Source organism: Thermosporothrix hazakensis, from assembly GCF_003253565.1.
Taxonomy (GTDB): Bacteria; Chloroflexota; Ktedonobacteria; order Ktedonobacterales; family Ktedonobacteraceae; genus Thermosporothrix; species Thermosporothrix hazakensis.
Genome location: NZ_QKUF01000010.1, coordinates 65,236 through 122,906 on the forward strand (window position 1 = coordinate 65,236; position 57,671 = coordinate 122,906).

33 protein-coding genes and 1 pseudogene (1 of these 34 running past the window's edge) are annotated in these 57,671 nt (G+C 53.0%); 31 read left to right on the top strand and 3 right to left on the bottom strand.

Annotated features, from left to right (window positions below):
- From EI42_RS15490 to EI42_RS33305, 16 genes and pseudogenes are all read left to right on the top strand, one after another.
- Positions 1-679, top strand: a pseudogene (locus tag EI42_RS15490) (RNA-guided endonuclease InsQ/TnpB family protein); the annotation flags it as partial.
- A gap of 1,412 nt (positions 680-2,091) precedes the next feature.
- Entirely contained in the window at positions 2,092-3,513 is a 1,422-nt protein-coding gene (locus tag EI42_RS15505) for a terminase large subunit domain-containing protein (RefSeq protein WP_111323532.1), read from the top strand.
- Complete coding sequence (locus EI42_RS15510) at positions 3,506-4,192, top strand: DUF6610 family protein (RefSeq protein WP_111323533.1); 687 nt, start codon at positions 3,506-3,508, stop codon at positions 4,190-4,192. Before EI42_RS15505 ends, EI42_RS15510 begins: the two co-directional genes overlap by 8 nt.
- A gap of 5 nt (positions 4,193-4,197) precedes the next feature.
- Positions 4,198-5,664: a phage portal protein gene (locus EI42_RS15515; RefSeq protein WP_111323534.1), complete on the top strand. Its 1,467-nt coding sequence runs from the start codon at positions 4,198-4,200 to the stop codon at positions 5,662-5,664.
- Positions 5,657-6,259 (top strand): hypothetical protein, encoded by a 603-nt coding sequence (locus EI42_RS15520; protein ID WP_111323535.1) that lies wholly within the window; start codon positions 5,657-5,659, stop codon positions 6,257-6,259. The genes EI42_RS15515 and EI42_RS15520 overlap by 8 nt, the downstream gene beginning before the upstream one ends.
- A complete protein-coding gene (locus EI42_RS15525; protein WP_111323536.1) occupies positions 6,243-6,599 on the top strand; it encodes a hypothetical protein in 357 nt (118 codons plus the stop codon). Before EI42_RS15520 ends, EI42_RS15525 begins: the two co-directional genes overlap by 17 nt.
- 9 nt (positions 6,600-6,608) lie before the next feature.
- Positions 6,609-7,562 carry a phage major capsid protein gene (locus tag EI42_RS15530; RefSeq protein ID WP_111323537.1) on the top strand — a complete coding sequence of 318 codons (954 nt, stop codon included), beginning with the start codon at positions 6,609-6,611 and terminating at the stop codon, positions 7,560-7,562.
- A gap of 8 nt (positions 7,563-7,570) precedes the next feature.
- Entirely contained in the window at positions 7,571-8,155 is a 585-nt protein-coding gene (locus EI42_RS15535; protein WP_111323538.1) for a phage head-tail connector protein, read from the top strand.
- On the top strand, positions 8,152-8,583 hold the full coding sequence (locus EI42_RS15540; protein WP_111323539.1) for a hypothetical protein: 432 nt from the start codon (positions 8,152-8,154) through the stop codon (positions 8,581-8,583). Before EI42_RS15535 ends, EI42_RS15540 begins: the two co-directional genes overlap by 4 nt.
- On the top strand, positions 8,580-9,044 hold the full coding sequence (locus tag EI42_RS15545) for a hypothetical protein (protein ID WP_111323540.1): 465 nt from the start codon (positions 8,580-8,582) through the stop codon (positions 9,042-9,044). The genes EI42_RS15540 and EI42_RS15545 overlap by 4 nt, the downstream gene beginning before the upstream one ends.
- 11 nt (positions 9,045-9,055) lie before the next feature.
- Entirely contained in the window at positions 9,056-10,015 is a 960-nt protein-coding gene (locus EI42_RS15550; protein ID WP_111323541.1) for a phage tail tube protein, read from the top strand.
- Positions 10,015-10,440 carry a hypothetical protein gene (locus EI42_RS15555; protein WP_111323542.1) on the top strand — a complete coding sequence of 142 codons (426 nt, stop codon included), beginning with the start codon at positions 10,015-10,017 and terminating at the stop codon, positions 10,438-10,440. Before EI42_RS15550 ends, EI42_RS15555 begins: the two co-directional genes overlap by 1 nt.
- A gap of 280 nt (positions 10,441-10,720) precedes the next feature.
- Positions 10,721-14,602, top strand: a complete 3,882-nt coding sequence (locus tag EI42_RS15560; protein WP_111323543.1) for a phage tail tape measure protein — start codon at positions 10,721-10,723, stop codon at positions 14,600-14,602.
- A 468-nt stretch (positions 14,603-15,070) separates the two neighbouring features.
- The gene (locus EI42_RS15565; RefSeq protein ID WP_137685992.1) at positions 15,071-16,174 is read left to right on the top strand and encodes a hypothetical protein; all 1,104 of its coding nucleotides are present in this window, start codon (positions 15,071-15,073) and stop codon (positions 16,172-16,174) included.
- 18 nt (positions 16,175-16,192) lie between these two features.
- Complete coding sequence (locus EI42_RS31935) at positions 16,193-16,504, top strand: hypothetical protein (RefSeq protein ID WP_137685993.1); 312 nt, start codon at positions 16,193-16,195, stop codon at positions 16,502-16,504.
- A gap of 91 nt (positions 16,505-16,595) precedes the next feature.
- Positions 16,596-16,874, top strand: a complete 279-nt coding sequence (locus tag EI42_RS33305; RefSeq protein ID WP_211326193.1) for a hypothetical protein — start codon at positions 16,596-16,598, stop codon at positions 16,872-16,874.
- Between the two features lie 64 nt (positions 16,875-16,938).
- Here the strand turns inward: EI42_RS33305 and EI42_RS31940 are convergent, their stop codons facing one another.
- Positions 16,939-17,697, bottom strand: a complete 759-nt coding sequence (locus EI42_RS31940; RefSeq protein ID WP_137685994.1) for a hypothetical protein — start codon at positions 17,695-17,697, stop codon at positions 16,939-16,941.
- A gap of 225 nt (positions 17,698-17,922) precedes the next feature.
- On the opposite strand from EI42_RS31940, the gene EI42_RS31945 reads away from it, so the two are divergent.
- From EI42_RS31945 to EI42_RS15590, 4 genes are all read left to right on the top strand, one after another.
- On the top strand, positions 17,923-18,441 hold the full coding sequence (locus tag EI42_RS31945; RefSeq protein WP_137685995.1) for a hypothetical protein: 519 nt from the start codon (positions 17,923-17,925) through the stop codon (positions 18,439-18,441).
- A gap of 2 nt (positions 18,442-18,443) precedes the next feature.
- Entirely contained in the window at positions 18,444-18,731 is a 288-nt protein-coding gene (locus tag EI42_RS15580) for a type IV pilus inner membrane component PilO (RefSeq protein ID WP_111323547.1), read from the top strand.
- A gap of 156 nt (positions 18,732-18,887) precedes the next feature.
- Positions 18,888-19,877: an N-acetylmuramoyl-L-alanine amidase gene (locus EI42_RS15585; protein WP_111323548.1), complete on the top strand. Its 990-nt coding sequence runs from the start codon at positions 18,888-18,890 to the stop codon at positions 19,875-19,877.
- An 11-nt stretch (positions 19,878-19,888) separates the two neighbouring features.
- Positions 19,889-20,197 carry a phage holin, LLH family gene (locus tag EI42_RS15590; RefSeq protein WP_111323549.1) on the top strand — a complete coding sequence of 103 codons (309 nt, stop codon included), beginning with the start codon at positions 19,889-19,891 and terminating at the stop codon, positions 20,195-20,197.
- Between the two features lie 139 nt (positions 20,198-20,336).
- Here the strand turns inward: EI42_RS15590 and EI42_RS15595 are convergent, their stop codons facing one another.
- On the bottom strand, positions 20,337-20,795 hold the full coding sequence (locus EI42_RS15595) for a hypothetical protein (protein WP_111323550.1): 459 nt from the start codon (positions 20,793-20,795) through the stop codon (positions 20,337-20,339).
- Positions 20,796-20,903: 108 nt separating this feature from the next.
- Complete coding sequence (locus EI42_RS15600) at positions 20,904-21,395, bottom strand: hypothetical protein (protein ID WP_111323551.1); 492 nt, start codon at positions 21,393-21,395, stop codon at positions 20,904-20,906.
- 1,227 nt (positions 21,396-22,622) lie between these two features.
- Between EI42_RS15600 and EI42_RS33310 the strand changes: the two genes are divergently transcribed.
- From EI42_RS33310 to EI42_RS15665, 11 genes are all read left to right on the top strand, one after another.
- Entirely contained in the window at positions 22,623-23,081 is a 459-nt protein-coding gene (locus EI42_RS33310) for a hypothetical protein (protein ID WP_211326194.1), read from the top strand.
- Between the two features lie 1,707 nt (positions 23,082-24,788).
- Positions 24,789-25,010, top strand: coding sequence for an MbtH family protein (locus tag EI42_RS15620; RefSeq protein WP_111323555.1), 222 nt, complete (start codon positions 24,789-24,791; stop codon positions 25,008-25,010).
- Positions 25,011-25,027: 17 nt separating this feature from the next.
- On the top strand, positions 25,028-25,300 hold the full coding sequence (locus tag EI42_RS15625) for a hypothetical protein (protein ID WP_111323556.1): 273 nt from the start codon (positions 25,028-25,030) through the stop codon (positions 25,298-25,300).
- On the top strand, positions 25,297-25,632 hold the full coding sequence (locus tag EI42_RS15630; RefSeq protein ID WP_111323557.1) for an MbtH domain protein: 336 nt from the start codon (positions 25,297-25,299) through the stop codon (positions 25,630-25,632). Before EI42_RS15625 ends, EI42_RS15630 begins: the two co-directional genes overlap by 4 nt.
- Positions 25,633-25,823: 191 nt before the next feature.
- Positions 25,824-27,614: a fatty acyl-AMP ligase gene (locus EI42_RS15635; protein ID WP_111323558.1), complete on the top strand. Its 1,791-nt coding sequence runs from the start codon at positions 25,824-25,826 to the stop codon at positions 27,612-27,614.
- A gap of 4 nt (positions 27,615-27,618) precedes the next feature.
- Positions 27,619-35,892 (top strand): non-ribosomal peptide synthetase/type I polyketide synthase, encoded by an 8,274-nt coding sequence (locus tag EI42_RS15640; RefSeq protein ID WP_170142660.1) that lies wholly within the window; start codon positions 27,619-27,621, stop codon positions 35,890-35,892.
- Positions 35,889-41,900 carry a non-ribosomal peptide synthetase gene (locus EI42_RS15645; RefSeq protein ID WP_111323560.1) on the top strand — a complete coding sequence of 2,004 codons (6,012 nt, stop codon included), beginning with the start codon at positions 35,889-35,891 and terminating at the stop codon, positions 41,898-41,900. Before EI42_RS15640 ends, EI42_RS15645 begins: the two co-directional genes overlap by 4 nt.
- Before the next feature lie 26 nt (positions 41,901-41,926).
- On the top strand, positions 41,927-42,982 hold the full coding sequence (locus EI42_RS15650; protein WP_111323561.1) for a TauD/TfdA family dioxygenase: 1,056 nt from the start codon (positions 41,927-41,929) through the stop codon (positions 42,980-42,982).
- 49 nt (positions 42,983-43,031) lie between these two features.
- On the top strand, positions 43,032-46,154 hold the full coding sequence (locus EI42_RS15655; RefSeq protein ID WP_111323562.1) for a non-ribosomal peptide synthetase: 3,123 nt from the start codon (positions 43,032-43,034) through the stop codon (positions 46,152-46,154).
- A 39-nt stretch (positions 46,155-46,193) separates the two neighbouring features.
- The gene (locus EI42_RS15660) at positions 46,194-50,852 is read left to right on the top strand and encodes a non-ribosomal peptide synthetase (RefSeq protein WP_111323563.1); all 4,659 of its coding nucleotides are present in this window, start codon (positions 46,194-46,196) and stop codon (positions 50,850-50,852) included.
- Between the two features lie 2 nt (positions 50,853-50,854).
- Positions 50,855-57,671, top strand: the 5' portion of a protein-coding gene (locus EI42_RS15665; RefSeq protein WP_111323564.1) for an amino acid adenylation domain-containing protein. Its footprint extends 431 nt past the window's final position; 6,817 of the gene's 7,248 nt are visible here — the first part of the coding sequence; the start codon lies at positions 50,855-50,857; the stop codon falls past the right edge of the window.

A 57,671-nucleotide genomic window follows, 5' to 3' on the forward strand; every position in this document is an offset into this window, starting at 1 on the left:
GAGCATCAGCCCACAGGCAAGCAGGTGGGCATTGATCTGGGGCTGCGTGCCTTCTTCACTGACTCCGAAGGCAACACCGTGGCTCCTCCTCAGTATCTCCGCAAGGCGGAACGACGGCTCAAGCGGCTGCATCGTCGGCTCTCGAAGACGCAGAAGCGCTCCGCCAAGCGCAAGAAAGCCCGTCAAGCCCTTAGCAAAGCGTATCTCAAGGTGCAACGGCAGCGCGAGGATTTCGCCAGAAAGCAGGCGAACGCGCTTGTCTCGTCTCACGATCCTCTTTGCCTATGAAGCCTTGCAGATCCGCCATCTCGTCAAGAACCGCCATCTGGCCAAGAGGATCGCTGACGCGGCGTGGGGTCGTTTTCTCTTCTGGGTCAGGTATTATGGGAAGGTGCATCGTGTTCCGGTGATCGGGGTGGAACCGGCCTATACCAGTCAGGACTGTTCTCGTTGTGGGCAGCGGGTCAAGAAGAGCTTGAGTATGCGTACCCATCTGTGTCCTGGCTGTGGGCTGCTCCTCGACCGCGATCACAACGCCGCCTTGAATATCTTGCACAAAGCCTTGTCTGGTACCGTCGGGCAGACGGGAACCGACGCTCCGCAAGGAACGTCGAACGCTTCTGGACAGCCTGCCGCTACGCGTCGTCGCTCTGCGGCGGCGCGCAAGCAGGCTGGATGAAGGAAGAATCCCCGCCCTTCTGGCCTGGGGAGTGTCAACAAGATACGCATGTGTAAAACCTCTTTCTTTCTTTTTTAGGTGAGGGGTATACCCTACCCTCACTATGAGTAGTCAGACCGGGCGGCCTGACATACCCATGTGTGAACGTACAGCTAACCCCACGCTTTTAAGCAAAGAAGGTCAAACTCATACGGGTCCATAAACTCCCGTGCGGCGTGCCGTTGAAAACACCGTTGGCAGTAAGGGGTGACACCATGTTCACGCGCCCATTGCACAGCGCGCCCGCGATATGCAACGCCGCCACATTTGACACAAGCGACAGTGAGCGGTTTCACAATACAGCCCCCGCACATGTCACAGAAGAGCCCTCTGTCTTGTACAACTTCGTCAAGATCATCTTGTGTGACCCCCATATGTCATGGACAAACGCCACATCAGATATGAAGTTGTACAGTTCATAGGTCGGGATAACAACATGCGTGCTGTCGTCTATCAGGTAAGGCCGTCTCAACCCGCGTTTGTGCCATATGCGGCCGTCTTTGACATATTTCAATGCATCATCTAGCTTGCCTGAGTCAGCATTTGCGCATTTCAAGCAATGTACCCCATACGGTGTGTTTACAGCTAATAGCCTCATTTTAGTCCCTCATTTCTTTTCCGTTTAGAGTATGTGTTGCCCGTCCGTATCACATACAATGCGGGGCCGCGAGTATATTTCGGTTCTCGCTCTGACTAAGGAACTAGGGGCACCCGAGAAGGTATTATTTAATTACACTTTTGAGCGCCACCGCTTCCCACCAAGTACTAGGGTGTATGTTACAGTCGAAGATGCGGAGAAGTTGAGACAATGGTACAGTGCTAAACCAGGGCAGGTAGCGTCCGAGTCAGGATTTATAAGTGTGCAAGAAGCTGCCCGAAAGCTGGGGATACATACTGAAACAGTTAAAGCGCGCGCGAGGCGTTTAAAAATCCCCACCAGCAGGTTCTTTAAGGATTCTAACCTGTATATTCATAAGGATGCTTTGGAGAAGCTTGCTCTCCGTCCTCGTTTCAATAGGGCGCGCGCGTTCCCATACGTTAAAGACGAGGCAGGCGTTTTATATATCGCTATACCCGAAATTTGTAGACAGATGTCTGTAACTCGGCAGTGCGTAAATGACGCAGTGAGGCGAAGAGAATACACAGTTTACCGCGGCTCGAGAGGAATAAATTCCATTATAGGGTATATCCTCAAGCGAGACTTTTGTGACTTGGTGTCTAAGAAAAGTATTGACCCCGAAACTCTCCCCTGGGACACCGCGAAATTAGATGAGATGAGCCCGCGTGAAAAGTAACACCCGGGCTTTTCTGATATAATATATAGAGATAACTATGTAGACACCTGGTTCCCTCCAAGCTCTCTACGAGGTACTATGCCAAAATCCACCACGAACCCCCCTACTCATCTGACCTCCGATCCAGTGGCTTTCGCTCGGTTTTTCCTCAAACAGCCGAGCGGGGAGCCCCTGGAGCCCCACGCGGGGCAGGTAGAGCTCCTGAGCAACATCGCCCCTCTCACAGTGGTATGTTGTGGACGCCAGTGGGGGAAGTCGGTGGCAATGGCTATTTATGCTGTCTGGTTCTCCGTAACACATGCGAACAGGCAGATATACATCATCGCGCCAACTATCGACCAGGCTCGCATCATTTTCAATGAGATCGTGCTTCAGTTCCGAATGGCGCCACTCTCAGCGCTCGTCGTCGGCAAGATTAACGAGTACCCCTTTCCCCGGCTCCGGCTGGCGAATGGCACCGAGATACATGGCCGTGGTGCGAATAGCCCTCAGTTTTTGCGCGGTAAGAAATGCCACCTTGCCATTGTCGATGAAGCGGCTTTTTGCAAGGACGAGGTGCTAACCGATGTCATTGAGCCGATGATGACCGTTACAGGGCGAGAGAAAGACAGCGGTATTATCCTCATCTCGACCCCATTTGGTCAGGGGGCTTTCTATGACTATTTCCGCGCGGCGCAGCGGTGCGATGACGGCTCAATGCGCTGGTTTCACTTCCCGTCAGAGACCAACCCGCACGCAGACAGGAAGTTTCTCGCACGAGTCAAGTCGCGTTACGGCGAGGACTCAATCACGTGGCGTACCGAGTACCTTGCTCAGTTCGTTGATGACGATCTTTCCGTGTTCCCGTCGTCACTTATTAAGGCTGCATATGAACGGTATCCCTATCTCGATGGTGATGCGCAGCGACCGCGCTTCCCGGTGGCTCCCCAGGAAAACCACCGCTATGTACAGGGTGTTGACCTGGCAAATGTGCGGGACTATTTTGTGAGCGTGGTGCTTGATGTCACCAACCCCGAGCTCATCCCGCTCGTGGGCATGACAAGGCTTCAGAAACGGGGCTACGCCACATACAAGCAGATGCGAGACGCCCACGCGCGCTACAACAGGGCGTCAACCCTGATTGACGCGACGTCGCTTGGTGAAAGCGTGGTCGAAGATCTACGAGACATTGGGGCGGAGGGCTATAAGTTTTCGTCACAATCCAAATATGAGGTTGTGTCAGAACTGGCCAGGCTCTTTGCTGAGAAACGAATAGCCATTCCTTACAACAGAGAGATTATTAGTGAGCTGACAAATTTCAGCTACGAATACACGAAAAATAAAACTTTGAAAATGGAAGCGAAGCGGGGCCATGATGATATTGTGATGAGCCTGGCTTTGGCGGCGCATTTGGCATTGAAGCCGACATCTTTGGGGCTGTTCACCGGTGTTTCCCTCTCACCTGGCTTCTCACCCCCGCGAAGCCGCGATCCATGGGCAGAGTTGTTCCAGGATGATTGATCTAATCTACTGCGCCGGGGGAAACAAACGTCTCCAGGAGGTCGCCCTTGACGAGGGGTGGTTACTCGGGCTACGGTCGGATTCGTCGCTTTCACCGTTCCCACAGCAGTTTGTGGACGTGGATTACAAGAACCCCGATTTTCTGCGGCATATCTCTGTTGTCCAGCACTATCGCCCCAAATACGCGACGGTACCAGACTTGCCAGAGTCAGGGACGCAAGCGACTGACATCATGAGGGTCCTTCGGCAGCGAGATCTACTCGCCCCATATTGTGGCACTGTGTTTGTGGTGCCTAAGCTCCATATCCAGGTCTTGGCTTTGCCCGCTGATGTTGCAATCGGGTACTCTGTCCCGTCCAGCTACGGAGGCGCCCGGTACCCTGTGAGTGCACTGGCCGGCCGAAAGATCCACCTTTTGGGAGGCAGCCCCCGGAAGCAAATGGAGGCGTACAAAGCGCTGGCCCCTATAGCCACGGTAACCAGCGTTGACGGCAATTATGGCCAGAAGATGGCCGTACGGTTCGCTCGATACTGGGCAGATGGTCGATGGCATGATCATCCCGCAAAAGCGAAAGGGTCTCGCGATATCTACTATGAGTGCTGGCAGCGAACGTGCCGGGCTCTCAGGGAGGCGTGGACCCAATTAACAACAGAGGTGACTACAAAGAAGGAAAGGTAGGATATATGAGCGAGAGCTTGCTGATCAAGGCGTATACAGTGGTACGCCGGTCTCTACTCCGTTCCCGCGGCTCTCGCGGCGCTCTTTCTGACTATAAGCCAGGGCAGCTCGGGACCGGGCAACCACCCCAGACTGTGGCCAGTGACGGCACGCTGGTAACCCCAGAGCGAAAGAGGGAGATTGCCCTGAAAACCCCGACGATGGCCGCATGTCTCAATGCGACTATCGACTATGTAACCCCGGTTAAAATCTCTGTGCAACATGTCGACCCGTCTAAGGCAGCCGATCCGGAGCGAGGTCGGTTCATTCTCGACTACCTTGACAAACCCAATAAAAGGGACTCTCGCAAACACTTCCTTGAGGCTATTTATCGCGATTTGATCGTGCTGGGGTATGCCGCTATTGAGATTGAACGCGACAGTAGAGGGCGGCCTGCAAACTTGTACCCCCTCGACGCGGCGCGGCTTCAGATTGACTTTGACGAGCACGGCAATGTCCTGGGTTACAACATGCGCGACAGCCTGGGAAACATCATTAAAGGTGAAGGGGGTCACACCTGGAAATCTGCTGATGTAATTTTTCTGAAGCGGGATTCCAGCTCGTCAAGCGTCTACCCCTTTTCGAGATTGGACCAGTTGTATGCGTGCGCGGTTATCGAGTCGCTCATGCTTCATTTTATTGGGTCGAAATTCACCGAGGGAAACATCCCTTATGGAGTGCTGAGCCTGGGTGACCTGACGGAGCAGGAGCTTAAGCTAGCGGTTGAGAGCTGGAATCAGCAGGCGCAGAGTAACCATAGGATCCTGTTGACCGGTTCTCGCGGGGACATGAACTGGGTCGAGTTCGGCTATGCACTGAAGGACTTAGATGCCACGGCGTTGTTGCACGAGGTGCAAGCGAAAATCATGGCGATTCTGGGTGTTACAGCCAACGAGCTTGGACAGGCTGCCGACGTCAATAAGTCCAACGGATTCAACCTGTCATATACCTTCAAACGGCGCGCTATTGACCCGCTTCTTCGCGAGTTCACAGGTACCATGACCCGCCGCCTGCTCTGGGATGAGCTACAAATGCTAGACCTGGCGCTTACGTATGACGAGGTCGACAGCCGCGACGAGCTGCTTCAAAGGCAAATCGACGAGATAGCGTTTAAAAACGGATTCGCCTCGATTAACGAGATACGAAACGCGCGCGGTGAGCCATCCATTGAAGGTGGGGATGAACATGTTGTAATTCTGGGGGCGACAGCACTCCCTGTTAGAATGCTGACAAAGTATGCGGAGGCACAGCTAGAGGCCCTCGTTAATCCTCCAATGTTTGGCGCCCCAGGTCAGCCGCAACCAAAGGAGAACAAGCGCCCGGGGGAGCAAAATCAGGAGCGGAAAGCCCCCGGAGACGCGCCGCAAAAACCGCGCGGCACGACCCAAAAACTGCGAAATACCGGACTCCGTAAAGAGGACACGCATGGATAAAAATACATTGTACCGGTCCCTGCTAGAGGCAGTACGAGAGCTTTATGAGGAGCGGAACGACCGTGTGCAGAAAGCGGCTTACGTCATCAAAGCCTGGCAATCCGCGAATCGTGTGTATATCGAAGGGTGGGCATCAACAGATGATGAGGACCGGCAGAAGGACGACGTACCACCTGAAGCCTTCTTGCATTCCCTCCCCGCGTACTTCGGGGCAAAGGCCCCTCTTATGCTCAATCATCAGCCGTACCAGATCGGCTACTTACAGAAAGTAGCACTCATTCGAGAGGGCAAGTCATCCTACGAGATTTCTCATCCTGATGACCTGGCAGAGTTCGAGTACCAGCCTGTTTCGGGGACAGGGGTATATGCTCGAGCGGCCCTGACACACGAACAGGCACCTGAGCTGCTGACGAAGGCCGCCGGCTTCTCCTTTGCCGGGCGTGCGAAGAAGAGAGTGCGCAAGGCTACAGGCGGCTGGCACCTTATCCAGATTGACCCCCTGGAAGAGGTTACGCTAGCGGTGTCCCCTGCCGTCCCAGTAAACCCTAATGCGCTCATTATGAGAGGAAGAGAAGAGCATGCAAGTAAACATTGACGAGTTCCTCACCAAGCTAGAGGAACGCTTAACAAAAGCCGAGACGCCATCACAGCCCGAGCCGAAAGCTGAGAGCGTATCCCTTGAATCTATCAAGGAGGTTCTGTCGGAGTTCTCCCGCCAAATCACACAGGAGGTCGAGACCAAACTGCAAAAGGCCACAGAGCTGACCCGCCAGGAAGGCACTGGGAGCAAAGCCGTGGTGGTTGACCCCATGCAGGACAGCCCGGCGGACTATATCCTGCGAAAATGTGCGTCTGGGGAGGAACTCACGCCGGAAGAAAAGACCCTGGCATGGGGCCTAACGAAAGAATATCTTGCACAAGGCTTGAAAGATTAGGAGATAAGAATGTCGCTTCCTACTGATGATTTAATTCGCAAGGCACTCACCCAGACAAACAACCTTACGGCGATTATCCCCAAGCTCTGGGCAAGTCAGCTTGAAAAAAATCTCCGCAGAAACGCGGTCTTACAGCAGCTTTTGACTGAAAATACTGATCTTTTGGGTTCTCCGGGCGATACAGTATATATCCCGTCGCTTCCTGATCTTGACGCGGCTGCTGATCTGTCTGAAGGCGTAGACATCAATATCGAGGCATTGAACAATGCGAATTCCGTGCCTCTTGTTCCGGGAGAGAAGGGCAAGGCCGTTTCGATCACACGTAAAGCGCTTGATCGAATGAAGTATGACGGTATGGCTGAAATCCTTGACCGTCTGGCAGATGCAATGTCGCAGAAAATCGAATCCGACATCGCTGCGTTATACAACAAGTCGGTGCCCGGCAACCCATCTGCAAAACTTGCCCAGGTATACCCAGGGGGCAAAGCGCCTAACACGATTACTCCTGACGATCGGATGTCCAGTGATGTCATCCTGGACGCGCTCACTATGCTCAAAGATTTGTATAACACGCCCTGGGAAGATGGCTTATGGCGACTTGTCATCACAAACAAGCAATACCGTGACCTCCTTAAAGACGATAAGGTCCGCAATGACCTCCGCTATGCTTCACCGCAAGTTATGTTGCGTGGGGAGGTAGGCGTTCTGCACAACACCCGCATCATCGTGTCTCATCACCTTACTGAACTTCAGGAGGGTGCTACAGATGCAAAGGCGACAACCAACGTCGCGCTGCTAGTCGCCCCGCGTTGGGCTTTCATCGCGTGGAAGCGTCGCCCTGAATTGACGGTCGACCCAACCCTGTATGACTTCGGTCGCCGCAAACAGTTCGGTGTGACGGCTGATTATGACATTCAGCTTGTGCACCCTGAAAGGGCGTTAGCGATTCACACTGCTGTGTAGGTGTGGATATGGTAGAGTACTGTACTCTTGAGGATGTCAGGCGCGCTCTTGACATCCGCACCACGCAGCAAGATGACTGGATTGCGTCCCTCATTATGCAGGCCAGAGACACCATTGACCGATATGTCGGGTACTCCTTTCAGGATTTTCCTGATGACGTGCGGTGGTTCTCGGGCCGGGGACGCGACATCCTGATTACTGGCTACATCAGACAGATAAAGCAAGTTATTGAAGTCGGGTACAATCCTGCCCTCGGTACATTCGCAGCCGGAGAGCGGGATATCACATATGATTGCATGTTGTGGCCCGAAGATGAAATACCCGCCTTCGGAATCGCGCGCGTTTCGGGTGAGCCTTTCCGGGAGGGCCGTCGAAATTACCGCGTTGTGGGTCATTTCGGGTTCTCGACGGTGCCAGAGACGATCCGGAGAGCTTGTACCCGCCTGGTAACACACTGGGTCAAAATGCGCGACACAGCCTATTCAGACACCGTGTCAGAACAGGGGTCGATCCGCCAGAAATACACAAAGGAAATGCCCCCCGATGTGATCGAACTCCTCAATCTATATCGATGGAAGGGGTTCCACGCGTGATTCTACGATTAGAGATTGATGACCCTGGTGACCTGTTTCAGGTTGATTTCGAGGCAACGATCAAACGGGAGCTGCACCAGGGCACCGACAACCTGCGCGATCTGTTGCTCGGGCGGATTGTAGATCGTACACCGCATCTCAAGGGGGCCTTGCAGCGAGACGAGACAGGCAAGTTTAACACCGATCCTGCTGACCCTCTGCTCGTTGCGATGTACACAGAGTCTGACGATCAGATGCAATGGTGGGGTCGCGTTTATGACATTTATGTCGAGGGAGGTCCTCTCGGGGATAACTCCCCTACTATCACTCGGCCTGCGCGCATGTTCTGGCAAGGTGGAGAAAAGGACATTCCAGCAATCGAAGATTGGGCCGCAGGGCGGCTTGAAATAGCTGCTATGGCTATTGCCTCTGGGAAAGGTGAGAGATGACGGAATACCCTGTTGACAGCCCCTTTCTCCCCGGTGACGCTCTTGTTGGCCCCATTATCAGGCAGATAGCGGCCATTATCCGTCAGCAGGTTGCTGGGGTCTCTATTGTGTATGAGACCCCACCTGACGCGCCGCCCGAACATAACGGTGTTCTCCTCGCGCTCTCCGGCTTTCGTATCATCTCTGACACGAATGGCAAGTTACTTGTTTCGGTACGCGTCGGGGTCCGGCATATGATACGACGGGCGTCGTTCGACGAAAATATAGCTGAGGCATATGCCTATATCATGCCATATCTACAGGCGTTCAGCGCATGGCGTAACCAGACGCTTAATGGCCTCGCTAGACAGGTGACACCCACACATGGTGGAGTGACCCAGCTTGTTGCGTCGGGGCAAACATTTGTCTGTCTCATTGTTAATTTGGACGTCCTCACAGAGTTCAACATCCCCACGAGTTAGGAGTCCCATAAATGGCGATTAGTAAGAAGTCATGGCTAGGGTTCGGTGTCGAAACGACCCCAGGTGTTGCCCTGGCCGCCCCTTCGGTGTTTCATCCGTGTAAGTCGGTAATGAAGGGCGCGAAAAAGCGCGAGCAACTGAAAGAAGAGCGCGGGAATCGCGATGCTGTTTACGGGTTGGTCGACACCGCCCGCGACGGGTCTACGGACCCGAAAGGGCCGTTTTACGTCGATACGAGCCCGTACTTGATGCTCGCTGCCTTCGGTTCTACCGTCGCGGTTCAACCTGACCCGGAAAATGCACCTGATGTGTACCGGCATCTCTTCGAGCTGGCGGACATTCCTCCCACCCTGACCTTGTTTAAAAGCTATGACGCTGCTGTATATGTGGCTTCATACGCCGCTGTTGAGAAATGGTCACTCAAGATTAATTCGGACGGAAAACTTATTGAAAACGAGGTGACGTTAAAGCATCGGTATCCAGTCAAGTATGAAGGCCAGGCGATCACCCCGCGGTTCACGCCTACGCTGCCTTTTGCTGGTTACGCGCCGCGAATCAAGTTAAACGGCACCGAAACAGCGGATATCACCGAAATTAATATTGAGTTTAGCCAGAAGCTCACTTTGTGGCATCCAGCCCACGGGTCGCTTGACTACGAAGCGGTGTACTTTGGGGAGCGCGAGGTGAAATGTGATTTCACTGCCCGGTTTGACAACGACTCTCTGTACCAACGCTACATGAAAGGCCTGGACGACAGTGTTGAGATCACCGTCATCGGGAACACGCTGACCACGGGCGCCACTCCCCTGTATGAAGAGCTAAAAATTACCATCCCTCAAATCTCATATGACAGTATGGACCACGACCTCGGGAAAGACAATGTCCTTGTAAAAGCAAAGACAACTGCGGTCTCTGGCGCCTCAGGGCTTATTCACGCTGAGGTCCAAAACAAGGTGAAGGAGTACAAGTAATGGCGGACAACATCACGGATTTCCCTGCACAGGGTGACAACGAGACGTTCTACTATGATGACTTCTTTGTTCCCGAGGATGACCCTGGCGAGAAGGTATATATCGAGATGGATGGTCGACAGGTACCATTCTGGATTAAGAGAAAACTGAGTATGGGTGACCGGGAAGCAGCAAAGCGGGCATCAGTGAAGAAGCGCTTCAAGTCGAACGGACAGGTAGAGATCTCAGATATCGACGAAGGTGAATTTGCTCTTGAATTGGTTGTGCGGTGCGTGAAAAAGTGGCCTTTTAAATATCGTGACGGCCGCCCGGTACCAATAAACCGCAACACCGTCCGCGAGATGGTTGGCGACGCTGCTGATGCTTTGTCTCTCCTTATTCTCGACCGCCTCAAGAAAAAGGACGACGCCAAGAAGGCTTTTTAGAGTCCTTCCGTGAGGAGCTCCGCCGGTCATTTCTCACGGAAGGGTCCGACGAAATACACATCCCACCCACCTCGTTCGCCTTTCGCATTCACTGCTATGAGTCGTTCGGGTGGCTCCCTAAAGATATCGCCCTGATTCCAGAGGATGAAGCTGACCTTCTCGCGGTGTATTTTGAGGAAACGGCCAGGCACCAACGCAAGGAAACACAGCGCATGAGGCGGGAGTCAGGGCAGGGGCAGCCGGATTCAGTAGCGGACTTAATAATAGGAGACGATGACGAATGAGTGAGGCGCGCGTAGGACTCCGCGTTTTTCTAGAGGATAGCGCTTCTGACGGGTTCCAGCAGTTGCAACGCGAGATCCGAGAGGTAAAGCAGGAGCTTGAGGAGCTTGAGCGTGCCATGCATAGCGCCGTGGCCGCTTTTGGTGACCTCGACACAAAAACATCCAACCTGGTTTCTGCCCAAAAACGTCTGGCAGACGCGACCCAACAGGCATACAGAGAGCAACACAACTTGCTGCGGGCTTTGAATGATCTCACATCAGAAACCAGGAAACTGGAAACCGCCGTAGACAAGACATCCTCACAACTGCGTACTCTTGGGGACTCAGCACAAAGCACCTCCAACGATATTAATTCCTTGACACGCCAGACCGACCTGGCAACAGTATCCCTCCGTACCCAGGGGGATGAGGCCAGAGACGCAGCAAGCGAAACCAAGCACCTTGAAAATGCTATCAAAGAAGCTGCGAAGGCGGAGAGTAAGTTAGGAACTGCCGCAGGGAAAGCCAACTCGAAAATAGAGGAACAGGGCAACAAATCTTCGGTGGCCGCCAGGGAAAAACGAAAGCTAGGGGACGCGGCAATTGACGCAGGAATAGGAGAGGAAGAGCTGTCGCGGGCGGCAAAAGATGCTGCCACGTCTCTCAGCAAATCAGGGTCGGAGGCCAGAAGAGCCAGCATCGCTATGAGAAGTTACGCCGCGAGCACCTTAAGTGCGACAAGTGCCAGCCGCAGCCTTGCAAGCGCTACAACGAGCGCGGCCGGCGCTCACACTACAGCGGCGGGCGCGGTTGGTGCGCATGCCCTTTCGTTGCATAAGCTAACAGAGGCGGTTGACTTCCTGGATGATGTAGGGGAGGTGGCCGGTCCGATCATCACGTTCATGTGGGAAGCGCTGGCAAAGGCCAGTGAAACATCAATGGAATTTGATGAGGCACTTTCTTCCCTTGCCGATCATGCCAACCTCTCCGCCTCGCAGACCGCTCTTCTGAAGACTCAAATTGAGGAGCTGTCCCACGCATCCACATTCTCGGCAACAGATATCGCGAAGTCGTTCGATCTTCTCGCTCAACGCCAGAATAGTCTGACTGATGCCCTCAATAAGGGGTTAGGCCAGGCGATCATTAACCTGGCCGCGGCTACCAACACAGAACTGGAGCCGGCGACCGAGTTGATGAACACCGCTCTAGAAACGTTCGGTTTGAACGCGCAAAATGCTACTGATATTGCTGATATGTTTTACCTGGCGAACCGCAACGGTGTGCGAGATATCACAGATCTGAATGACTCGATGGAGTCGTTGGGAGGATATGTCAAGACGCTCCACATCAGTTTCAATGGATATCTGGGAACCATCTCAGCGCTGGCAAGCAGCGGCATCCCGAATTTGAGCACCGCAACAGATGTCCTCAGCGGCTTCCTCAAGTCCCTGGTTGCACCAAGCGACAAAGCAGTCAAAGCGCTCTCTGATCTGGGTCTTATAGAGGTCAACACGGCTGTTGACGGTGTTGAGGAGTTAAATAATAAGATTGAAAGTCTGGGTGGCAGCAAGGTTCACATCGAAAATACCGCGACCAGCTTGCTGGCCCTGTATGACACAGCGGAAAAGATGGGAGCCCTTGACAGTGACAAGTCGTTTTTCGAGTGGGCAGAGTCTATCGGGGCACTCGACTCGAAATTTTTCGACCTCAACGGGAATCTGAAGCCGCTCCCGGAGCTCATCAGGTTAGTCGGAGACTCAATGAAAGGGCTGCCTGACGCGGATAAGATTTCAAAGCTGTCTCAGATCTTCGGGGTTGACACGTCCCAGGCAGCGCAGCTTGCCAACATGGATCCATCGAAAGCGTTAAATCTTTCAAATCAGATGGGGCAACAGAAAGATGGAGTACAGAGCCAGGCCGTGGTGAAGGCGGCGCAAGATTGGGAGCATCTGCATAACGTGTTGCAGCGCACAAAAGGGGAGTTGTCCAATGTGCTTGCAATTATGGGCACCCCTATCAATGCAGCCCTCACGCCTCTTTTAACGGTTTTTAACAACATGCTTGTCTCCCTGCAAAGGCTGTCACCGGAGGCGCGAACATTCATAGGTACATTCCTGACAGTCGCTGCGGTGCTCACCCCCTTGCTGCTTATAGTGGGCATCATGGCTGTGATGTTGTCTCTCATGGGGCCGTGGGTTCCTCTCTTCGCAGGGGTCGCGGCGGGGATCGCCTTAGTCGCGACAGGCGCTGGTTTATTCGCAGCACATTGGGGAGCCCTGGCGCCAGTCTTGCAGAAGACGGTTGCGGCGTTGAAGCCGTTCGCTCCTGCGCTCGCATTTGCAGGTGTAGCGATAGCCGGTTTTCTCCCCTTTGCGGGAGGTTTGACTAAAGCTATCGCAGCAAGCAAATGGACCTCTTTATCTGGTATGGCGGAAGGGCTAGCGCGCGTAGCTGGCTCTCTTACTCGCATCGTAGCCCATCCCATTTCCTCTATCACTTCTCTGGCAACGGGGATAGGGAAGCTCGCGTCATCCGGATGGGCTGGGATTGACAAGGGTATGGCTCTGTTAGCTACAGGGATAGAGCGTCTTGCGATACAAGCTGTGACCGCTGTCCCTTCTGTCATCGCCTTCGGTGTGCCCTTCCTGGCGATCGCGGCAGTGATAGCAATCCTTGCACTTGGATTTTTTGTCCTCTGGCAGCGCCTCGGTGGTCTGCAAGGAGTCATTAAGACCTTCAAGCCGCTCTGGGACGGAATCGTGTCGTCCTTCCAGAATGTCCTGAAGGTAGTACAGCAACTATGGCAGCAAGGGATTCAGCAGCTACAGCAGCGGTTCCAACAACTCCAAACTTCCCTTAACTCCGTGAAGCCCGCCATCGCAGGTGTGGCGACGGTGCTAGGGGCCATCCTGACCGTCATAATCTCAGTTGGAGGGGGAATCATTCACGGGCTGATTGGCGCAATAGCGCCCGCCTTCGCGTTAATCATGAATCTGGTTAACTCCGTATTCCAGGTATTCACCGGCATGATTCAATTCTTCATGGGAATCTGGTCGATTATACAAGGTATCTTTACTGGAAACAGTGAGTTAATACAAGCCGGATGGGAATTACTGTGGACAGGTGTTCAGAACATCGTGATGGGCATATGGAATGGGCTTGTGTCGTGGTTCACAGGTCTGGCAGGCATTGTGCTTGGGATCATTAGTGGCTTCATCAAGGGTTTCATCGACTTTTTCACACAACTATGGATGAAACTTGTAGGAAACTCCATTGTGCCTGATGTGGTACGGGCTATCATCAAATGGATCTCTGATATGCCCGGGCAGGTGCTTGGAAAGATCGGGGCATTCGTCTCCCAGATGATTGGAAAATTTGGTGAGATGGCTAACCAGGCAAAGGGGAAAGCCGGCGAACTGGTAAACAATGTGACCTCGACCATACAGGGACTTGGAAGCAAGCTTCTAGAGGCGGGGCAGAACGCAATACATATGTTCGCAGATGGCATTCGCAACGCGGCAGGGGCGGTAACAGACGCAATATCGAATGTGGCTGGGAAAGTCAAAGAGTTCTTAGGATTTAACTCACCTCCGAAAGGTGGCCCGCTGTCAAACTCAGACACGTACATGCCTATCATGATGAGTATGTACGCCCGCGGTATTCAGGACCACAAGCCCATGCTCCTGTCTGCCGTCGAGGATGTGGTTACGGGAATGCACACGACCTTTACATCTCCAAAGCTTACCCACATGGGCTACCAGAACGCCTTTGAGGCGCGCTTTGGGAACATGAACTTTAACCTATCCGTGAATCTGGACGGGAAGCAGATAGCCGGCGCTGTCGCTACCCAGGTGGTCGCGCCTATCCGACTCAACGGGTTGCACAGGGCATGGAGGTAGTGGATGAGCGACCCAAGAGGTATCACCAGGGGAGGCCTCCGTGTTACCCTCGCGGGTGTCGATATCACTGACTACGTGCAAGAGGAATCAATCAGTATATCTGACACCCTCGCGCAGGGAGCGGGTAGCGGTAGCGGGGGGCGATCACGGTCCTCCACCTGTAGTTTTTTGACTACCCTCGGCCCGCTATCTACAGCCGTCGGTAGTGGGACACGGGCGGACTACCCGGCTCTCGTACGCAACGGCGAGGTAGTCATCTTTGACAGTAATGGCGATCGGGTCTACGGAGGGTATGCCGTCAAATTCAGTGACCAAACTGATCGCACGACTATCTACACGAAAATCGAGTGTCACGATTACTGGCAGGCTCTGGACCGTGTTCTTATCACAGAAGTGTTCACAGGGGTGACCGATCTTGAGATAATTACCGCCCTCCTCAAGAAGCACGCCCCCTGGGTCGACCGTTCCTTGATTCCAACCCGAAAGACCGCTTTCTTCTTTTCGTTGCGACGCTACCGCAATGAAACGCTCTTGAAGGCGTTACAGAGCATCATTGACATCACCGGGTACACTGCCTGGATTGATAATAATAAGCGGTTTCACTATGTCGCGCCTACCGAAAACAGCTCAGCTCCATTCGGGCTCTCCAACACGCCAAACTTTAGAACAACAATGCAATTTGGCGTGGATAGCTACGAGCAGGACGACACGGCCGCTATCAACCGCGTGTACTTCCACGGAGGGAAGCGACCTAGTGAGGATTTTGAGCAAGACCTGAGCACTCAGGCGAACGGGCGTAACGACACGTTCGTGCTGGCATACTACCCCCGTATCGCTTCTGACGGCAAAATCCACGTCTATGTCAATGGCACCGAGTTGCAACTAGGGTACTCTCCCGGGGCAGAAGACCAAAACAAACTTATCAGGGAAGGCGGCACCGCGGAGGTGCTCGTTAACCCTGATGCTCTGACACTCACCTTCAACACACCGCCGGCCGCCGGATCTACGGTGTCTTGCGTCTATCGGTACCAGCTCCCCCTTGTGTTGGTTGTCACCGATGAAAAGAGCCGCAGATACTACGGCCAATACCTTGACGGCTCCCTCTCCAACGACACTGTATTCGATCCTCAGATTGCGATACAGCGGGCCAGGGTATTGCTCTATGAACAGGCCTATGGTCTGGTTTCCCTCAAGGTCCGTTGCTGGCGCGCGGGGCTCCGAGCCGGGCAAATAATCAGGGTAGACCACAGCATCCGGGGTATACACGGGTCCTTCCTCATCCAGAGTGTCGACACAAAGCCACTAGGAGGAGGGGTGTTTGAATACACGCTACAACTTGGCTCGTGGAATTGGGACCTCGCGGACGTCGTTATGATGCTGATGGCCAGGACCCAGCCCACAGACGAGGCGACCGAGGAAGAGGAAACACTTGTTGTGGCGCAGGAGGCATACGAGGAACTTGGGGTACAGTTCTCTCTCTCCTACTCAGCGCAAGTATCCGGCCACTATTATGCGACAGATGTAGCACTACACGATGGGGGAGACGCATATGCAGGATTCTCATCAATCTAAGCTTGGCATTCAGGCCCTATGGACAGTCAAAGAAAAGCTCTGGCTCCCCATCTCTCGTCGGTGGGTATGGGTGCCCGCAACGCGAAACAAGAATACATTTACGACCCACGGGATTACCGCGTTAGCATCGGCAATCGGAGGGAACTACCGTCCCCCGGTCTACCTGGTAATAGAGTCACTATCGTCAACGCTACTCGCGACTATCCCCGCCGGGGCTATGACGATCCAGGTAACGGAGCAAATCGACCAACCCGGAGACACCCAGATCGTTATCGATCCTGGCGGGGCGGCGCAGGAGATACTGGAGTTCAGTGGGGTAGTGGTTGGTAGCAGTGGTGTCGTTTACACGCTAACCACCCCGACTACCCAGCCGCACGACATGGGCACCAGAGTGACCCGGCACGTACGTTCCACCGATACGATGAGCAACATCCTCCGTGAAGTTCCTTACGATCCTGTTTACGCCCCGCTTCAACGCATTGAGTCTGTCGCGGGGTATAGCGGAGGCGCAGGGCAGTACACTATCCAGTTTTACCTGACTGCCGCGATGGCGCAAACGTACATTTCTCACATCGGCTTGTCTGATAGTGGGGAGGTAGGTCAGGGGAATTTGCACAACCACTGCCTGCTTGGGTACGACCACTCCGGGAAGAACACCGATATATCGATAGATGGAAATGTAGTTATATCCAATATCTAAGAATGACAGGAGAACTATGCCTCTACACGAACGTGTGAACGGGCGCACGAGCGACAGTCTTATCTCAGCCGAATGGTTCAACGAATACTATCGCCTGTTGACTGGCAAAATGTCTGATCAGCCCGTGCAAATTGCCCAAAATCTCACTCTCCGGGCGATCAGTAGTAAACCTGTTGCACCTGGCGTTGTTACAGAGACGGGGACTGGCCTGACAGCGGGGACATACAAATATGCTGTTACATTTTGTAGCCAGGATGGCGAGTCTCTCCCATCGAATCAGGTGCCAGTGACAATAGGAACAGACGGGAAAGGTATCGTCCGGCTTACAAATATCCCCGCTGGCCCTCTGGGCTGTACCAAGAAGCGCGTGTACCGTACAAAAGCGGGCGCCTCCACCTTGTATAGACTCGCAGAGATAGTGGCAGATGCCACAGAATACGTCGACACGACTCCGGATGCTGCCCGCCCGCAGCAACTCACAGAGGCTCCCAAAAACCCGACATTTGGAGGGGCGCTGATCTTTGCCGACGAGACAGGGAAGCCCTTGCTGACTATCTGTAATGACGGGTCCATCGTCGGGTCTGGCGGTGGAACCAGTATCGGAGGGACGTCGATCAACGGCGATCTGACTGTGTCCGGCAAATCCCTCCTGGACAACGGCGCCATTAAGACAGACGGTGCGGGCCGCATTACATTTGAGCGCGGTGAAATTCGTATGGGGGTCAACGGCAACGCAGGGAACGTCCTCATTGCCGATACGAATGGCGACCTGTATATCAAGACTCGCCAGGTGGGGTCCTACATAGGCGCGATCCGATTCCATGTACCGGACTCTGTTCCCGTGGTATCGTTTACCAAAGACGGTATTGAGGCAACTGGGAAATCGATCAGTTGCAAGACTCTCAATGTCAATGGGGGCGTGGCAACATTCAACAATGACTGCGTGATTAACGGGGATTTGCGCGTCAAGCCAAACAACACAAGTACCCCGTCTGCCATCATCGTGGGGTCCGCGGGATTTGGTGTCAAGCAAACTAACGGGACTAAGTTGTTACAGGCAACTACAGACGGGCTTGTAGTGGGTGGGCCAAACGTACGGACAAGCACGCCTACATTTAATTGGAGCGCAGGAGGAACCTTCGCTAATTTTGACTACGCGGAAGTAGTCCCAGTCGACGACCTGTATGATTTCGGCACCGTGATCTGTCCGTCTGATTCCAATCCGGACTACTGGACTCGTTGCACACATGTTGCATGCCCCGCGGCGATGGTGATCGTCGAGTCTCCGGGGATGTCGCTCGGTGTTGCCAACAACCCGAATCAATACTACGGGCAGAACCCCTGGTACAACCCAAACCTTCCATTATCCTTCCATGCGGCGCTTGTCGGGCGCGTCGCGGTACCTTCCATGCAGGAAGATATCCCTCTTCGCGCGTTTGTCTGCTCTGACGGAAATGGCGGGATCCGCGCGATGGCCGATGATGAACATGGGATGGCACTTGGGGTCTGTATTGGCCCTGTGCTCAATGGGAAGGCCCCTGTTCTTCTGCGGCCGGTCTGGAGGTAAAGATGCCTCTGGATGACTATCGGGAGATACGGCAAATCATGCAGGATGTGGTGGAACCGCTTAAGGTCCAACTGGAGAAAATTGAGCAGACCCTTAATCGGGAGTACGTTCGCAAGGAATCCAATGACCACCGGCTAGAGGCCTTGCAAAAGGAGCTAGACGAAGCCAAGGCGCGTCTTGAAGAACTTGAAGCTCAATTGATGGGAGCTCCTCAGAAACTCCTTCTCACGGTGGCATCACTGGTAGGACTCGCGTTATCTCTGCTGAACCTCAGCCAGTACCTCAAATAAAGAGAAACAGCGAGGGCATTTCCTCGCTGTACTCTGAGTCTGGGTTCTTTTGTATAGCTTCGACGGGAGAAAACATCGTCTGGTGGTATATTGCCCTTCTGCCCACTTTGGGCACGATTTGTTGACGAGCAACAGGAAAACCTCAAAGGAGCCTCTATGATACTCTCGATCCCCTCCCCAAACTATATGAGTCGGCAAGGCCGCCGCCCCCGCTGGGTTATCCTGCATGGTACCGCGGGCTTTCATAAGGCGGAAGACTGTGGCTACTACTTTCAGCAGCCGTCGAGTCAGGTCAGCTCTCATTACGTCATCGGGCAAGATGGGACCATCGTGCAATGCGTAGACGAAGCTCAAGCGGCCTGGGCTAACGGCGTGCTCGATGCCGGTGCTGACAGTTGGTGGTATGACACCCCCAACCCCAACTACGACACGATCTCTATTGAGCATATCAAGCCCCACACTGATAACAGCGACGAGATCACGCCTGCACAAAAGGCAGCTTCGTTTCGCTTGATCGCGCAAATCTGCGCCCGATGGGGCATCCCCACGCGCCCGGCAGACGCTCAAGGAGGTATTACCGGGCACTTTTCCATTGCGCCTATCAACCGCTCGGGGTGCCCGGGGCCATATCCCTGGGACGAGCTTTTCAACTATCTCAACGGCACTTCTAGTGATGACGGAGATGAAATGAAGACAATCAGCTTGAAAGATGCAAGCAGCTTCTTTGAGCAAGCGCCGGGCAACGCCTGGCGGTGTAAGAAGAACAATTGCGTCGTTGGCAACGCCATTCTCGACTTTTACCGAAGATTCGGAGGGGATGCACTCTGTGGGCTGTCCTACCTCGGGTTGCCTCTTAACAATGAGCATCCGGTTACTGCTAAAGATGGGAGTAAGGTTATTGTCCAGGACTTTGAGCGTGGCTCGCTGGCCTACGACCCAGCCCACAAACTTGACGGCCCTCCCGGAGTAGGTGCTATCTATCTGACTCATCGCGGGGTCGCTTTGGAAGTCCAGGAATTGCGGAGGCAGCTTGAGGACGCGAAGAAGCAAAACCACGCCGCTGAAGTTGAGACTTTGAAAAAGCAGGTCGACGGCTACAAACAGGCTGTCAGCGCCGCCGTGAAAACGCTTCAATCCATTAAATAAGGGGGGTCATAATGTCAACAGAAATGGTGATCAGTTTCCTTCAACTCGCTACGCCATTCGTAGCGTTCCTACTCGGGGTGGGCTTCACGGCCCTCCTCGGGCGGTTGCCACAGAATGTTCAGGAGGCCGCGAAAATTGTCGCAGCTATGGTTGTACCTGCGATTGAACAGGTCGCGCAGGATTTAAGCAATGAGGAGAAAAAACAGCAGGCCGTTGAGAGGGTGCACGGAATCCTCTCCGCGCTGGGTTTCAGAAATATTAATGACGCCTTAATTGACGCGGCCATTGAGTCGGCTGTGTATCTGTTGAAACAAAAATGAAAAGGCGGGGGCAACTGCTCTTGCTCCCCGCTCCCGGGGTTTTGTGGGTCTCGTAGTATGTTGTAGATTGTGGCTTTCGGGAGGCTGCCACCTATAGCCAGTATAGCATTACAGGAAGTGCAATGCTATTAAAATCCCGTTAAGATCCCCCAGCTTCTTGGTTATTTTCAGCCTTCCCTTGTGCCATCTCTCTATGAATAAGAAACCGGATGTACGGGCTCCCCCCTCTGGCATCCACAAATTCCTTTTCCTTATCCGTCAGCCGTATTGTATGCCGTGTAGTAAAGGGATCTGGCTTCCTTCTACGGATTTCTCCCGGCTCGCGTTGGGTTCCGGTAACTTCCTTCATTTTTTCATGGTAGTAACCTAACCAGAAATTTACACTTCGCTCCCCCGTAAAGGGTTTAGAGAGGTTCAGATCTTTTGGGAGTTGCTTCAAAAGCTTGGCAATAAGTTCGCCTTTTTGGTCTCGTGTCAGCTTTTTAATACCCTCGGTGTAATAAAAAAGAGGGGTCTCATGTATTTGCTCCACTTTTATGTTAGTGTGTTCTTCAATGATACCGGCTAATTTCCCCAATATATATGCGTCACTGGACATATTACGCTCCCCCTTCTGGCATACAAAAATTCTGTCATCCTATTGTAGCGCAAATTGACCAACGAAGCAAGGCAAAGGGGAAGCGATGCCCGGCGTAGCATCGCTTTTTTATACGGCGAAGAGCCTCCGAAGGGGCCCCCCGCCGTTAACCCCCTTTGACGGGTTCTGCCGCCTCTCACTGAAGATACGGTGAATCTCGCTGATAATAGACCCGGTTAAATCTGCAGCGAGTTTTTGGTCCTCTACCGGAAGATCCTTATAGTACCCCTCCAACTCTGAAGGGACTTCACCTGTGACCATTTTTAGAAAGCTTTCCGCGTTGGGGTACTCCCCGGGGTACGTTTTAACCAACTCCTCCATCAGGTCTAAGCAGCCGGTTAATTGCAGAAACAGTACTATAGGGAGGTCTAAAGCCAACCACACCTTGAGAAAATTCTGTGATGCGTTCCGAGTATTAGATGCTAAGAATGTTGCTGCTACTGTTTGCCGCTTTACTCCTGTTCTATTTGCAATCTCCTCATAGACTATATCCTTCTGGTTTCGAGCTGTCTCCAACGTCTGTCTCACAATCTCAGCTTGCTCATTCTGTTGCTTATCCATGTATTGTACCTCTTTCAATTGTGCTCTAAGGGCGCCTCTCACCTTACGTTGTCATCGGCACTTGAGGACAATACTAACATGACTTTAACGCGAAAGTCAAGTATTTAATAAGCTTAAAAACAATTTATACGTTAGCCGCGGCATGAGAAAATACAACATATAGAACCGCATATCACATTGTAGTTATGAAAAGATATAGAACCAAAGTTCAAATACAACAGTATATGTGTACTTCACATAAGCCTAACAGGTTTTCCAAACGGCCATACGAGCGTTCTCTTACTTTAATTAAAGTATTTTACTATTTGTGGTGTGTATTTGCAGATTTATATTGATGCATCTCTTTGTAGTGTAGATTCTATTTGTTAAATGGTTGTTAAAACTTTCGCAAGGTTTTCTCAAGTGGGTGCAAAAAGAAAGTTTTACTTCGGGAGAGGTTTACAGGGGATAAGGGGGTGAAACTGACTGAGGGGCAATGACGAAGGCTGTTGTTATAGTCAGACCACCAAGGGGCTAGTCCCACCGTCCTCGGGAAAGCATCAGCGCGCAATGCAAAGGATGTTGACACCACCTGGCTTCACCCGACAACCGTGATCGCGCACACTGCGCACTCATCATTCCTGTCCCGTGCAAGATGAGCTCTTGCCAAACAAACGACTGAGCAAGCATTGTACTTCTGATTCCTGAGGCCATTTATAAAGAATGGTACCCGATTATCAACAGTGCTTATGAGAGAGGCGTTTCCCCTCCTCCGGGCTATTTCTATTTTCCTGCTTCCCCCTTTCTTGCACTTGCTCAACCAGAAAGGGTAATCGTATCGTTTTCATCTTCTTTACCAGACGGAAAAAGAAGGATCACATCACCTCCATCGCATGCTGATGGGCCATCAGTAGAGTCGCATTTTCTGCCCAGCATTGGGATACAACAGCGTCCAGAGTTGCACACGCATAGGAAGCGCTCAACGATTGTACGAAAGGAGTGCTTGCAGGTGCCAGCCACAGGAGCAAGGTCCTGTGGGTCTCTGGCTCCCCTGTCAAAAAGCCCGTGCAGCAGGCTTGAATAGATACCTACCCATAAGGTATTATAGATCTAACAAACGACAGGGGAACGTTATATATGTCTTGGGCTACGTATGAGAAAATTGCCGAATCGCCCGAACAGTGGCATCTGGCCGAGGAACACTATCGCTCGTTGCAAAAGGCCGCTGGGGGGTAACAGAAAAGATACATGGCGCCCGCCCATTTCTGCATTGTGACCGATGGTCTCAACATCGTTGACGCCAGTCGCAAACATCTCCTGGCCCCTGATGAGCATTTCTTTGACTATCAACGGATCCTTCAACGGCTGGAATCTCAAGTAGTCCACCTCGTTTACCTGAGACGTCAATCCTATCCTCAATTAGCCTCTCTCTCCATCTCTAGGGAGCTGTTCGGGGGATCATATCCTCGCTCTGGTGTTCCTCCCATACCTGGAGTTCAGCCTGTTCAAACTGGTATCTATTATACCCCTGATATCGAATTTTGTGCTTTTGACCTTGCCCTCACTATTTTACAGCAAACTGCTTCCCAGAAAGCGGCAGAAGGCCGCTGGCTTCAGCAGGGGGATGGCAGGAGGCTATCAGCGTCAGGACGTTCTCCTGCGTTTGACAGAAGACAATCGTTATGTGAGTCTACACGAAAACAGTGAGGATGAACACGGAGCAAGGGATGCTGATCTCTGAAGACAAGCTCGATGGATCGAAAGCGCAATTCGCCACTACGCTACCTGGGAACCCGGCACAACGAGAGACAATGGGAATAGCTGCCCGGCAGAAGATCCTTGCACACTTTCCCTGTGAGAGAATGGTAGCTGAAACTCTCGCCCTCTATCAATCAACGACTGCTTACTCAGCCACGGCAGGAGGGGCCGAGCGTTCTTCTCTTTTCTTCATGACATCGGCCAGGGATAGCCCCCCTTATACAAGAAATAGAGCCGCTTCAATGGAGATGGAGGATAACAGATCGCTTCCCCTCTCAGAATACATCAGCCTTTTATATTGCCTGCTATACCTTTTCATCCTATTATCCTCTTTTTTCTCTAAAAATTCTCAATAAAAAGAAGCAAAAAATCACCTGCAATCCTTAGTACTCGTGCCTTGATATAGAACTCCTTACAATCTCTTTCAACAAAATACCAAATCATACATATTTTCCACTCTAAAATTGGTATAACCAGACATAATCTACTATTTCTATCTTGACACTTTCTCTCCTTATTTAATATATAATAATCTCCAAACTGCTTCTTTTCTGTATTTCATTTCCTTCTTGTTGGCACAGTACACATAATATTACAAATTCTTAAATAGAAATAGAGCTTTGTACATAATTCATAACAATTTTTCAGATTTTAAAATACTGGTCTAATATAACATAATATCAATTTAATACAAATTTAAAACAGATAAACTTGACTTTCTAAGCTAGAGGGCTTATAATTTCCTCTAGGGGAAAATAAGTATAAAGATTCTCACATTTGCATAGAAGAAATATATCTTTTATGCTTGCAGAGAGAACTCAGCACTTTATAGATCTATTTGTACTTTAGATGTGCACTAAACGCTCAAAGGTTTATTTACTGATCTACTCCTGAAGTGAGAATGTTCAAGGGGAAGATATCCACCCTACAAAGGGGATACAGATAGATCTATAAGATACATGCTTTGGCATGGATAATATTTTCAGCACAGCATGGCCCTGAATAGTACCGGATGGAGGTTCTATATCATTTATCGAAACGAAAGTTCGTCTTCACTTCTACAGTAGTGAGGTAATGATGATATCAGAACTACTATTCAGTAGATGCTTTATATGGATGTAAAGCAGGGTGATACTCTGTAACCACCACGACTGAGTGAAAGAAGGAGCGAATCAAAGGAATGAAAGTTGACTACTTCTTAATCACACCTATATCTACATCTACTCACTCCAGATACAGCATTCCAGTTTGATTATTTCAAATTGGAATTGAACACCATCTTTATACTGCTTAGAAACAGAGACTTTCCCGAGCGAAGAACAACACAGGATGTATAAAGCGCCTGTATGCGCCTTTTATCCATCTACAGAAAAGCATGCCCGCGAGTCTGATAAAGACCAGGTATGCCAGTCTCTGTGTGGTCTACTGGGGGATAGACTAAGCTGATACAGAGCAACTTTCCGGACTGGACACCAGAAAGAGTCGGACGCGTTGTACGGCTCAGATGAAGTATGCTCTGAAAAAGGGGTGAACAGCAGATGGATGGGCATCTTACCAGAACACAGATGCCGCTGAAGGCCCCGAGTAAAACAACGTTATCAATGCTATCGAGCTACGTGATCACCACGTATTGATGAAACAATGAAGGAGGTCAACATGTCTAATGAACAACAGCAAGAACTCTTCACCTATAAGGTTGTCTTGAATCATGAAGAACAGTATTCTATTTGGCCTGCTGAACGCGAAAATCCTGCCGGGTGGCGGGACGCCGGAAAAAGCGGCTCAAAAGAAGAATGTTTAGCCTACATCAAGGAGGTCTGGACAGATATGCGTCCTTTCAGTCTGCGTAAACAGATGGAAGCAGAGAGCGGAAAATAGTCTGACGAGGAACAAGGATGAGCAGAACGTATTGCAAGGCATATCAGCTCAAAGAGATGCGACAATTTGAGGCGTGGCAAGAGCGAGCCATGAGCAAAGAGCTGACCGATGAAACGATTGTCTATTTATGGGATGACTTTACGGTTGCGCTCAATCCCATCCAACCAGAAGTGCTTTTCGACCACGTAACTCCACAATGGCAAACGTTTTGTCAGACAGTCCTGGGCTTTCGTATTCCTGAAGAGTTAGCAGACAAGAACAAATTCGAAGTGCAGGAGGTAAAAGCATGAATGAGCTTGTACAACGCCTGGCAGCAGAGAAGCATCCTGTGATAGTAGGAGGGAGCCGCCCAACCCTGGAGGAGTTCAAGAAACGTGTAGAGGAACTGGAATACGTCTTTCTTACATTTACTGAAACGCGCGGGGGAACAGATCTCGGGGTGCGTCTGGACAAAAAAGCCTGTGATCTCAGTCAGGCCGATTTCCAACAGGGCAAAGGAAATCTCCACCTCGAAGGGACATTGACATTAAATTATGTCCCGGTGCGCTGCGTTGCAGACATTGATCTATCGACACTGAGTGGCAGCGGCCGGCTCATTCCTCTGGAAGAAGCTCGAATTTGAGAGGTTTCCTGTATGGACTCATGGGGAGACCTCACATTCCTCAGTTCGAGAAATACGCTGGAAGCAGATCCATGCTCATCTGATGAGACATAAGGGGAAAAATCAAGACAAGGTTCTATCGCACAGTCAGGCCTATTGTATGGCTTACGGCTTATTTTGCAAGTGCCGGCAGGCATTCTGGAGAAGGAGATATGAAAGAATACACTGTTAGAGAGAGAACCAACGGTGTACCCCGATCAATCGAAACATTTGTAGATCTGCTGGAGTGGAGAACTGAAATCCACCCGGAACGGCAAGCCTATATTTTCCTGAAGAATGAAGAGCAACTGGCTATCAGCTACGGCGAATTGCGGCAAAAGGCGCGTTCTCTGGCTGCCTGGATGCAGCAACATGTACATCCCGGGGAAAGAGCATTACTGCTTTATCCGCCTGGCCTCGATTATATCATTGCTTTTTTCGGTTGCCTCTACGCCGGTGTTATTGCGGTGCCGGCCTATCCTCCGCATATGGTACGCCCGGAACATTCTATGTCCCGGCTGGCTGCGATTATCCAGGATGCACAGCCCGCTGTGGCATTAACGACGGCCCAGATCTATAACGGGCTACAGACGTTTCGAGAGCGTTCACCACTGTTTCGCAATATGCACTGGTTGGCAAGTGACACGTACACCCCTGACGGGCTGGCTATGTGGCACCACCCGGAACTTGATCGCTCCTCACTGGCCTTTTTACAGTACACATCTGGCTCAACCTCACTCCCTAAAGGTGTCATGGTCAGTCATGGCAACCTGCTCTATAACGAGGAGATGATTGCACGTGCGATGGGGAATATCGGGGAGGAGTCAAACTTTGTAAGCTGGTTGCCTCTTTATCATGACATGGGGCTGATCGGAAATGTGCTACAGGTAATGTACCTCGGCTCAACCTGTGTCCTGATGTCACCGGCTACTTTTGTGCAACATCCATTTCGCTGGTTGCAGGCAATTTCGACCTTTCGAGCACGCGTGAGTGGAGGACCAAACTTCGCCTATGAACTCTGTTTACGAAAGGTGACCGATGAACAAAAAAAGCAGCTTGATCTTTCGTGTTGGGAAGTTGCCTTTAATGGTGCAGAACCAATCCGAGCCAGTACATTGGAAGCATTCACCAAGGCATTCGAGATCTGTGGTTTTCGCAAGGAAACCTCGTTTCCCTGTTACGGTCTGGCTGAGGCAACCCTTTTTGTCACAGGCCCATCCTATCGAGACCTGCCGATTATTCGCACGGTTCGTGCATCTGCACTTGAACAGCATCGGGTGGAGTTCGTGACAGGTGGTGATGATGATGCCCGGATGCTGGTAGGCTGTGGTCATACCTGGCTTGAGCAGCGTGTGCATGTGGTTGATCCACAGACGCACAGGATATGTGCTCCGGAACAGGTGGGCGAGATCTGGGTGAGTGGCCCGAATATTCCTCCAGGTTACTGGAAACGTTCAGAAGAGACTGAGCGAACCTTTGGTGCAACGATTGCCGGAGATGAAGGAACCCGGTTCATGCGTACCGGCGACCTGGGCTTTATGCAGGACGGTGAGCTCTTCGTTACCGGACGCCTGAAAGATATGATCATCATCGAAGGGCGCAACCACTATCCGCAGGACATCGAACTTAGCGTTGAAAGCAGCCATCCAGCAGTTCGCCCCGGATGTATTGCCGCCTTTTCCATCGAGAGGGATGAGAAGGAACGACTGGTTGTTGCGGCGGAAATTGATCCACGGGCCTGGCAGCGCATCAAGAAGAGCGAGAATGCACCTGAAGCAATGCAGCGCTTTCGCACAGAGCTAACACAGACCATTCGGCAAGCTATTCAAGATACGCATGAGCTTGCTGTATATGATGTTGTTTTGTTGACCGCTGGAACCATCCCGAAAACGTCGAGCGGGAAGATTCAGCGTCACGCCTGTCGCAATGGATATCTGGCATCCACACTTAGCATCGTGGAGTAAGTCAATGGAGACTATACATTCTCTTGGGAATGAGCGTCCAGACGCAAAGGCTATTCAGACCTGGCTGATTGAACATATCGCTCAACAACTTGGATGTGCTTCTGAAGAAGTGCACCCGAAGCGGTCATTTAGCAGTTATGGCCTCTCTTCCGCTGATGCAGTCAGCCTTTCCGGCGACCTTGAAGACTGGCTGAAACGAGATCTCTCGCCCACGCTCTTGTGGGAATATCCCTCTATTTCCGCCCTGTCCGCCTACCTGGCAGGTGATATAGATACGTCAACAGTTCGTCAGAAAGAACGGAAGAACGTCAACCTGCAAGAGCCAATCGCTATCATCGGCATGAGCTGTCGTTTTCCCGGTGCCGAGAGTCTTACCGCCTTCCTTCAACTGCTCCAGAACGGAGACGATGCCATTCGGGAGGTCCCGGCGGATCGCTGGAATGCTCAGACTTTCTACAGTCCCGAAGCAAACACCCCCGGGAAAATGAACACCCGTTGGGGCGGATTTCTTGATCAGGTAGATCAATTTGACGCACCTTTTTTCAATATCTCACCGCGTGAAGCAGTACGCATTGACCCTCAGCAACGTCTGATTCTAGAAGTGAGCTGGGAGGCACTGGAAAACGCGGGCCATGCCCCTGATTCGCTGGCGGGAAGCCGCACCGGCGTCTTTATCGGTGCCAGCAGTAGCGATTATATGAGACTTGGCCTGATGGAAGCAGACACGATCGATCTGCATGCCAGCGTCGGAAACGCACATAGCATCCTTGCGAATCGCCTCTCATATCTGCTCAACCTTCATGGACCAAGCATGACCGTTGATACTGCCTGTTCTTCCTCACTGCTCGCAGTACATCTAGCCTGTCAGAGTTTGCGGCTTGGTGAGTGTGATATTGCCCTGGCTGGAGGCGTGAATGTTATTCTGGCACCAGAGATTACTATTGCCTTTTCGCAGGCAGGCATGATGGCGGCTGATGGGAGATGTAAAACCTTTGATGCAAAGGCTGATGGATATGTCCGCAGTGAAGGATGCGGTGTCGTTGTCCTCAAACGTTTGAGCAAAGCCATTGAGGATGGTGATACGATCCTCGCACTGATGCGGGGTTCCGCTGTCAATCAAGATGGTGCCAGTTATGGATTAACCGCGCCAAATGGTCAGGCACAGAGGCAAATGCTCCGAGATGCATTCCACAATGCAGGCGTTGAGCCATCACAGGTAAGCTATATCGAAACACATGGAACCGGTACACCTCTTGGAGATCCGATTGAGATTGAGGCACTCAAGGCAGTATTTCAAGATGTGAAGGGCCGTTGTGCACTCGGTTCAGTCAAAACAAATATCGGCCATCTGGAAGCTGCGGCAGGAATTGCGGGCCTGATCAAAGTGGTGCTCTCACTTCAGCAAAAGGAACTGTTTCCTCACCTGCACTTTCAGCAGTTGAACCCACGCATGACGCTTGAAGGCTCACCATTCTGGATCGTCACAGAGCGCCAATCCTGGCAGCTCGAGGAAGGCAAATCACGCATTGCAGGGGTCAGCTCTTTTGGGTTCGGCGGCACCAATGTACATATGATCCTGGAAGAGGCTCCGCAACTGCATCCACCGGTCAACATGCTTGAACGGCCCTGGCATCTGATAACTCTTTCTGCTCGAAGCGAGCAGGCTTTGCACACGTTAGCAGCACGATACGAAGCATTTCTTGCACAACAACCCGAAGATGCCCTGCCAGATATTGGATATACGGCGAACTGTGGGCGAACACATATGCCTCATCGGCTGGCAATTGTTGCTCAGACGCCTGAACAGGCTGTCTCCCGCTTGAAAGCGTTCCGCAACAATGAGCATACGCCGGGCGTGCAGACCGGACAGGTAGAGCGGAATACCCTGCCTCAAATCGCCTTTCTGTTTACCGGGCAAGGCAATACCTATCGCGGTATGGGCCAACAGCTTTATGAGACGCAGCCCGTTTTCCGTATGGCTGTTGATCGTTGTAGTGAAATCCTGTCGCCCTGGCTCCCTGCTCCTTTGTCGCGCGTGCTGTATGGAGAAGGGCAAGAACAGCAATGGGAGACGGGGCTATACACACAGCCAGCGCTCTTTGTCCTGCAATATGCCCTGGCTGAACTCTGGCGGGCCTGGGGAGTTCGCCCGGCTGCTGTTCTCGGGCACAGCCTGGGAGCGTATGCGGCCGCGCACGTTGCAGGCAGTATGAGCCTGGAAGATAGCCTGTGGTTGGTGGTTGAACGCCAACGCCTGGTATATCAACTGCCTCGCATCGGCGCTATGGCTGCGCTTCTAACAGAGCGCGAGCGTGTGGAACATCTGCTGCGCAATTGGGGTGAGAAAGTGACCATTGCTGCGATCAATGGCCCTGCCTACACGGTAATCTCCGGGGAGAAAGATGCGGTACAGGCCGTTGTCCTTACTGCACGGGCCCAGGATATCGCCGCGCAGGAACTGGATGTGCCTGTTGCCTACCACTCCTCGTTATTAGACCCGATCCTTGATGAGCTTGAGCAGATAGCACAGGGCGTTCGCTTCTCTCAGCCCACAATACCCTTTGTTTCCGATCTTACCGGACAATTCTTGCAAACAGCACCAGATGCTCGTTACTGGCGGCGGCATGCCCGCGAAGCGGTACGTTTTGCCGATGGGGTTCAAACCCTTGCCGACTCCCCGATTTTTCTTGAACTGGGTCCGTCGACCTCTCTTCTTAAATTCGGGAAGAGCGTCCTTCCGGCAAAGGAAAAGCTCTGGCTCCCATCTTTACGCCGCCGATACGATGATTGGCAGATTCTCCTCGCCTCGTTATCCAGCCTCTATACGTACGGAGCCGAGATCGATTGGGCAGGATTTGAGCGGGGCTATCAACGGCGGCGGGTCATGCTCCCTACCTACCCCTTTGAGCGCAAACGCTACTGGATACGTGACAGCATTCCTCAGCTTCAACAGAACATCAATGGACAGGTCACAGCAGAAAGTACAGGCAGGAAGAAAGACTGTATGGTAGCAAATACGAGAACACGCAAGGACCAGATTCTTGCGAGACTGGAAGAGATCATTGTTCGGCTTCTAGAACTCCCACCTGGATCAATCGACCCTGCGGCCTCATTTCTAGAGCTTGGAGCCGATTCGATTGTTCTGGTACAAGCCCTTCAGACCATCCGTTCGACCTTTAAAGTAGAGATTTCGATTAGCCAGCTCTTTGAAGGCGTCAATACCTTACAGGCGCTCGCTGAATATATAGAGCAGCAAGGAGCTCCTGAGCTACCGGAACCGGCAGCCACGCCAGCAGTCGAGCCAGCACAGCAGTCGCTTCCCGTGACACAGATTCCAGGATCTATACCCGTCGTTCCGGCTCAAGACTCACTTATAGCGCAGTTCTTGCAAGCACACACCCAGGTGATGTCCCAGGCATACGAGATGATTCGTACCCAACAGGGACAACCCCTATCGCCCCTGCCAGCGGCGCCGAAAGCACCACCGCATGCAAACGGTCATCGCACCGAGTCAAATGGGCACCTGGCTCCATCGCACAACGGGCATCATACCCAGACAACGACACAGGCAGCCCCGAAAAAACCATACCATAACGACGATGTCCACGCGGCAAGCGAGGCCTTTGTGCCTTTTAAGCCACTTGATCCAGAGAACGGCCGGGCACTGTCACCGGTACAACAACAACATATCAACGCGCTTGTCTCCCGCTACACACAACGAACAACCCGCTCACGCCAACAGGCAGCCCGGGAGCGTGGAAAACATGCCGATTTGCGCAACACGTTGACGTTCCGCATGAGTACAAAAGAGATCCGCTACCCCATCGTGGTAACGCGTTCAGCTGGCTCAAAGCTCTGGGATGTTGATGACAACGAGTATGTTGATCTGACAATGGGCTTTGGCGTAAACCTTTTTGGGCACAATGATCCTGAGATTAATGAGGCCATAAGAAGGCAGTTAGAGTATGGTATGCAGCTCGGCCCTCAATCAGAACTCGCGGGTGAATTGGCCGCAACCATCTGTGAAATGACCGGGATGGAGCGCGCGCTGTTCTGCAATACCGGATCAGAAGCGGTAATGGTTGCGCTACGTCTGGCACGAGCAGTCAGTGGTCGCTCAAAGATTGCTCTGTTTGCTGGTTCGTATCACGGTTCGGCAGATCCCATCCTTGTAAAAGCACAGGTATCTGAAGGAGCCGTGCAATCAACACCGCTGGCCCCTGGCATTCCTGAGAGCGTAGCTGCCGAAACGCTCATCCTGACCTATGGGAGCAAGCATTCGCTCGAGCTGCTTCGCGAGCATGCCCATGAACTGGCTGCCGTGTTGGTGGAACCAGTACAGAGCCGCCGCCCGGACTTACAGCCCCGTGAGTTCCTTCAGCAGGTACATCAGATTACGGCTGAAACAGGGGTTGCGCTGATCTTTGATGAGGTGATAACGGGCTTCCGTATCCTTCCGGGAGGGGCACAGGCCTGGTTCGGCGTTCAGGCTGATATTGCTACATATGGCAAAATTGTTGGGGGTGGCCTGCCCATTGGGGTTGTGGCTGGAAAAGCGAAGTATATGGATGCCGTCGATGGAGGCGCGTGGATGTTCGGTGATCGCTCCTTCCCCGGCGCAAAGATGACCTTTTATTCCGGCACTTTTTGTAAGCATCCATTGGCGCTTGCTGCGGGCAAAGTCGTGCTGGAACGAATAAAGCGGGAAGGGCTGACGTTATATGAAAAGCTCAACCAGCGGACCGCCCGGCTCGTAGATCGCCTGAATGCGTTCTTCAGTCGCGAGAATCTACCAATTAAAATGATCTCGTTTGGCTCCCTTTTCCGTTTCAATTTCCCCTTTCAGATGACCTTAACAGAGCATATAGATATCTTCTTCTACCATCTGGTTGAGAAAGGAGTCTATATCTGGGAAGGGCGAAATTGTTTTCTCTCAACGGTACATACAGATGAAGATATTGAGAAAATTATCCGGGCCGTTGAAGAGACAGTTGCAGAGATGCGGGAGGGTGGCTTTTTCCCTCCGTCACCACATGGTGGGGGAAATGGCCCCCACAAAGAAAATGGATTTGATCTCCCCCTGACAGAGGCACAGCAGCAGTACTGGATGCTTGGGAAAATGGGCCATGCAGGCTTTGAGATGGCGGCCCTGGAACTGCGCGGCCCTGTACACTATGAGACATTGTATCAGGCGATCCAGCAGGTAGTAGCCCGTCACGAGGCTCTGCGAACCACGTTTCATGAGGCTGGAACCATCCAGCACATCGCGCCGAGTCAGACCGTCGACCTCCCACTGCTAGACTTCTCATGTGGGACAGAGGCGGTACGAGAGGAGCAGGTCCAGCAGTGGTTTGAAGCAGAGGGCGATCATCTCTTTGATCTGACGCATGAGCCTCCTGTGCGTTTTCACCTTCTCAAGCGCGAGGAGCAATGGCATACGCTTGTAGTCACTGTTCACCATATTGTGGCAGATGGCTGGTCTATTGGCGTTATCTGTCAGGAGGTGAGCGCCTTCTACTCGGCGCTGCGTACGAAAACACCTCTTCAACTCGATCCTCCCATGCAGTTTCGAGAATACATTCAGAAGCGGGAAGAGCTCCGTGCAAGCTGGCTACAACACGAAAGCAGCTTGCTTGAAGAGTTCTCAGGCGATCTCCCCGTGTTGGAGCTCCCAACGGATCGCCCTTACCCTCCTGTGCGCTCCTATCGTGGGAAGCGGTTACATTTACACCTTGACGCCGAATTTGGATCTACCCTGAAACGTTTCAGCCAGGAACAGGGCTGCACACCCTTTATGACACTGCTTGCGGGCTACCTCACCTTGCTGCATCGGCTCAGTGAACAGGATGATATCATTATTGGCTTCCCGACGTCCGGGCGTATAATCAGTGGTAGCGAGCAGATGATTGGCTACTGTGCGCAACTGGTTCCTTTCCGCAGTCGCATTCAGACAGCAGAGACGGTGAAGGAGTTCCTGCTAAACGTCAGGCGGCTCCTGCTTCGCGCGTATGAGCGGCAGGATTACCCCTACGCACGGCTGCTCAATCTGCTTAATCTTCCACGTGATCCCGGACGTTCTCCGTTAGTCTCCGTGACGTTCAACATGGAGCGACCGGTGACGCTACCACACATGGCTGATCTGGATGTAGCGTTTACGATGCCGCCGATCACCCATGCAGAATTCGATCTGCACTTGAACGTGGCTGAGATCGATAATGCCCTTCAGATAACCATTGATTACAACACAGATCTGTTCGATGCCACGACAATACATCGCTTCCTGAGACAGTATCATCACATACTCACTCAGTTAACGTCGAAACCGGATACCCCCCTGTCTGAACTATCGTTGCTCAGTCAGGACGAATATCAGCAGATTATTGTCCGGTGGAACGATGTACGCACTCCATACCCGGACATGGAGGGTATTCCGCAGCTCTTTGCCCAACAGGTCGAGCGCAACCCGTTCGCGATAGCAGTCGTTGAGGGTGAGCAGCAGATAACCTATAGAGAACTTGATCAACGGACCAATCAACTCGGTCACTATCTGCGCAAACACGGGGTCGGTCCCAATGTGCGAGTAGGGGTTTGTGTCGCACCCGGGATTGATCTTGTCATCTCCTTCTTGAGTATACTCAAAGCGGGAGGAGCCTATGTCCCGCTGGATGCGAATTATCCCCAGGAGCGGCTTTCCTTCATGCTCAAGGACGCAGGAGTTTCCGTTCTGGTAACCCAACTACAGCTTCGCCACAGCTTCAATGAGCATGAGGTGCACATCATCGATCTGGAAGCTGATTCCGCCTCGCTCGCTCAAGAGTCGCAGGATCCACTTCCTCTTCTCTGCCAGGGAAACAGTCTCGCATATGTGATGTATACATCTGGCTCTACAGGCTTGCCAAAGGGGATCGGTATTCCGCATCGTGCAATCGTACGCCTGGTTTGCAACACGAACTATGTCCAGATCGAACCGAGCGACGGCTTTGCACAGGTGTCGAATGCCTCCTTTGATGCTGTCACCTTCGAGATCTGGGGCGCGCTGCTGAACGGCGCTCGTCTCATCTGCATTCCTAAAAATATTGTGCTCTCTACAGAGGCAATGGCGAACTATCTGCGTACCTATCACGTCACAATGATGTTTTTGACAGCGGCTCTCTTTAATCAGATTGCCCGAGAGCGGCCCGATGCCTTCCAGACGCTGCGCTATTTGCTCATTGGAGGGGAACAGGTCACGCCGCGATGGGCCCGGCGCGTCATTGAGTGCGAGCATGCGCCCGAGCACCTCTTGAACGGCTATGGGCCCACCGAAACAACAACCTTCGCGAGCTGGTATCATATCCAGTCTCTCACGGAAGATACAACCATCATTCCGATTGGAAGGCCGCTTGCGAACACGGAACTGTATGTGCTGGATGCTTTCATGCGCCCGGTCCCTGTGGGCATTGCGGGAGAACTGTATATCGGTGGTGATGGGCTAGCCTGGGGCTATCTCAACCAGCCAGGCTTAACCGCGGAGCGTTTTGTCCCCCATCCTTTCAGTCGAAAACCCGGCGAGCGACTCTATCGCACCGGAGATAAGGTCCGGTACCGTGCTGATGGAGCAATCGAGTTTCTTGGTCGCTTTGACAATCAGGTCAAGATTCGTGGTTTCCGTATTGAACCGGAAGAGATCGAGGCCGTTCTATGTCAACATCCCGCCGTACAAAATGGAGCCGTGACGCTCTATGAGAACCCTCCAGGCAATAAACACCTGGTGGCCTATGCAGTTGCCAAACCGGGCATGGAGCTTGATCTGAACGCTCTACGCGGGTATCTGCGCGAGCATTTGCCTGAATACATGGTCCCGGCCTTTCTCATGACACTGCCTGAGATCCCACTGACTCCGAACGGCAAGCTTGAGCGGCGGAAATTGCCACCTCCTGATCTCACGCAAGCGACCAAAGAATATGTCGAGCCACGCACCGAGACAGAGACAATACTGGCTGGTATCTGGCGCGACTGCTTGCAGGTGGAGCGAGTCAGTATTCACGATAATCTGTTTGACCTGGGAGGCCACTCGCTTCTTGTAATGCAAATAAGCTCACGTGTGCAAGAGGCGTTTCAGATCAGTGTGCCACTTACCGAGCTCTTCCTGAAACCGACAATCGCCGAGTTTGCAGAGGTCATTGAGCAAAAGCGCATGCAGCGGGTGCAGCGTCCAGGATTGGTCGCCGTTCCTCGCGAGGCAAGACGCATGAAGCTATCTGCGGTCTCTAAGGATGCGGAGGTATCCAGATCATGAGTCGGAATGAAATGGTAGAACAGCTCCACAACACACCACTTGACGCGGATGAGGATGTGTTTGTCTTTCCGATGTCTGCCGCGCAAAAGCAGTTGTGGTTGCTGGACCAGCTTGAACCGGAGAGCGCCTTCTACAATGTGCCATTTGCCCTTCGTTTGCAAGGGAAGCTTGATATTGAGGCGCTGGAAAAGAGTCTGAATGCTATCCTGGAGCGCCATGAGGTGCTGCGTACTACCTTTCGTACATATGAAGAAGAGCCAGTACAGGTGGTTCATTCAGTGACAAGGGTAAATCTGCTACGTGTGGATCTGAGAGGAGAGGGAGAGCGCGAGCAGAAAATCCACGCTCTCTCAGAGGAAGAAGCCCGCCATCCCTTCAATCTTGCGCGAGATCTTCCTCTGCGCACCATGCTGATCCAGCTTGAAGATGACCTCTTCATTTTACTGGTAACTATGCATCACATTGTCGCTGATGGCTGGTCTATAGGTCTCCTTTTTCAGGAACTTACTGCCTTCTACGGAGCGTATGTGAAAGGAGAGCCTTCACCGCTCAGCCCACTCCCTGTACAGTACGCCGACTATGCAGAATGGCAACAACACTACCTGAACGAACAGACGCGCGCGGAACTGCTCCACTACTGGAAGCAACAACTTGCAGGCGCACCCGCATTATTGGAACTGCCGACCGACTTTCTGCGCCCAACGCACCAAACTTTCAACGGGGCATACTATCGCATGCAGATACAGAACAGGCTGCTCTCCCGGGTATATGAGATCAGCCAATCTGAGAATGCCACCCTTTTTATGACCCTGCTCGGTGCGTTTGCCTTTCTGCTACGTCGCTATACTGACAGCGAAGATATGTTGATCGGGACGCCGGTAACCAATCGTCCATTTGTCGAACTCGAACAGGTCATCGGCTTCTTTGTGAATACCCTGGCCCTCCGCATTCGGGCATCAGAGCACCTGACCTTCCGCCAGCTCTTGCAACAGATCAAGCAAACCACGCTGCAAGCCTTCTCTCATGAAAGCATTCCTTTTGAAACGGTCGTCCATGAACTACAGCCTGTTCGCGATAGCAGCTACTCACCACTTGTTCAGGTCATGTTTATCCTCCAAAACGCTCCCTTGCCTGTGGTCTCGCTTCCCGATCTGGAGGTATGTCTGTGGGAGCGAAAACGCGAGGTCGCCAAATTTGACCTGACGCTGGAATGCATGGAAAGCACAGACGGGCTCATCTGTGGCTTTGAATACAATACAGACCTCTTTGAAGAGCAGACCATTGAACGGATGGCACAACACTTTCAGGTAGCGCTTGAGCAGCTCTGTGCCCGACCAGATGCCCCACTTGCAACACTACCGTTACTCACAGAAGAGGAGGCCGAACGACTTCTACAGCCGGAAATCTCCACGAATGCGCAACCGGCTTTGATCCATAAACAGATTGAGGAGCAGGCAAGACTTCAACCACAAGCAATTGCAGTTCTGCATCAGGAGCAGAAACTGTCCTACGGCGAATTAGACACACAGGCAACACTCCTTGCTCGCTATCTGCAATCGGTGGGAGTGGGACCGGAGGTGCCTGTTGGAATATGCATGGAGCGCTGTCCGGAACTGATTGTTGCCATTGTTGCGGTCTTAAAGGCAGGCGGGTGCTATGTTCCACTTGACCCATCTTACCCGAGCGAACGGCTGGCGTTCATGATGGCAGACTCCAATACACAAACAGTCATCACCCGAAGACGGTTCGTTCCGCTCCTGCTGCAACAAGGGCAGCATACCATCTGTCTTGAGGGAGATTGGCAAACAGTGCTACGCGAGAAGGTAGGGGAGCAAGCGTTACGTGAACAGGTCACCCCCGGAAACCTGGCCTATATCATCTATACCTCTGGCTCAACTGGCAGGCCGAAGGGGGTGCTGGTCACACATGAAAATCTTCAGTATTCAACTCTGGCACGCTTCACCTACTATCAGCAGCGGGTTTCCTGCTTCCTGTTGCTCTCCTCATACGCATTCGATAGCTCAATTGCGGGGTTGTTCTGGACATTAACTCAGGGGGGACGGCTCGTATTACCTCCCGAGGGAGACCTGTTTGAAATCGAGCAGTTACGCTCTCTTATAGAGCGGCATCATGTTTCCCATCTCCTCTGTGTGCCCTCGCTCTATCGTGTCTTACTGGAACATGCGTCGGATGTCCTGGCACGCTGGCTGCGCGTGGTAATTGTGGCGGGAGAAGCCTCTTCTCCGGAGCTTTTACAGCTTCATACCTCGCGCCTCCCCACAACGAACCTGTATAACGAGTATGGCCCAACCGAGGCCACTGTCTGGTGTACAGTACAGGATTGTTCCCAACCATCGCAGGCACGGACAGCCTCCATTGGCTATCCAATAGAAGGCGCAGAAATCTATATCCTCAATAGCAGCCTGCAAATGGCCCCCACTGGCGTGCCGGGCGACCTCTATGTTGGGGGAAATGGCATTACCAGAGGCTACCTGCATAGGCCTGATCTGACTGCCGAGCGCTTTATTCCGCATCCCTTCAGCAAGAAGGAGGGAGCGCGGCTGTATCATACCGGAGATCGGGCCCGCTATCTGCCTTCAGGAGAGATAGAGTATCTTGGCCGTTCGGATCATCAAGCCAAGATTCGTGGCTTCCGTATCGAACTCGGTGAGATCGAGGCAGCATTACTCACCCATCCGGCAGTACAGCAATCAACAGTATTGGTACATACGAGCGCCAGGGGACATGAGCAGCTTGTGGCCTACCTGGTTCTCAGTGATGGGCAGGACATGCACCAGCTTCAGCGCCACCTGCGCCTGCACTTGCAAGAGCATCTCCCGGATTATATGGTGCCAACGCTCTATGTCTCTCTGCCAGCTTTACCACTCTTACCAAATGGGAAAATAGACCGCAAGGCCCTGCCTGAGCCGGTAGAGGAGACAGCAACCCTTCCCACACTTGAGCGAGCAACCGCAGAGGAACGCTCGCTTATCGAGATTTGGAAGCAGGTGCTCGGGCGAGAGCAGATTGGCCTGCACGACAACTTCTTTGAATTGGGAGGCGATTCAATTCAAGCAATTCAGGTCGTGGCGCGGGCAAGAGAGGCGATGCTGAACTTCCAGGCACGCGATCTGTTCCAGTACCAGACAGTCGCCCAACTGGCACGTGTGGTGACAAAAGGCCACACACAACATCTGTTACCCCCCGTCCTATCCAGCGACGACGTCCCACTGACGCCTATTCAGCACTGGTTCTTTGAGCAGCGAATACCGAATGTCCATCACTGGAATCAATCACTCTGGTTGAGCTTCCACGGACAATTGAAGCGTGAAAAGCTTGAACGTGCGCTCCTTCTTCTGGCACGCCGACACGATGCCCTGCGTCTGCGTTTTCATGTGGCAGCCAGAAGGCAAACCTTATTACCGGAGACCGAAGCAGGCCGCTCTTTTACATTGCGCTGGCTTGACGCACGAGGGAAGGCTTCTCCAGAGCTTGAGCAGACATTGATAGCCTTTGAGCTATCCTGCCAGACAGCGCTGCACCTTGAACAAGGGCCTCTTCTCTGTGTGGGTGTGGTGCAGCTTGCTGAGGAACACTATCGGTTGTTTATGGCCGTACACCATCTGGTTATGGATGGCGTCTCGTGGCGCGTTCTGGCTGAAGAGTTGAACATGCTGTATCGCGACTCGGATGAACTGCTCCCGGCGCGTACAACTTCATACGCGCAATGGGCATTTGCTTTACAAGCGTACGCGAAACAGGTACCTGAGGCAAAGGTCCATTACTGGCTCACACTGGCGCAAGAACCCTTCACACCACTCCCCACTGATGAGAGAGTCACGCCCCCCGCTTTTCAAGAGCAATATGCAACCCAGATAACTCAGGTGCTGCCCCGCGAGAAGACAGCTCAACTGCTCCATCAAGCCCCACGTGCGTATCATACCCGGATCAATGATCTGCTTCTTACGGCGCTGAGTATGACTCTTGAAGAGATATGGGGTCAGCATGATCTCTTGCTTGAAATGGAAGGACACGGACGCGGCGAACTGATTGAGGGGGTCGATCTGTCGCGTACGGTTGGCTGGTTTACCAGCCTCTACCCGGTAGGCTTGCACTGGCAACCGAAAAGTCAGCCTGGAGAGCGCCTGAAGAGTATCAAGGAACAATTGCGACGCGTCCCTGAACACGGCATATACTATAGTATCGTGCGCTATCTGGGCCAGAATGAAGCGGTACAGATGCGCCTGCGCGATATGCCACATGCAGCATTGACCTTCAACTATTTAGGACAGTTTGAGCAGGAAACACAGGCGGGAACAAATGAGGCATTCATGCTGTATGCTCCTCTGGCCTCGGCAATGCGTGACGCGACAAGTATGCGCCCAACCCTGCTTAGCCTCGATAGCCTGATCAGCAATGGCTGCCTTCAGGTAACCTGCACCTATAGCACGCTGGCATATCGCGAAGAGAGCATCAAGCGGCTACTGGAGCGTTTTCTTGCTCAACTCTCACAACTCATCGAGCACTGTCTGACCTGTGAAAAGAGCCAGTTTACGCCCTCTGATTTCCCCCTGGCCAGACTGGAACAGCGGCATCTTGATAGCTGGAACTTCGAGATAGAAGACATCTATCCGCTCTCCTATGTGCAACAGGGAATGCTTTTCCATACCCTGCTGCATCCGGGGAAAGGCGTCTATTCTGAGCAGCTCGGCCTGATGCTGAACGGGGAACTCCACCTTGAAGCCTTCCTTCAGGCCTGGAAAGATGTGCTGAAACTGCATCCCGTGCTCCGTAGCTCGTTCTATTGGGATGATCTGGAAGAGCCGATCCAGATCGTGCATCGACAGGTAGAGCTACCAGTGACCGTCCTTGACTGGCGCGGTGAAGAGTATGAGCAACAGTTAGCACACTATCAAGAAAATGAGCAGATTCGAGGCTTCGATTTTCAGCAAGCTCCATTAATGCGCCTGACGCTTATCCGGCTCACAGACACACGTTGGTATATGCTCTGGTCTCACCACCACATTCTGATGGATGGGTGGTGCCTCTCTCCGCTCTTCACCCAACTTTTCTCGCTTTATCAAAGCTATCTGAACGGGCAGCCGCTCATCTTACCACCGCAGCCGGCTTACCGCGACTACATCAAGTGGCTACGCCAGCAGGATTATCACGAAGCGGAACAGTTCTGGAAGCAGTATCTCAAGGAGATCCCTCCACAAGGTGCGCTCTCTACTCGAGCAGCGGAGACAGAGGAAGAGCAGCAGAGAGAGCTTGATATCTTCCTGAGATCTGAAACAAGCCAGGCACTTATACAGGTGGCCCGCCGCTATCAGGTGACGCTGCATACGCTCTTCCAGAGCATATGGGCATTGCTGCTGAGCTTCTATAGTGGCAAGGAAACGGTGGTCTTTGGCTCTGTGGTCTCTGGCCGCCCGGCTGATTTGCCGGGGGTTGAGGAGATGGTTGGTCCCTTCATTAACACCATTCCTGTACGGCTCTCCATTCGCCCTGATGCTTCGCTTGCAGACTGGCTTTCCTCACTGCGCGAAGAGCAGGCAGTATTGAACCAGTACGAGTTAACACCTCTTGTCTTTATTCAGCAGTGGTGCGGGAGATCAGCAGATACACTCTTTGATACGGTGCTGGTCTTCTATAACTACCCGCTGGATATGGAGACCTTGCGAGCGTATCAGGAGCGTGTCGGTTTCACTGTTGAGCGAATTGACGGAGCAGAACATACCAATTATCCCTTAACGCTGGCTGTGATTCCAGATGAGCAGATCCAACTTTCAATAAACTACAACACGAAACTCGTTCAGCAGGGATTCGTCCAGCAGGTACTTGCCGATCTGGAAACCCTGGCAACCCAAATCGCGGTTACGCCTGAGATACACCTTCATGAGCTGTTAGCCAGCCTCAAAAAGTCGCACAGGCAGCAACAGCAGGTGCAAAAGCAGGCAAACCAGCAGAAATTGAAGCAACTGCTTCGCAAACGAACAAAGTCCTGATGAAAAAAAGAAAGAGGTTTTGAACAATGAGCACAAGTCCTTTTAAACGACCCGGAGCTATCAAACGTCAACGCGTTACTGTCTCTCTGGAGAAAGCAGTGAAGGAACGGTATTTCAAAGAGGGACAGACGCTTCCCCTGATACTGGAGCCAGCAATAGAGGGTCTTGATCTGCTTGAGTGGGGCAAAACGAATAAAGCTTACATCGAAGATCAGCTCCTCAAGCATGGTGGAGTGCTCTTCCGGGGCTTTCAGATCAACCCGGAGAATGACTTCCATCGCTTCATCAGTACGCTCTTTGAGGAGCTCCTTTCCTATCGGGATCGTGCTACACCACGCAAAGAGGTAGGGAACGGCACCTACACTTCAACCGAGTATCCCGCTGACCAGACCATTGAGCTGCACAATGAGAACTCCTATGCCTACAGTTGGCCCTCCAAAATTGCCTTCTGTTGCCTCATCGAGCCAGAGACAGGAGGCGAGACACCTATTGCCGATAGCAGCAAAGTCTATCAGCGCATCCCTGTCGAAGTGCGCGAGCGCTTTGAACGCAAGGGCGTGATGTATGTGCGCAACTTCGGGGACGGCGTCGGTCTGAACTGGCAATCTGTGTTCCAGACCGAGGATAAGGCAGAAATGGAGGAGTTCTGTAAGCGCTCACATATCACTGTGGAATGGAAAGACGACCATCGTTTGCGTACCCGGCAGATACGCCCGGCCACGGTCGTTCATCCGAAGACCGGAGCGCGCGTCTGGTTCAACCAGTCAAATGCCTTCCACTACACCACACTGGAAAAGACGATACAAGAAGCGTTGCTGGCCGAACATTCCGAAATGGATCTGCCCAAGAATGTTCTCTTTGGCGATGGAACTCCAATCAGTACCGCTGACCTGGAAGCCATCCGAGCGGCATACCAGCAGGAAACCATCGCATTCCCCTGGAAACGGGGCGACATCTTGCTACTTGATAACATTCTGGTCGCACATGGACGCGCCCCCTTTACCGGGACACGCAAGGTCATCGTGAGTATGGCTGATGCCTACAGTTGGGACCAGGTAGAGCATAGTCCTATGACCATGTAGAAACCGAAGCACATCGTTTACAGGAAATTCTCTGGAAGGAAACAGGATCATGACACAGATTGAACAGGAGCAAGTGGAGGGCTTTCGGCTCTCCCCACAGCAGCGATGGGCCTGGACACAGCAGGTGAGCGCCCGGAGCCCTTTTCTCTCTTACTGCCTGATGAAGCTTGAGGGCGTGCTTGATGCAGAACAGCTTCATCAGGCCCTGCGCATGTGTGTTGAGCGATACGAGATTCTGCGCACCACGTTCCGCCGGCCTCCGGGTCTCTCTTTGCCTGTACAGGTTGTTCTCGATACTGTGGATCCGCTCTTTATTCACCGCTTCGGGACAGCACCGGACGAGCAGCAACTTGCTGCTCTCCTGCAAGCGTGCGATCTATCACAGCACCCATTTCGGGCAGAACTGCTTTCTGTGACAGAAAGACAACACTATCTGCTCCTGGTGACCTCCGCCCTCTGCCTGGATGCAGTAGGCCTGGCAACGCTCGCGCAGGAGATCCTGACCATCTACCTGCAAAACAGTGTCAGCGAAGAGGAAGTGTTACAGTATGCAGACGTTTCAGAATGGCTCAACGAGCAGGTTGAGTCCGAAGAAAACGAGGTTGGCCGTCAGTACTGGCGTAGCTGTGACCTCTCTGGGCTCGATGCTGCAACACTCTCCATCGCGAACAGGAGACAGGAAGCGCTGCCCTTTTGCCCTCGCTCCTACTCCATCACACTTGATACCGGCACGCGAGAGCGGGTCGTCACCTGGGCGCAACAGCAGGGGCTCTCACCAGATACCTTTTTCCTGGCCTGCTGGCGTTGGCTGCTCTGGAAAAGCAGTGCTGGAGCAGAATTCCCCCTCGGCGTCGCTTTTCATGGACGAACCTATGAAGAACTGGAGCAGATCCCTGGCTTGTTTCATCGGTACCTGCCAATAACAATCATCCCTCGGGCAGACGAGACGTTCCGTGAACTGATGCAAAAGACCGAGCAAAAGCTTCAGGAGAGCGCGGAATGGCAGGAGGCCTTCGACTGGGAGAGGGACGCAGGCACGCGCTTCTTCCCGCTGGCCTATGAGGCGCTGAACCTCTCGGCTTTCGTGGGGAGCGAGGAGCTGACTCCTTCTCTTGAGCACATCCATGCCTGTACCCAACGGTTTGAACTGAAGCTTCAGTGCATGAGCACGCCTGAGCGCTGTACGCTCACTTTCTGGTACGATCAGCATCGTTACGAGACAGCAGCCATCGAGCGCATGGGCCACAATTTCCTCACTCTGGTAAATACGGCTCTTATGGCTCCAGAGGCTCCACTATATACCCTTGAAGTAGTGAGCGAGGAGGAACAGCGCTTCCTCAACGAGCTGAATACAACTGCCAGAGATTACCCGCTTGAGTTCCCGCTGCACCGGCTTTTTGAGCAACAAGCGGCCAGTTGTCCAACCCGCATGGCTGTGACGTATGCAGGAGAAGCGTTGACCTATGAACAGTTAAATAGCCGCGCGAATCAAATTGCTCACCTGCTGCGTGAGCGAGGCACTACGGTTGGTTCTCTGGTTGGCATTTATCTTGAGCGCTCACTTGACTACCTGGCCTGTCTGCTCGGTATTCTTAAAGCCGGCGCGGCATACATCCCACTCGATCTCAGTTTTCCTCGTGAGCGGCTGGCCTTCTTGCTTCAGGATACGAAAGTGCAGCAGGTAATCACGCTTGCAGAGCTTGCGGAACAGCTCCCTGAAGCAGCATCCCCGCTCTGCCTCGATATAGATCGGCAGCAGATAGAGGCGATGAAGCAGACAAATCCAGACCTCTCTATTCCATCGTCTGCTCTTGCCTATGTGCTCCATACATCAGGTTCAACAGGCCAGCCAAAGGGCGTAATGGTCAGCCATAGAAGCCTTGTCAACTATCTGCACTGGTGTAATGAGGTGTTTCGCGAGTTCGAGGTTATTCCGGCAACCACACGCCTGAGCTTTGATGCCTCGCTGAAACAACTCTTCGCGCCTCTGATCCGAGGAGGCACCGTCTGGCTCCTTCCCGAAAACATTGTTGCACAACCAGAAAAGCTTTTCGACTTTATCCGCACCCAGCACCACATGGCTCTGAATACCGTGCCCTCGCTCTGGCGTCCATTCCTGGAGTATGCACGACAGCAAGATGTTTCACTGGATGGGCATCTGACCGGCCTTCTCATAGGTGGTGAGGCACTTGAAAGCGAGCTGGTAGCGAAAACACTCGAAGTATTTCCCTGGCTGCGTATCTATAACCTGTATGGCCCGACCGAAGCCACCGCGAATGCAAGTAGTGCCGTGATTACCGATCCCACGCATATTACGCTTGGGCATCCTCTTGCCAATACTCGCGTGTACGTTCTGGACGATACCTGGCAGAGAACTCCGATAGGCGTTTCTGGCGAACTCTATCTCGGAGGTGAAGGGCTTGCTCTTGGCTACCTCGATCGGCCTGACCTGACGGCTGAACGCTTTATTCCTGATCCCTATAGCGGAGATGGAAACCGCCTCTATCGCACCGGTGATATGGCCCGTATTCTTCCTTCGGGCGAGCTTGAGTATCTTGGACGACGCGACCATCAGGTCAAACTCTATGGCGTTCGTATTGAACTGGGCGAGATTGAAGCGGTGATAAAGACATATCCAAAGGTGCACGATTGTGTGGTACATCTGTATCAAGATGCAGGCGGACAGCAAAGGCTTGCTGCCTATATCGAAGGAGCAGAAGCGCAGCAAGGGCTACAGGAATGGCTGCAACAGCGTTTACCTCAAGCAATGATTCCTTCAGCTCTGGTTTTTCTCCCCGAACTGCCACGCACCTCCGGGGGCAAAGTAGACAGACAGGCTCTACCCACACCGGAACGCGCAGAGAGCCGCGCCGCCTATGTCGCACCTCAAACTCCTGTCGAGGTGAAACTGGCCCAGATTTGGGGTGAGGTACTGCATCTAGAGCGCATTGGCATTCATGACAATTTCTTCGCGCTTGGGGGTCATTCATTGCTGGCCATTCAGATCGCATCCCGTGTGCGCTCGGCCTTCCCCGTTGATGTTCCCTTACATCTCCTGCTCGGTACGCCTACCATTGCTGAGCTTGCGCAACAGATCGATAGCCTGATTGTCCAAAAGCTGGAAACACTGTCCGACGAAGAGGCACAGCACATGCTTGCCCTTTTCGAGTAAGACAGCAGTTGTTCAGTTGAGTTGTCACGAGGTGTATCTATGACTGTATCACGCGACATGCCAGGGACACTCTCCCCGGCCAAGCGTGCTCTGCTGGAGCGGTGGCGTCAAGGCGCTACCGCGAAGGCCAGAGCAGAAATTCCTGCTGAAATACGCCTGGATCGTGAAGAGGTCGTCCCTCTCTCTTTCGCACAGCAGCGCCTCTGGTTTCTGGAGCAGCTTGACCCGGAAAGCCGGAAAGCCTACCTGATCAGTTGTGCGGTCCGGCTGCGCGGCCCCCTCAATAGAGACGCGTTGCGCTATAGTGTACAACGTCTGGTTACGCGCCAGAGTATCCTGCGTACGCGCTTTGAGACACAGGATGGGCAACCAGTACAACGGATTCTTCTGGAGGCAGCCCTTCCATTTTCGCTGGTGGACCTTGAAGCAGTAGCTCCACAGCGGCGTGACCTGCTGGTCGAGCAGATAGTGCAAGCTGCTACACAGACTCCGTTTGAACTGGAGAAGGAACTGCTATGGCGGCTTCTCCTGTTACGCAAGAGTCAAGAAGAGCATATTTTGATCCTGACACTGCATCATATCATTGCGGATGGCTGGTCTATCGATGTGCTTTTACGCGAGCTGGTTGCCGGCTATGAGGCAAGGCTTCATAGACAGGCAGACACACAACCACCTCTGCCTGTTCAGTATGGTGATTATGCCCGCTGGCAACGCCAATGGCTACAAGGAGAACAGCGAGAGAAGCAGCTTACCTACTGGAAACGACAACTTGACGGTATGGAGCCGGTAATAGCGCTTCCAACCGATAGAGCCCGTCCAGCGGTACAGACCTATAAGGGGGCCGAGTATCAATTCAAGCTCCCGGCTGCACTGGTACAGAAACTCCGCGCGTTAGGGCTGGAAGAAGGCTGTACGCTCTTTACCACGCTCCTGGCTGCGTTCAACTGCCTGCTTTCTCGCTATACCGGGCGCACCGATATGGTTGTTGGAACGGTGACCGCGAACCGGAACCGCGTGGAGCTTGAAAACCTGATCGGCTTCTTTGTCAATCAATTAGTGCTGCGCACGGATCTCAGTGGAACCCCGAGCTTTCGGGAGGTACTCCGACGCGAGAAAGCAACCGTGTTGGAGGCTTATAATCATCAAGATATTCCTTTTGAACAGCTCGTAGAGGCTTTGCAGCCGCAACGCGACCTGAGCTATAACCCGCTCTTCCAGGTGCTTTTTCTCCTGGAAAACCGACAGCAGGAACTGCGCTCTCTGCCTGGTCTGACAATGGAAACGCTCGATCTTACGAGCAGCTCAGCACAGTTCGATATCACTTTGACCATTCTCGATCAAGGAGAAGGGGCAACCGGCGTCATTGAGTACAGTACTGACCTCTTCGATCAGGCTACAATTGAGCGCCTGGCGGCACACTACGTCGTGCTCCTGCACGGTATTGCGACCAACCCCGATCGGTCTGTTGCAACGCTGCCCCTGCTGACCGAAGCAGAATGGAGAGCACGGGAAAGCTGGAATATGAAGCGGCGCACGTTCCCGCTTCAGCAGACCTTCCCCGAGCTCTTCGAGCAACAGGTCCAACGGAGTCCCAAAGCAACAGCGGTTGTCTGCGGCACACAGCGCCTGACCTACCAGCAATTGAGCGAGCAGGCCAAACAGGTCGCCTCTTTGCTGCTCGATGCAGGAGTTGGCCCGGATGCAAGGGTAGCGATTCTGACCGAACGGAATCTGAACTTCCCGGTAGCAATGCTGGGCACATTTTATGCCGGTGGCGCCTACGTGCCGCTCGATCCCCGGCATCCGGCCTCGCGGATTCAGCAGGTGCTCACACAGTGCAATGCAAGCGCGGTCCTTGTGAGCGAGGAGTTGCAAGAACTTTTGATGCAGGCTCTTGTACACATACCACCTCAAGAGCGACCGCCGATCTTTCTATTGAAGGACGCGCTAGCGTGCGGTCAGGTTCATATTCCGAGGGAAGTAGGACCATTCCCCCGGAGTCTGGCCTATGTCATTTATACCTCCGGCTCAACAGGCATACCCAAAGGCGTCATGGTTGAACAAAGAAATATGTTGAATCACCTGTATGCCAAGATAGACGCCCTACAACTGAGCGCCAGCGACTCTATCACACAAACAGCCTCGACCAGCTTTGATATGTCTGTCTGGCAGTTTCTGGCCCTCTTGCTAGTCGGGGGAACGGTCCATATCCTGCCAGATGCGGTCTGTCATGATCCCAGGCGTTTCCTTGAGGTCGTTGAGCGAGAGCAAATCACCCTGCTGGAAGTTGTGCCTGCCCTCTTCCGCCTGCTTCAAGAGGAGGTCGAACGCCAGGGAAAGAACAGACCAACCCTTCAGGCATTGCGCTGGTTGCTGCTTGGTGGTGAGGCGTTGTCACCAGATGTCTGCGCCCGCTGGCTGACCTATTATTCCCATGTGCCCATACTGAACGCCTATGGCCCAACAGAGTGTGCGGACAGTGTCACGCATTATGCTGTAGAACAGCCTCCGCAGGAGGAAGATGGTTATATCCCTATCGGCTATCCCTTATCAAACATCGATGTACACATTCTCGATGAGCATTTGATGCCGGTGCCTGTGAATGTACCGGGACAGCTTTGCATTGGTGGTGCCTGCGTTGGGCGTGGTTATCTGGACAATCCAGCGCGTACTGCTGAATATTTCATCCCGCATCCCTGGAGCAAAGAGCCTGGCTCACGGCTCTATCGCACAGGTGATCTGGCACGCTATCGGCCCGATGGGGTCATCGAGTTTCTTGGTCGCATTGATCAACAAGTCAAAATCCGCGGCTTCCGCATCGAACTCGGTGAAATTGAAGCAATACTGCACCAGCATCCCGCCGTGCGCGAGGGAGTTGTCTTAGCCCGTGAAGATCATCCCGGGACAAAGCGGCTTGTTGCCTACTTGAGTTGCCATGCAGGCAAGAAGCCAATGACAGATGACATTCGCCTCTTCGCAGCGCAGAGGCTCCCTGAATATATGGTGCCTTCCGCTGTCATCTTCCTGGATGAATTCCCGCTGAACAGAAGCGGGAAAATCGATCGTCAGGCCCTGCCAGCTCCTGAGTGGACCGACCAACAACAGCCCTTTGTCGCGCCCCGGACCCCGATTGAAGAGACGCTGGCCAATATCTGGGCCACAGTCCTCGGGCTGGAACGGGTTGGCATCCACGACAACTTTTTTGCCCTCGGTGGCGACTCGATTCGCAGCATTCAGATTATCAGTCGGGCGCGTGAAGCAGGCATTGAATTGACACCGCTCCAATTCTTTCAGGCGCAGACCATCGCCGGGCTCGCCGAGATTGCCGGGCTCCACAAAACAGCGATAGCAGGCCAAACCAACCGGCTTGCTTTCACCCCTGCCCAACGGCAACTTCTGGCACAGCACGCCACCTCGCAGATGCAGGCAGTCTTGATAGAGGATGAGCAGCCATTTGACTATGAGGCAGTGACACAGGCCTTGCAGGCAATAACGTTGCAGCACGACGCCCTGCGCCTTCGCCACCAGCACACACCCACCGGTTGGGAACAGATCCTCGTTTCTCCAGAGGAGGGAAACCTTTTCCGCTTCCGTGTAGAAACGGTGACTGGCAACCGCTCCGCGCAACTGGCCCGTTTGCTAACCGAAGCGCAGGCAGAGCTTCACCGTGCCGATGTTCCTCCGCTCTCCGTGATCGGTCTTGAAGGGAGCATAAAGGGGCAACTGCTGCTGACACTGCCACGTTTGATCTGCGATACGGTTTCACTGCGCATTCTCATAGAAGATCTGCGAACGGCCTACCAGAGCGCTCTCAAGCAGCAAGAGACTCGCTTCCCGGCTGTCGGGACCTCTTTCCGCCGCTGGTGCGAAGCGGTGCATGCATATGCGGATTCGCTCATTTCGGAGACAGAGCGGCGTTTCTGGGAAGAACTTCCCTGGCATAGCGCGCGTTCGTTGCCCCGTGCCGAACAGACCGATGGTGTGCAGAGCCTCAGCGTGTCACTCACGGCATCTGAGACACAGGAACTCCTTCAGGCTGCGACCACTGTCTATCATGCTCAACCCGACGAACTATGCCTCACTGCACTCGGACGGAGCCTGCAATCTCTGATCGGGAGCGGAACGGTACCAATTGAGGTTATAGGGCAGGGACGAGAGCAGTGTTTTGAGCAAATGGATAGAACACGTACTCTCGGTTACTTTGAGACACGGTTTCCCGTCCCGTTGCCGACTCTTCCCGGGCGCACTCTCAACGAAAACATCAAGTCGGTGAAGGAGTTGTTCCGAAGCACGTCACAACATGCTCACGCCTTTGGCGTTCTGCGCGAGCTACAGCACGATCCTGCTATTCAGGCTCTGCCAGAAGCCGAGGTGACCTTCACCTGGAGAGATTTGCCGATCACACAAACCTGGAAGATCGAGCTGCTAGAAGAGCAGAGACCGGATTCAACGGCGCTCAATATCGTGGCCGGCCTCATTGATGGATGCCTGACTATCAGGTTTGATAGCACAGTACATCAACACTCAATGGTGGAGAGCATTGGACGACTCTCTACCGACACCCTTCGAGAAATGATCGAGCATGCACGGCAGCCCGAAGCGGAAGGCTTCACGCCTTCTGATTTCCCGGCAGCTCAGTTGAAGCAGAAAGAACTTGACCGAATATTGCAGAAAGTGCGTAAGCGAGGGAGATACTAGATATGGCAATCACGCAAATCGAAGATATTTATGAATTGACACCATTACAACAGGGTATGCTCTACCATACCCTGTCAGCTCCTGCTTCTGGCGTCTATGTCGGGCAGGTATGCTATCAACTTGATGGCGCACTTCATCTACCCTCGATGCAGCAGGCCTGGCAAATGGTACTGAATGCAACGCCTGCCTTGCGTGGTGGCATTGAATGGGAGGAGGTTGATACTCCCATTCAGCTCATCTATCATGATGTCGCCCTCCCCTGGCAAGAACTCGACTGGCAACATCTAACACCTGAACAGCAACAGCAGGCGTTGACGGAGTGGCTACGAAAGGATCGTGAACGAGGCTTTGATCTTACCATGCCGCCCCTTTTGCGCCTGACCGCGATTCGACGAGCAGCACATTCACATTATCTGCTTCTGACGTCGCATCATCTTCTGCTGGATGGTTGGTCGATTGCGCTGGTCCTTTCCGATGTTTTACAGGCGTATAAAGCGCTGCGTCTGGGTGAACATCCCCAATTGCCTGAACGCCCCCCTTTCCGTGACTATGTGCTCTGGTTACAACGGCAGAATCAGGAGGAAGCACGCCGCTTCTGGAGTGAGGCACTTCGCGGTATTACGTCCCCAACCTCGATAGGTATTGGCACCACATCAGCTTCAACAACAGTTGAGAGTCAGCCAGGGGAATGCGACCTGCTGCTTTCAAAAGAACTCACCCGGGCCGTACAGGAGCTTGCCCGGGACGCCCGGGTCACGGTGAATACAGTGCTACAGGGCATGTGGGCCTTACTGCTGAGTCGCTACAGCGGAGAACAAGATGTTGTCTTTGGGGTGACAGTTGCCGGTCGTCCACCGCAATTGCCTCGTGTAGAAGAAGCGATCGGACTGTTCATCAATACGCTTCCCTTGCGGGTACATCTCCCGGGCCAGACCAGCGTGACACACTGGCTAGGCATGCTGCAAGAGCAGAATATCAAGCTGCGCAACTACGAGCACACGCCGCTGGTAGACGTCCAAAAGTGGAGCCAGGTTCCACAGGGACAACCTCTCTTTGAAAGCATCTTTGTTTTTGAGAACTACCCTGTGCCAGAAGGGCTTGTGGCCGGCCCAGAGAGCGTCCACGTCGCGGATACAATTGCCTATGAGCGAGTGAATTATCCATTGATGCTGGTTATTTTGCCAGGACCACAGATCCACTTGCGGCTTCGATATGACCCAACGTGCTTCGAGCAGATGGTTATCGAGCGCCTTCTAGGGCACTGCCAGCACCTTCTTCAGGGGATGAGTGCCTCACCGCAATCTTCACTCAACTCACTTTCAGTCGTAACGCCAGCGGAGTATCAACAGATCGTTGTCGACTGGAACAACAATCCGCGTGAGTATCCAGAACGATGCGTTTATGAGATGTTCACGGAACAGGCAAAACGGACACCTGATGCCACTGCCCTTGTGTATGAGGGCCAGCATCTCAGCTATGCCGAGCTTGAGAGGCGCACCGATCAACTGGCTGCATATCTCCAGGAACGCCACATAGGACCTGAAGTGCTGGTTGGCATCTATATGGAGCGCTCGCTAGAACTGCTCATCGCCATCCTGGGCGTTCTCAAGGCAGGAGGGGCCTACGTTCCTTTGACACCCGGGTATCCGGCAGAACGGCTTGCCTTTATTATCGAAGATGCCCGAATTCCGCTCCTGTTGACGATGTCGTATCTTCAGGCACAGCTCCCCTCTTTTGAAGGAGAAACGGTTTGTCTGGATGCGCTTCCAGAAACAACGATGTGCTCTCCACAGAAACTGGCGACACCAGAGCATCTGGCCTATGTAATGTATACCTCCGGCTCAACCGGTAAGCCAAAGGGTGTGCTCATCCATCATCGGGCCCTGATAAACCTGTTAAGCTGGATGCAGGAACACTACCCGCTTGCCCCAACAGATCGCATGCTGCAAAAGACACCTATTGGCTTCGATATCTCTGTACGTGAACTGTTATGGCCATTGGTTACAGGGGCCTGCCTGGTTCTGGCGCGCCCCGGTGGTCATCAAGATCCGGGCTATTTGCTGGACATAATCGAGCAGGAACAGATCACAATAACACACTTCGTTCCCTCAATGTTACAGATTTTCCTTGAGACACCAAATATAGCCGCTCGCTCGCAGCACTTACGGCGCATTATCAGCGGTGGTGAAGCACTCCCACCGGCGACGCTGGCCCGATGTGCGCAACGCCTTGCCCCACAGACGCACATATTAAATCTCTATGGGCCAACGGAAGCAACCATTGAAGTAACCTGGTGGCATTGTCCCCACTCAACCCGGGTACTTGATTGTGTGCCTATCGGACGCCCAATGGCCAATACACGGATTTACGTGCTGGATGCAGCTCTGCAACCGGTTCCAGTCGGGGTCGTAGGCGAACTCTTTATCGGCGGGGTTCAGCTTGCACGTGGCTACTTCAACCGCCCCGATCTAACGGCAGATCGCTTTCTCCCCGACCCCTTCTCATCGCAGCCAGGCGCACGCATGTACAGAGCAGGAGATCTGGCACGCTTTCATGCTGATGGCACCATTGAATATCTGGGACGTACCGATTTTCAGGTCAAGATTCGTGGCTTCCGCATCGAACTGGGCGAAATCGAGACACAGCTTGCTCAGCATCCTGCTGTACAGGAATGCGTGGTTGCCACGCGTCGGTATGGGGACGATACGCGCCTGATCGCCTACCTGATCCCGGCGAAGAGCGCCCCCAGAGGGGAGACATTGCAGCGGCTCCTTCGCAACTATCTACAACAATTTCTACCAGATTACATGATTCCGACAGCTTTTGTAACGCTTGAGGAAATCCCACTGACGCCGAACGGGAAGACGGATCGCAAAGCCCTGCCAGAACCCGAGAGCGTGCAGACGATGCGCAAAGCGTATATCGCCCCACGCACACCAACCGAAGAGGTGCTGGCCAGCATTTGGGCCCGTATTCTACAGATCGAGCGGGTCAGTATTACCGACTCTTTCCTTGAACTGGGAGGTCATTCACTGCTAGCGATTCAACTCGCCTCCGCCGTGCGTTCAACCTTTCAGGTCTCCCTGCCCTTGCAGGAAATCTTCACAACCCCAACCCTGCGAGATCTGGCGGCAACGATCGAACATGCCAGACGGAGCGATGAAGACACGCAGTTCCTCCCTCTGCACCACCAGGAGGATACAACTGAATATCCGCTCTCGCTTGGTCAGCAGCGGCTCTGGATACAGGAACAGGTCATTCCAGAGAGCGGTAAAGCCTATATTGTTCGTGCGGCAATCCACCTTCAGGGTAATATAGACCTCTCAGCGCTGCTTTCGAGCTTTAAGCGGTTATTCGCCCGCCATAGTATCTTGCGAACGTCCTTCCATCAGAGCGGACAGCAACCGATACAGCGAGTTACTCCTTCCTGTCCACTTCCTTTCTCCTTGCTTGACCTGCAAACAGTACCACAGGCACGCCGCGCGTCGGTATTACAGGAGCTTCTAGACGATGCCGCAAGCCAAACGTTCTCGCTCGATCAGTCGCCATTGATGCGTATTTTCCTGTTCCGTGAGGCGCGAGAGCAGCACACCTTGCTCCTCACCCTTCATCATATTATTGCCGATGGCTGGTCGCTTGAAGTCATTATGCGCGAACTGGCAGAGGGTTACGAGGCAGCCTTGAACGGGCAGCAAGACGAAGCCTCCTCTCTTCCTGTGCAGTATGGAGACTACGCACGATGGCAGCGAGAATGGTTGGAAGGGAACCGACAGAAAACACAGCTTGCGTATTGGAAAGAGCAGCTTACAGGTGCACCGCTGGCCTTAGAACTGCCAGTCGATTATAGCCGTACGCCTGTACAGAAGTACAAGGGGGCCGCTCATCACTTCGAGCTCCCTCCTGCTATCGTGGAACCGCTGCGCTCTTTAAGTCGCAGGGAAGGGTGTACGCTGTTTATGACCCTGCTCGCAGCCTTCAATTGCTTGCTTTCGCGCTATAGCAGGCAGGATGATATTGTCATTGGCTCACCCATTGCAAATCGTCCGCGCCCTGAACTGGCAGATCTGATCGGTTTCTTTGTGAATACGCTTCCGCTGCGCACGGACCTCTCAGGAGATCCAACCTTTCTGGAACTGCTGGAACGAGTACGCGAAACCTGTCTGGCAGCATACACGCATCAGGATGTATCCTTTGAACAAATTCTTGACGCGCTGGATTGGCCTCGGAATCCACTCTACACCCCGCTCTTTCAAGTGCTCTTCGTGCTTCAACATGCACCACTCACCAATGTGGCACTCTCGGATGTGGTCTGTGAAGCAGTGCCGCTCGGCAGCAAAGCGGCGCAGTTTGACCTTTCACTCTTCTGTGAAGAGACCGATAATGGCATGCATATCACCTTTGAATATGATACAGACCTCTTTAAGCCTGCCACTATTGAGCGCATGAGCAGGCACTTTGTCACCTTGCTCCAGGCTCTCCCCGAAAAGGCGGAGGCTCGTTTGAGTGAACTGCCATTGTTATCTGAGGAAGAGCGACAGCGCGCGCTGTATGAATGGAACAATACCAGCACCTTCTATCCAGGTGATGTGCTTCATAAATGCCTGCATGAACTCTTCATCGCACAGGCGAACCGCACCCCTGATGCGATTGCCCTCGTCTATGAACAGGAGCAGATGAGCTATGCAGAACTTGATAGACGGAGCGACCACCTGGCCAGCCATCTGCAAGCCTATGGCATCAAGCCAGAAACGTTTGTCGGCGTGTATATGGAGCGCTCACCCGAATTGCTGATCGCGCTGCTTGGTATCTTCAAGGCAGGTGGGGTGTACGTGCCTCTGATTCCTGACTATCCAGCAGAGCGCATTGCCTACATGCTAGAAGATACGCAGATGCCGCTCCTCCTGACACAATCCCATCTCAAGGCTACCCTCCCACCATTTCATGGCGTCGTCTTGTGCCTGGATACAATGCATCAAGAGCCAGCTATCAAAGAGATCCGGAAATGGGTGACAGCCGAGCATCTGGCATATGCTATCTATACTTCTGGCTCAACAGGCCGCCCGAAGGGAGTATTGAACTATCACCGAGGCCTGGTGAATCGCTTGAGCTGGATACAGCAGACATTGCCGTTACGTCAAACGGATCGCGTCCTGCAAAAGACGCCTATCAGTTTCGATGTCTCCCTGTGGGAACTTTTATGGCCGCTGGTCACAGGAGCCACGCTAATCCTGGCTCGTCCCGGTGGTCATCAAGATCCAGAATATCTGCTTGATCTCATTGAGCAAGAACGGATCACGCTCACGCACTTTGTGCCGTCGATGCTTCAAGCATTCCTTGAAATGCCCGATCTTGCCGCTCGCACGCCGCACCTTCGCCAGATTATCAGTAGCGGTGAAGCCTTAACTCCTGCACTGCTGGCTCGCTGTGCACAACGCCTTGCACCTCAGACAGAGCTGCATAATCTCTATGGCCCAACCGAGGCTGCAATTGAGGTATCATGGTGGCATTGTACACGCGAAGAACCTGTCTCTGACATTGTGCCAATTGGTCGCCCAATTGCCAATACACAGCTCTATCTGCTGGATTCGGCGTTTCAACCGGTGCCGATCGGGGTTGCGGGCGAACTCTATATCGCCGGAATTCAGGTTGCCCGAGGCTACCTCAACCGTCCCGAACTCACGGCAGAAAGCTTTTTACCCGATCCCTTCTCGCCTATCCCTGGAGCACGTATGTATCGTACCGGAGATCTGGCACGGTATCGCGCTGATGGTGTGATTGAATATCTGGGACGGGCCGATTTTCAGGTCAAAATTCGCGGTTTCCGTATCGAGCCAGGAGAGATTGAGGTCCAGATGATGCAGCACCCCGCAGTAAAAGATGCTGTGGTACTGGTACGAGATCATCAGGGCAGCGAAAAGCAACTACTGATGTATGTTGTGCCAGAGGCAGGGCAGACACTCACGCCCCGCGAACTACGCGATTATCTGTTACGCCGTCTTCCCGCTTATATGGTCCCTTCAGCGTTCATCCAGTTGGAGGCTATTCCACTCTCGACGAATGGCAAGGTTGATCGTCAGGCATTGCTGGCCAGAAGCGAAAACCTGCTGGAAGAACCAACCACGCTGGTTATGCCGCGTGATGCTCTTGAGCTACGTCTTGTTCAGATCTGGGAGGCGGTCTTTAACAGGCAGCCGATAGGCATTACAGAGAATTTCTTTGAGCTAGGTGGCCATTCCCTGCTTGTTCTGGACATGTTAAACCGCTTCCAGAAGGCGTTTGGGTATCGCATCTCGCCCGCAGTTGTGGTGGAAGCGGGAACCGTAGAACGTCTTGCTCACTATCTGCGCCAGAAGGAAAGAGAAGCGAAGGCCGAGTGGTCACCGCTGGTCAAGATGCAACCGAATGGAAGGAAGACACCTTTCTTCTGTGTTCATACAGGAACGGGAACGGTTCTCAGCTATATACCACTCGCGCGTCATTTCGACCCTGACCGCCCACTCTATGCGTTGCAGGCCCGAGGAATTGATGGAGAGATGGAGCCGCTTACACGGGTTGAGGAGATGGCAAGCTATTATATCGAGGCTGTTCGTACAGTACAGCCAGAAGGTCCCTACTACATCGGTGGACACTCTCTCGGTGGGATTATTGCCCTTGAGATGGCTCAACAACTCCAGAAGCAGGGCCAGAAGGTGGCTTTCCTGGGTATCATGGATACGACGCCTCCGGTCAACAAGGTCGCAGAGGAAACTGTGCGCGATGACACGACAGAGCTGCTCGATTTAATGCGCTTGATTACGCGTTTCTTCCATATCCCATTGA

Coding starts and splice junctions, on each gene's coding strand:
- EI42_RS15505 (WP_111323532.1), top strand. CDS start 2,092: ATGCCAAAATCCACCACGAACCCCCCTACTCATCTGACCTCCGATCCA.
- EI42_RS15510 (WP_111323533.1), top strand. CDS start 3,506: ATGATTGATCTAATCTACTGCGCCGGGGGAAACAAACGTCTCCAGGAG.
- EI42_RS15515 (WP_111323534.1), top strand. CDS start 4,198: ATGAGCGAGAGCTTGCTGATCAAGGCGTATACAGTGGTACGCCGGTCT.
- EI42_RS15520 (WP_111323535.1), top strand. CDS start 5,657: ATGGATAAAAATACATTGTACCGGTCCCTGCTAGAGGCAGTACGAGAG.
- EI42_RS15525 (WP_111323536.1), top strand. CDS start 6,243: ATGCAAGTAAACATTGACGAGTTCCTCACCAAGCTAGAGGAACGCTTA.
- EI42_RS15530 (WP_111323537.1), top strand. CDS start 6,609: ATGTCGCTTCCTACTGATGATTTAATTCGCAAGGCACTCACCCAGACA.
- EI42_RS15535 (WP_111323538.1), top strand. CDS start 7,571: ATGGTAGAGTACTGTACTCTTGAGGATGTCAGGCGCGCTCTTGACATC.
- EI42_RS15545 (WP_111323540.1), top strand. CDS start 8,580: ATGACGGAATACCCTGTTGACAGCCCCTTTCTCCCCGGTGACGCTCTT.
- EI42_RS15550 (WP_111323541.1), top strand. CDS start 9,056: ATGGCGATTAGTAAGAAGTCATGGCTAGGGTTCGGTGTCGAAACGACC.
- EI42_RS15555 (WP_111323542.1), top strand. CDS start 10,015: ATGGCGGACAACATCACGGATTTCCCTGCACAGGGTGACAACGAGACG.
- EI42_RS15560 (WP_111323543.1), top strand. CDS start 10,721: ATGAGTGAGGCGCGCGTAGGACTCCGCGTTTTTCTAGAGGATAGCGCT.
- EI42_RS31935 (WP_137685993.1), top strand. CDS start 16,193: ATGGACAGTCAAAGAAAAGCTCTGGCTCCCCATCTCTCGTCGGTGGGT.
- EI42_RS33305 (WP_211326193.1), top strand. CDS start 16,596: ATGAGCAACATCCTCCGTGAAGTTCCTTACGATCCTGTTTACGCCCCG.
- EI42_RS31940 (WP_137685994.1), bottom strand. CDS start 17,697: ATGGAATCGGATCGCGCCTATGTAGGACCCCACCTGGCGAGTCTTGAT.
- EI42_RS15580 (WP_111323547.1), top strand. CDS start 18,444: ATGCCTCTGGATGACTATCGGGAGATACGGCAAATCATGCAGGATGTG.
- EI42_RS15585 (WP_111323548.1), top strand. CDS start 18,888: ATGATACTCTCGATCCCCTCCCCAAACTATATGAGTCGGCAAGGCCGC.
- EI42_RS15590 (WP_111323549.1), top strand. CDS start 19,889: ATGTCAACAGAAATGGTGATCAGTTTCCTTCAACTCGCTACGCCATTC.
- EI42_RS15595 (WP_111323550.1), bottom strand. CDS start 20,795: ATGTCCAGTGACGCATATATATTGGGGAAATTAGCCGGTATCATTGAA.
- EI42_RS15600 (WP_111323551.1), bottom strand. CDS start 21,395: ATGGATAAGCAACAGAATGAGCAAGCTGAGATTGTGAGACAGACGTTG.
- EI42_RS33310 (WP_211326194.1), top strand. CDS start 22,623: ATGGCGCCCGCCCATTTCTGCATTGTGACCGATGGTCTCAACATCGTT.
- EI42_RS15620 (WP_111323555.1), top strand. CDS start 24,789: ATGTCTAATGAACAACAGCAAGAACTCTTCACCTATAAGGTTGTCTTG.
- EI42_RS15625 (WP_111323556.1), top strand. CDS start 25,028: ATGAGCAGAACGTATTGCAAGGCATATCAGCTCAAAGAGATGCGACAA.
- EI42_RS15630 (WP_111323557.1), top strand. CDS start 25,297: ATGAATGAGCTTGTACAACGCCTGGCAGCAGAGAAGCATCCTGTGATA.
- EI42_RS15635 (WP_111323558.1), top strand. CDS start 25,824: ATGAAAGAATACACTGTTAGAGAGAGAACCAACGGTGTACCCCGATCA.
- EI42_RS15640 (WP_170142660.1), top strand. CDS start 27,619: ATGGAGACTATACATTCTCTTGGGAATGAGCGTCCAGACGCAAAGGCT.
- EI42_RS15645 (WP_111323560.1), top strand. CDS start 35,889: ATGAGTCGGAATGAAATGGTAGAACAGCTCCACAACACACCACTTGAC.
- EI42_RS15650 (WP_111323561.1), top strand. CDS start 41,927: ATGAGCACAAGTCCTTTTAAACGACCCGGAGCTATCAAACGTCAACGC.
- EI42_RS15655 (WP_111323562.1), top strand. CDS start 43,032: ATGACACAGATTGAACAGGAGCAAGTGGAGGGCTTTCGGCTCTCCCCA.
- EI42_RS15660 (WP_111323563.1), top strand. CDS start 46,194: ATGACTGTATCACGCGACATGCCAGGGACACTCTCCCCGGCCAAGCGT.